The following is a 57,671-nucleotide window of genomic DNA, read 5'->3' as shown; positions in this document are numbered from 1 at the left end:
GTGGGCCCCGACGCCGAACATCACGGTGAGCGTGATCCCGATGACGCCGCCGCCGACCAGCAGCGTGTGCAGTGGGCGGGCCGTGGCGGCGAACGTGTACAGGGCGAGCAGCGACGCCGGGACGGGTGCGGCGTGGGCGTTGTCGAGCGCGTGGTACGGCGCGACGCACAGCAGCACGGCGACGAGCACGAGCCCGGTCCGCGACCGCCGCCACACGAGGGGCACGGCCGTCCCGGCGAGGAGCGCCCACCCCAGGGCGTCGGGCCTGCGCCCTTCGTCGACGAACAGCGCGAGGAGGAGCGACACGAGCCCGACGCCGGCGGCGAGGATCGCGTCGTTGCGGGCGCGGTGGGGTGCGGTGAGAGGGTCGCGGCTCATCGCGGTGAGCACGCGTTCGCCGAGGCGCGGGCGCGGGCGCGGGGCGGTGTGTGAATCCTGCACGGCTCCATCCTGGTCGCGTTGCCTGCCTTTTCCCCACCCCGCCCCATCCCGTAACCGGGGCAAGCCCCGGGCCCCGTACCGCGCTTCGCGCGGTGTCCTCAGACTCCCCCTACGGCCTGGCGGCCGTGGGAGGGACCCCAGACGGGCTGCAATGCAGCCCCGCCGACGATCGAGGCACTGGGGGTCCCCCACGCCCACAGGGCGCAGGGGTCCCTCGGCCGCCAGGCCTAGGGGGACGGTCCGGGGGCGGAGCCCCCGGTTCAGGGATGGGGGCACCTCCCACGGCCGTCAGGCCTAGGGCCTCTCGTTTGGATCATGCCGGGCTCGCGGGCCCTGGCACGCACGCTCGCCGCGTTGTCGTCGGTCGCCATGGCTCCGCCATTGTCTCCCTCCTCCGCCTTGCGATCGCACGCACCAGACCCTCCCCCTACGCCCTGCGGGCGTGGGGGGACCCCCACTCACTGATCCGGCCTATCCAAACGAAAGACCCTAGGGGGAGGGCGGGGTGGGTCCTTACAGTCGGCCTGCCGGTTGCGGCGCCTCCGGTGCCACCGGCACGGCGCCCGGTCGCCGGCTCAGCGCCCCCGGCCACCACACCCGCCGCCCCAGCAGCACACTCGCCGACGTCACCAGATACGTCCGCACCAGGAACGTGTCCAGCAGCACTCCCACCGCCACCACGAAGCCCATCTCGACCAGCGCCACCAGGGGCAGGTTCATCAGCACCGCGAACGTCGCCGCCAGCACGAGGCCCGCCGACGCGATCACCCCGCCCGTGGTGCGCAGCGCCGTCAGCGCCGCCGCGGCCGGGTCGGCGCCCGACAGGACCTCCTCGCGCATCCGATGCATCAGGAAGATCCCGTAGTCGACGCCCAGCGCCACGAGGAACACGAAGGAGAGCAACGGCAGTCCGGGGTCCATGCCGTCGAAGCCGAAGAGCCCTTCGAAGACGAGACCCCCGAGCCCCAGCGCCGCTCCCCACACGGCGACGACGGCGGCGATGAGGATCAGCGGGGCGACAAGGCTGCGCAGCAGGGCGATCAGGACGAGCAGGACCGCGACGAGCACCAGGGGGATGATCACGAGGCTGTCACGGGTGTTGGTCTCCTCGAGATCGCGCTGCTGGGCGCTGGGCCCGCCGACGTGGCTGCCGTCGAGGCCGGCACGCAGCGCCTCGATGGTGGCCGTCTCCCCGGCGGTGTCCGGACCGTCCTTCGCGAAGACGGCGATCTCGGTCCAGCCGTCGCCGGTGCGTCCGGCCTCGGCGGCGGCGACGCCATCGGTGGCGCGGGCCTCGGCGAGCACCTGGTCGGCGCGGTCCGCCGGGGCCACGACGCTGATGGGCTGGGCGCTGCGCTCGGGGTAGGCGTCGGCGAGGGTGCGCATCGCGGAGACGGACTCGGGCCGGTCGGTGAAGCTGTCCTCCTGGCTGAGGCTGCCCGGCAGCCCGAGCACACCGAGGGCGAGCGCACAGAGCAGGACGACGCCTGAGCCGAGGACGAGTTGGGGCCTGCGCCCCGCGGAGCCGCCCATCGCGGTGAACAGCGAGCGGCGCTGCTCGGGCCGGGAGCCGTACGCGGGCACGAGCGGCCAGAACACGCGGCGGCCGAGGAGCACCAGGACGGCCGGGAGCAGGCTGAGCATGGCGGCCAGCGCGCAGACGACGCCGACCGCGCCGACCGGCCCGAGCCCCCTCGCGCTGTTGAGGTCGGCGGCCAGCAGGCAGAGCAGTCCGGCGGCGACCGTGCCGGAGGAGGCGAGGACGGCGGGTCCGCAGCCGCGCAGGGCGGCGAGCATGGCGTCGTACGGCCGCTGGACGCGGCGCAGTTCCTCGCGGTAGCGGGCGACCAGCAGGAGCGCGTAGTCGGTGCCTGCGCCGAAGACGAGGACGGTCATGATGCCGCCGCTCTGGCTGGTGACGGTGAGGTCGAAGCCCTGGACGAGACCGTAGATCACGGCCCGCGAGGTGAGCGCGGCGACGCCGACGACGGCCAGGGGCACGAGCCACAGGAACGGACTGCGGTAGGTGAGGATCAGCAGGACGGCGACCACGCTCACCGTGGCGATCATGAGGGTGCCGTCGATGGTCTCGAAGACGGCCTCCATGTCGGTCTGCAGGGCGCCGGACCCGCCCACGTCGACGGTGAGGCCCGGCCTGCCCCCGCTCACCCCGGCGCCGTCGCCGAGCCGTTCGCGCACGTCCTCGACGAACGCGGCGCGCGCCTCGTTGTCGGTCCCGGGTTCGTTGCTGGACACCGGGAACATCAGCGTGCCGCCGTCCTGGGAGGGCACGCCCCGGGGCGGGCCGCTCGCGAGCGGGTGGGCGTCCGCGATCCGGTCGAGCCGACGCCGGGCGTCGGCACGGTCGGCGTCCGTCAGTCCGCCGTCGCGGTGGAAGACGACGACGAGGTCGGTGGACTCGCCGCCGGGCAGGGCCTGCTGGATCTTCGCGACCTGCGTGGAGTCGGCGCTCGCCGGCAGGTAGTCGACGATGTTGTCGCGCTGGACGTCACCCAGCTTGCCCGCGAACGGGCCGGCGAGGGCGATGACCGCCACCCAGAGCAGGACGATCGCCCAGGGCACGGCCCGGTGGCGCGCGGGCGGCTTCGCCTGCGGTGGTTCGGTTGCGCTCCGTACGGCCCCCATGGGTGCCTCCCCTTCGTCACGGGTCCGGTGGCTGGATGCGTCACCAGACTCCCGGCGGCCGGGGGCGCTTTCGTCGCGCGCGGGGGCGAGATGGGGGCTACTGCCGTGGTCGGCCCGGTCCCGTGGTTACTCCCCGGGGAGTACGGCCGAAGGAGTGCGCCGGGACCAGGGCAACGCGACCCCGGCCTGATCCGGAAGAGAGGACCTAGAAGGGCGCGCGAGCCGTTTCCAGCAGGCGCGTGGTGTCGTCCTCGCCGAGCTGCAGTGCCGCCCCGACGGTGGTCAGCACCTCGCGCTCGGCCGGCGTGTAGGGGCCGTCGGCGAGGGCGATACGGGCGCCCTGCAGCAGGATCGACTCCCGCCCGGCGGGGGCGAGATGAGGGGCGAGCGGTTCCAGCGCCTCGTGCAGTTCGATGGCGAGGGCCGCGCCGTAAGGGGTGGTGTCGGCGACGAAGCGACCGGTGTCGGCGGCGAGCGCCTCGATGAGGGAGGTCAGCTGGTCCTCGGTGCAGTCGGCGAGCCCGGCGGCGCGGACCGTGTGCACGGCGGTCTCGCGCACGGAGCGGGAGGAGGTGCCGCCGGAGGCGAGGACGGCGAGGGCCACGGTGTGCACGGCGTCCCGGAGCATGGCCGAGAACCGGCTGGTGGTCGGGTGGTCCAGGGCGTCGGGGCCGAAGCGGGAATGGCAGGCGGCGCATTCGACGACGGGACCGGCGAGACCGCGGCGCAGCAGAGGCACTCCGAGGAAGGTGAAGCGGCGGCGGCCGGTACGGCGGCGGTAGTTCCGGTCGCCTCCGCAGCCGGGGCAGAAGAACTCCCCGTCGCCGACGGTGCTCCACGACGTATGAATGCCGCATACCCGCTGAATGCCGCAGACCTGCAGTTTCCGGCCGAACCTTCCCCGGGCTGGCAGCACGTCGCACCTCCGTCATTCCCCCGTGGCCCTTCGGGCACGGGCGGTGCCCCCTGCGGCAACGCTGCCGCGTGGACGTGATGTTAGCCACACGATTGAGGCGGCGTCAGCACCCCTACCGGAAGTACGGGCGGACATGGCCGGATCCGCTCGATGCCCAATCGGGCGCACAACGGCGCAAAATCGCCGGGCGTACTCGGATGCGAGCACGCCCGGCGATACGGCCGGATTGCTGGGCTGACTAGCGGGCCGCGCGGTTGACGGCGGAGACGACGGCCTTCAGGGAGGCGCGGGTGGTGTTGGCGTCGATGCCGATGCCCCACAGCACCTTTCCGTCGATGGCGCACTCGATGTACGAGGCGGCCTGCGCGGACGCGCCCTCGCTCATGGTGTGCTCCTGGTAGTCCAGCAGGCGTACGTCGACGCCGATGGCGTTCAGCGCCTCGAAGAACGCGGAGATCGGACCGTTGCCGGAGCCGGTCAGCACCGTCTCGACGCCGTCGACGACCGCCTCGACGGTCAGGGTGTCGACGCCGTCCTTGTCGGTGGTGGTCTGGCCGGAGCGGATCTGGATGCGTCCCCACGGATTGTCCGGGTTCGGCAGGTACTCGTCCTGGAAGACGGACCAGATCGCGGCCGGGGTGACCTCGCCGCCCTCCGAGTCGGTCTTGGCCTGGATGATCCGGGAGAACTCGATCTGCATCCGGCGCGGCAGGTCCAGCTTGTGGTCGTTCTTCAGGACGTAGGCGATGCCGCCCTTGCCCGACTGCGAGTTGACGCGGATGACGGCCTCGTAGGAGCGGCCGACGTCCTTGGGGTCGATCGGCAGGTACGGCACGGCCCACTCGATCTCGTCGACGGTCTTCCCGGCGGCGGCCGCGTCGGCCTCCATCGCGTCGAAGCCCTTCTTGATGGCGTCCTGGTGGGAGCCGGAGAAGGCGGTGTAGACCAGGTCGCCCGCGTAGGGGTGGCGCGGGTGGATCTCCATCTGGTTGCAGTACTCGCTGGTGCGGCGGATCTCGTCGATCTGCGAGAAGTCGATCTGCGGGTCGACGCCCTGCGAGAACAGGTTCATGCCCAGGGTGACCAGGTCGACGTTGCCGGTGCGCTCGCCCTGGCCGAACAGGCAGCCCTCGATGCGGTCGGCGCCGGCCATGATGGCCAGCTCGGCGGCGGCGACGGCGGTCCCGCGGTCGTTGTGCGGGTGGACGGACAGGCAGACGTACTCGCGCCGGGTCAGGTTGCGCGACATCCACTCGAACCGGTCGGCGTGCGTGGACGGCGTCGAACGCTCCACGGTGGCGGGCAGGTTGAGGATGATCTCGCGGCCGGGGCCGGGCTGCCACACGTCGCAGACCGCCTCGCAGACCTCCAGGGCGAAGTCCAGCTCGGTGTCGGTGAAGATCTCGGGGCTGTACTGGTAGCCGAAGCTGGTCTCCGGGCCCAGCAGCTTCTCCGCGTACTCCATGACCAGGCGGGTGCCGTCGACGGCGATCTGCTTGACGTCGTCCTTGGAGCCCCGGAAGACGACGCGGCGGAACGTGGGAGCCGTGGCGTTGTACAGGTGGACGGTGGCGCGCTTGGCGCCGACCAGCGACTCGACGGTCCGCTCGATCAGGTCCTCACGGGCCTGCGTCAGCACCGAGATGGTGACGTCGTCGGGGATCGCGCCCTCTTCGATGATGGAGCGCACGAACGCGAAGTCCGTCTCGCCCGAGGAGGGGAAGCCGACCTCGATCTCCTTGTAGCCCATGCGTACCAGCAGGTCGAACATCTCGCGCTTGCGGGCGAGGCTCATGGGGTCGATCAGCGCCTGGTTGCCGTCGCGCAGATCGGTGGACAGCCAGCGCGGCGCCTTGGTGATCCGCTGCTCGGGCCAGGTGCGGTCGGGGATGTCGACGGCTTCGTAGCGGCCGTACTTGTGGATCGGCATCCCGGACGGCTTCTGCGTGTGCGTCGTGTTGGTGATCGGGGTGGGGCGGCCGATCCACTGCGACTGAGACATTGCGTAGGGCTCCTCGGGGTCCATCTGAGGGACGGCCGACTGTGTCGAAGCAGCACCAGACTCCGCGGTGAGGGGGTCGGCCTACGACTACAGGCCCTCGCCGCGGCAGCTAAGGAGAAGCAGCCCGAAACGCATGATGCGAAGAAGGCTAACCGAGCCTCGGCGGGAGCGCGCGTCTGTTCCAGTATGCGGGACGACTCATCAGTAACGGTCAAATGTGCCCTATCACTCCATTTCACTAATCGTTGTCGCATCTCGTGACAGTCACGTCACGCACTGCCACATTGCCGGACATGGACATTCACGCCCCGGTCTTCTGCGGCATCGTGCCGCCGCACATCCTCGACAGGCTCGCCCGCTCGGGCGATCCCGCCCTTTCCGACCCGGCCCGCCGCACGCTGCAGGCGGACGCCGCGCAGCGCACCGGCCGGCGGCTGACGACCGTCCTCGGCCCGGCCGCCCGGCCGGCTCCCGGCGATGCCGAGGGCCCGCGCCGCACGCTCTACGACGCGCACAACGGCACCGTGCTGCCGGGCGCCGAGGTGCGCGGCGAGGGCGACGAGCCGGTGGCCGACGCCGCCGTCAACCGCGCCTACGCGGGCCTGGGCGCCACCTTCGAGCTGCTGCGGACCGCCTACGGGCGCGACTCCGTCGACGGCGAGGGCCTGCCGCTGGACGCGACCGTCCACTACGACGAGAAGTACGGCAACGCCTTCTGGAACGGCGAGCAGATGGTGTTCGGCGACGGGGACGGGGAGATCTTCCTCGACTTCACCGTCGCGGTCGACGTCATCGCGCACGAGCTGGCCCACGGCCTGACCCAGTACACGGCGAACCTCAGCTACTTCGGCCAGCCGGGCGCACTCAACGAGTCCGTGTCGGACGTGATCGGCTCGCTCGTCAAGCAGTACACCCTCGGGCAGGCGGCCGACGAGGCGGACTGGCTGATCGGCGCGGGCCTGCTGGCGCCGCGGGTCAGCGGGGTGGCGCTGCGCTCGCTGAAGGCGCCGGGGACCGCGTACGACGACGACGTGCTCGGCAGGGACCCGCAGCCCTCGACGATGGCGGACTACGTCCGGACCGGCCGCGACAACGGCGGTGTCCACATCAACTCGGGCATCCCCAACCATGCCTTCTACCTGCTCGCCACCCGCCTGGGCGGCCGGGCCTGGGAGCGGGCGGGACAGATCTGGTTCGACGTGCTGACCGGCGGCGACCTGAGCGTGGACGCGGACTTCGCCAGTTTCGCCCGGTTGACGGTCGGGGCCGCCCGTGACCGGTTCGGCGCGGGCGAGGAGCACGAGGCGGTGCTGAAGGCCTGGTCGCAGGTCGGGGTCGGGACCGCCGGTTGAGCCGGAGTCCGCTGAGCGGCGGGCGGCCGTGCGCCGTCCCGCTGTCGCCCTCGCACGATCCGTACTAGAACGGTTGCCATGCGTATCCAGGTAAGGCGTACGGGCGGGTTCGCGGGGATCGAGCGGCTCGCCGAGGTGGAGACCGACGGGCGCGACGACGCGGGCGAGGTGCAGGGCCTGGCCGAGCGCGCGATGGCCGACGGCCGGGACACGCCCCCGGTCGGGGTGCCCGACGGTTTCAGCTACCAGATCACGGTCGACGGGCGGACGGTGTACTGCTCCGATCCGCGGCTGTCCGAGGCGCAGCGGGACCTGATCTCGCTGGTGCTCAAGGAAGGTTCGTGAGGCCGGTCGCCCGGAGGCCGGCGATCACCGAGCGGGCGGCGCGCTCCGGCTCGTCGCCCGCCGCGACGGCGAAGTCGACGAGCGCGCCGGTCAGGACGTCGTCGGCCGTGTAGCCGCCCATGATGTACCCCGCACGGGCCAGCTGGGCGATCCCGTGCATCTGCGCGAAGAGCTGGCGCACCAGCAGGTCCGCGTCCGCGCCCGCCCGGAAGCGGCCGCTGTCCACGCTGCGGCGGATCGCGTCGCGGGGGAAGCGCAGGACGGACACGCCCATGCGGCGGTCGTCGTCGTCCAGCTCGAAACCGGCCGGCGTCGAGCCGCCGAACAGCACCGCGTAGACGTACGGCTCGTCGCGCGCGAAGTCCTGGTGGCAGCGGCACAGCGCGGCGATCGTCGCGACCGGGTCCTCCCCCTGCGGCACGGCCAGCGCCCGGGTGCGGAAGCGCTCGAACCCCTCCCGCATCACCTCGCGGACCAGGTTCGGCATGGAGCCGAAGTGGGTGTAGACGGCCATGGTCGAGGCACCGACCGCCTTGACGAGGCGGCGGGCGCTGAGCGCGGCGGGCCCTTGCTCGGCGAGGACACGGGCGGCCTCGTCGAGGAGCCGGCGGCGGACGGAGCCGGGCGGGGAGGCGGGACCGGGGACGGAATCTGCGGTTGACACGGCAGCAGGCTAACGCCGTTATGGAGGACGACGGCGTTGTGCGGAGGGGAACGCCGCGCGGGGGCGCCGAGGCGGAATCCGAGCGTGCGGAGTTGCTTCGGGACCCCGCTCCGACGGCCGCCCTCGCACGCCTCGGCCCCGAGGGGGCCTCACCGGCTTCGGACGACCGCGCCGGCCTCCGGCCGCCGGGATCGGGCCCGAGGTCAGAATCCGAGCTTGCGGAGCTGCTTCGGGTCGCGCTGCCAGTCCTTGGCGACCTTCACATGGAGGTCGAGAAAGACCGGCGTTCCCAGCAGCGCCTCGATGTGCTTGCGGGACTTGATGCCCACTTCCTTCAGGCGCTTGCCCTTCGGGCCGATGATGATGCCCTTCTGGCTGGGCCGCTCGATGTAGACGTTCGCGTGGATGTCCAGCAGCGGACGGTCCGCCGGGCGGTCCTCGCGCGGGAGCATCTCCTCGACGACGACGGCGATCGAGTGGGGCAGCTCGTCGCGCACACCCTCCAGCGCGGCCTCGCGGATCAGCTCCGCGACCATCACCTGCTCCGGCTCGTCCGTGAGGTCGCCTTCCGGGTAGAGCGCCGGGCTCTCGGGCAGCAGCGGGATCAGCAGGTCGGCGACCAGCTGCACCTGCTTGTCCCCGACGGCCGAGACCGGGACGATCTCGGCCCACTCGACGCCCAGCTCCTTGCCGAGCCGGTCGATCGCGATGAGCTGCTCGGCGAGCGTCTTGGAGTCGACGAGGTCGGTCTTGGTGACGATCGCGACCTTCGGGGTCTTCCTGATCCCGGCGAGCTCCTTGGCGATGAACCGGTCGCCGGGGCCGAGCTTCTCGTTGGCGGGCAGACAGAAACCGATGACGTCGACCTCGGCCCAGGTCGTGCGCACCACGTCGTTGAGCCGCTCGCCGAGCAGGGTGCGCGGCTTGTGCAGGCCGGGGGTGTCCACCAGGATCAGCTGCGCCTCGGGGCGGTGCACGATGCCCCGCACCGTGTGCCGGGTGGTCTGCGGCCGGTTGGAGGTGATGGCGACCTTCTGGCCGACCAGAGCGTTCGTCAGAGTGGACTTGCCCGCGTTCGGGCGGCCGACGAAGCAGGCGAAGCCGGCCCTGTGGGGGGCTTCGGAGGACTGGGTACGAGCGCTCATGGCGCCCATTGTCCCTGATGCCAGATGCTCCCGGGTACGCGCTCACCGCAGGGGACGCGCGACGGCGCCACCCCGCAGGGGGTGACGCCGTACGAACGGGCCGGGAACGGGCCGTTCAGCCCGCCGTGACCGAGGACTTCAGTTCGCCGTCGGGCCCGGCCAGCAGCACGGGGGTGGACGCGCCGCCCAGGTCCCGTACGGCGGCACGGTCCGCGTCGGACGCGGTGTCCGCCTCGGAGACGACGGCCGCGGCCTCCAGGGACTGCGCGCCGGACGCCACGGCCATCGCGACCGCGGTCTGCAGGGCGCTGAGGTTCAGCGAGTCCAGCGCCACGGTCCCGGCGACGTACGTCCGCCCGGTCTCGTCGCGCACGGCGGCACCCTCGGGCACACCGTTGCGTGCCCGCGCACTGCGGGCCAGCGTGATGATCTTGCGGTCCTCGGGGCCGAGGTCGGTGCTCTGCGTCATGCTCCCGAGCATAGATCGGCCCCGGGTCCGCACCGACGTCAGCCCTGGGCGGCCTTGACGAGCTTGTCGCCGATGACCTTGACGAGGCCGTCGAACGCCTTCACCGCAGCCGGGTCCTCACCCGGGATGTACGCGGCGCGGGAGACAGCCGTGCCCTGCGAGGCGACCAGCAGGTACACCTTGTAGTCCACGCCGAGGCCCGGGAGCTTCATCGTCATCGAGAACGTCTGGGAGTCCTCGGCGACCTTCCCGGCCGCCACCTTCTCGATCTTGACGTCGTTCTTCTCGCCGTCCTGCGTGAACGTCAGCTGCGGGCACGCGTCCACGGCGGTGCCGAGGGCCTTGGTGAAGTCGGCGGCGCCGGTGCCCTCGAGGGTGAAGACGGCCTGGCTGAGGGCCGTCTCGCTGCCCGCGCTCTCGAAGTCGGCCGGCTCGCCCATGGTGGCGCCCTCGACGTCGTCGGCCAGCAGGTTCGCGATCGGCTGGCACTCCGGCTTGTCGGCCTTCGGCGCCGGGTCGTCGGAAGAAGGCGTCTTGGTCGCCTTCCAGCCCTCGGGCAGGTCGCCGGCCACCAGCGTGGCGGCCTTCAACTGCTCGGCGGTGAACGGCTTCACGGCCGGCGCGCTCGCGCCGCCCTCCTGCTTCTCGCCGCTCTTGTCCGCGGAGGCGCTCGGCTTCTTGTCGTCCTCCGCACCGCAGGCGGTGCCCGCGAGACAGAGAGCGGAAGCGGTCAGAACGGCGGCGGCGCTACGGCGAATACGGGTACGCATTGCGTCATCTCCCCTGGTGAAACAGCTCGTGGGGAGCTTCCCCCCTCCCCTTTGACGCACAGACAATACACAGAACCGGAGGTCATCCGGCCACTGGATACATCGCCCCGCGACGACCCTCCGGGCTCGCCAGCCACTCCAGTTTCGCGGCCGTGTCCGCCGTCGCGTCCGGTACGGGAGTGTGCATCACGATCACGAGGTCCGGGCGGGCGGGGACACGGAGCTGGGTCGACTCCAGCACCAGCCGGCCGACCAGCGGGTGCTCCATCTCCTTGCGGATCTGGCCGCCGGGCGCGATGTCACGCCGCTCCCACAGCTCGGTGAACTCGCGACTGACCGCCTTCGCCTGCGTCACGACCTGCTGGAAGCCCTCGTCGTCCGGGCACTCGGAGCAGGCGGCCCGGAACTGGGCGACCAGCTGCGGGGCCACCTGCTCCCAACCGCAGCTGCGGGCCCGGTAGACCGGGTCGGTGAAGAACGCGAGCAGGCAGTTCTGGACGACGTCGGGACGCATGCCGAGCACCGTGCCCGCCGCGTCGTTGTACAGCACGGTGTTCCAGTGGACGTCCATGATGTGCGCGGGGTTCGGCATCCACGCGTCGATCAGCCGCCGCAGTCCCGCGCACATGTCCTTGTCGTCCGGATCCACCTCGGGCGGGGGCGGGTTGAGGCCGGCGAGGGCGTACAGGTGGCGGCGCTCGGCGCTGCTGAGCCTCAGCACCCGGCCCACCGAGTCGAGCACCTGCGGGGAGACGGTGATGTCCCGGCCCTGCTCCAGCCACTGGTACCAGGAGATGCCGACGCCCGCGAGGACCGCGACCTCCTCCCGGCGCAGCCCCGGGGTGCGGCGGCGGGCGCCGCCGTCCGGCAGACCCGCCTCGGCCGGGCTGATCCGCGCGCGCCTGCTCATCAGGAACTCGCGCAGCTCGGCGAGCCGGTGCGCCTTCATCGCGTCCTGTTCGACCGACGTGCCCACGTACTCCCCCTGTCCGTAAGCCTGGTGGTGCGGCCAACAGGATAAGTTCCCGCTCCCCACGTCTGTTCCGGCCGCCCGAGGGTGGGGCCATGGCTACCGACACCTCCCTCCCCACGGCCCGCGGCGCCGCGTCGCCGCCCGGACTCGACCGCCGGTCCCGGCTGATCCTCTTCGTCCTGTGCGCCGCGCAGTTCATGGTCGCCCTCGACTTCTCCGTACTGAACGTGGCACTGCCCGTCCTCGGCCAGGACCTCGGGCTGAGCCGGTCCGCCCTGCAGTGGGCGGTCACCGCCTTCGCGCTGCCGTCCGGCGGCTTCCTGCTCCTGTTCGGGCGGATCGCCGACCTGTACGGGCGACGCAGGCTCTTCCTGGCGGGCCTCTCCGTCTTCGGCGCCGCCTCGCTGCTCGCGACCTTCGCCTGGGACCCGGCGTCGTTCCTCGCCGGGCGGGCGTTGCAGGGGCTGGGCGCGGCGGCCATCGTGCCGACGGGCATGTCGCTGCTCACCACGACGTTCCCCGAAGGGCCGCTGCGCGACCGGGCGCTCGGGATCAGCGGCACGCTGCTGTCCCTGGGCTTCACCATCGGCATGGTGCTCGGCGGCGTCATGACCGACACGCTCGGCTGGCGCTCCACGATGGGCCTGCTGGCGCTCTTCACCCTGGTCGTCCTGCCGCTCGCGCCCCGCCTGCTGCCGGAGTCGCGTACGCCGGAGCGGCCCCGGCTCGACGTGCCCGGCGCGGTGACGGTCACCGGCGGCCTGCTCGCCGTGATCTACGCCCTGTCCACGGCGGCGGACCGGGGTTTCGGCGGCACGGACGTCCTGGTGACGCTGGCCGTGGGCATCACACTGCTGATCGCGTTCGCCGCCGTCGAGTCCCGCAGCGACGCGCCGCTGGTGTCCCTGCCGATGCTGCGCCGCCGCACGGTCGCGTTCGGCAACCTGGGCGGCCTCGTGACCTTCTCGATGATGAGCACGGTGGTGTTCGTGCTCACCCTCTACCTCCAGGAGACGCTGGGGCTCTCGGCGTTCGGCACGGGCCTGGTCTTCGGCGTGCAGGGCGTCGTGTCGGTGTTCGCGGGCGCGTTGGTGCCGAAGGTGATCGGCCGCATCGGAGCGCACCGGACGCTGGTGTTCTCGCTGCTCGGCCAGGGCGTGTTCGTCGCCGCCCTGCTGGGCGTGGGCGCGGAGTCGGGCGCGCTGCTGGCCGGGGTCGGCGTCTCGCTGGCGAGCATGTGCCACCTGGGCGCGATCATCTCGTACGGCGTGACGGTGACGTCCGGGGTCCCGGACGAGGAACAGGGGCTGGCGACCGGCCTGGTGACGACGACGCAGCAGGTGGGCGTCACGGTGGGCATCCCCCTGCTCGGCGTCCTCGCGACGACGGGCCCGTCACTGCTGGAGGGCGTCCGGCTGGTGCTGTCGGTCGACGCGGGCGTGGTGCTGGTGGCGGGGCTGGTGGTGGCGGCGGGGCTGCGGGGCGCGTCGCGGAGGGGGTGACTTTCCCCTCCCCGCCCCTTCCCACAACTGGGGCTCCGCCCCAGCCCCCGTGGCCCTGTGCCCTGGCGGGCACGGTTTGCGGGTCTTGGCCCCTGGCCCCGTCCCGCGCTTCGCGCGGTGTCCTCCAACTCCCCCTACGGCCTGGCGGCCGTGGGGAGGTGGCCCCGGACGGGCTGATCCGCTCCGAGAAACCCAGCCCTGTCGGGGGACCTTCCCTGGCTTGGCCAGGGGACCCCCACCCACGGCCGCCAAGCCGCATGGGGCGTTCGATACGCAAAGGCGGCGCTCCTCCCCGCCCCGGCCAGGAGAACCCCACCCACGCCGCAGGGGGAGATGAGACGCGGGGCCCACGGAAGGCACACTCCCTGGCTCCGCCGGGAGACACCAACCACGCCCGCCAAGCCGCATGGGGCGTTCGATACGCAAAGGCGGCACTCCTCCCCGCCCCGCCAGGGCACCTCCCCCGGCTTCGTCAGGCCCCCACGCCGCCAGGCCGCAGGCGGAGATAGAGACGCGGGGCCCAAGGCCACACTCCCTGGCTCCGCCGGGAGACCCCACCCCACGCCCGCGGGACCACAGGGGGAGAGCGATACGCGTGGCCCGCCAGGTGCACCCTCGCTCGCCTCGCCAGGGGCCGCCACCCAGCGCCCGCCAGGCCGCAGGGGGAGATCGAGCCGCCAGGGGCACCCCCTCGCCCCCGGAGGCCGCAGGTGCGGGGCCCGGTGGAGGCACCGCTCGCAGGGCGGCCCGCTAGCCGCGGTCCAGGCGGAGGCGTTCCGATCGCGGCAGGCCCGCCACCACCAGGTCGTACGAGTCCTCGATCAGCTCCCGGACCATCCGGTCCGGGAGCCCTCCCACCGTCACCGTGTTCCAGTGGCGCTTGTTCATGTGCCACCCCGGCACGATCGCCGCGTGCTCCGCACGCAGCTGGACCGCCAAGTCCGGCTCGCACTTCAGGTTGACCGTCAGCGGCTCCGCATCCAGCGCGCTGAGGGCGAACATCTTCCCCAGCACCTTGAACACCGACGTCTCGGGACCGAACGGGAACTCCTCGACCGCCGCGTTGAACCCGAGGCAGAACGCCCGCAAATCCTGCGCCTTCATCCCGCCGCCCCCTTCTCCGCCGGCAGTTCCGCCGGCTCCGACAGCACCGTGACGATCTTGTTCCGGCGGCCCGCCGGCGACTCGGCGGTCAGCCGCAGGGCGCGGCCGTCCGGCAGGTCCACCACCGCTCGCGCGCCCGCGATCGGTACGCGGCCCAGTGCCTTGGCGAGCAGACCGCCGACCGTCTCGACGTCCTCGTCGTCGAGCTCGTCGGCCCCGAGGCCGTACAGCTCGCCGAGGTCGCCGATGTCGAGGCGCGCGGTGACCCGGAAGCGCCCGTCGCCGAGCTCCTCGACCGGCGGCGCCTCGCGGTCGTACTCGTCGGTGATCTCGCCGACGATCTCCTCCAGGATGTCCTCGATCGTGACGATGCCCGCCGTGCCGCCGTACTCGTCGATGACGACGGCGACGTGGTTGCGCTTCTGCTGCATCTCGCGCAGCAGGTCGCCCGCGTTCTTCGTGTCCGGGACGAACATCGCGGGCCGCATCGCCGTGGACACCGGGTCGGCCTCCGCGTCGCGGTTGATGTGCGTCTTGCGGACCAGGTCCTTGAGGTAGACGACGCCGACGATGTCGTCCTCGTTCTCCCCGGTGACGGGGATGCGGGAGAAGCCCGAGCGCAACGCCAGAGTCAGCGCCTGCCGCACGGTCTTGAACCGCTCGATGGACACGAGGTCGGTGCGGGGGACCATCACCTCGCGGACCAGGGTGTCGCCGAGTTCGAAGACGGAGTGCACCATCCGGCGCTCGTCGTCCTCGATCAGCGACTCCTGCTCGGCGAGGTCGACCAGGGCCCGCAGCTCGGCCTCGGAGGCGAACGGGCCCTTGCGGAAACCCTTTCCGGGCGTCATCGCGTTGCCGATGAGGATCAGCAGCTGCGGCACGGGGCCCATGACCCGGGCCAGCGGCAGCAGGACGTACGCGGCGGCGGTCGCGGTGTTGAGCGGGTGCTGGCGCCCGATGGTACGCGGGGAGACGCCGACGGCGACGTAACTGACGAGCACCATCACGGCGATGGCGACGAGCAGCGCCGACCAGGTCTCCTCGAACTCCCCCAGGCACACGTACGTGACGAGCACGCCGGCCGCCATCTCGCAGGCGACCCGCACGAGCAGGGCGACGTTGAGATAACGGGTGGGGTCGGCGGCGACCTGCTCCAGCTTGGCGGCGCCGCGCCGCCCCGACCGTACGGCCTCGGCGGCGCGGAAGCTGGACACCCGGGCGAGGCCTGCCTCCGCGCAGGCGGCGAGCCAGGCGACGACCACCAGCGCGACGGCGCCCGCGAGGAGTTGGCCGGTCATGAGACGGTCGGCGCCGGGGACGGGCCGGTCAGGCCCTTCTCCGCCCGCCAGCCGTCGACGATCGCGGCCTGCAGCCCGAACATCTCCGCCTTCTCGTCCGGCTCCTCGTGGTCGTATCCGAGCAGGTGCAGCACCCCGTGGACGGTGAGGAGCTGGAGCTCCTCGTCCATGGAGTGCTGCGTCGGTGCGTCCTCGCCCTGCTTCTTGGCGACCTCGGGGCAGAGCACGATGTCACCGAGGAGCCCCTGCGGGGGCTCCTCGTCGTCCTTGGCCGGCGGACGCAGTTCGTCCATGGGGAAGGACATGACATCGGTCGGGCCCGGCAGGTCCATCCACTGGATGTGCAGCTGCTCCATGGCCTCGGCGTCCACGACGATCACCGAGAGCTCGGAGAGCGGGTGGATACGCATCCGCGCGAGCGCGTAGCGGGCGACGTCGAGGATCGCCTGCTCGTCGACCTCGGTTCCGGACTCGTTGTTGACGTCGATCGACATGGTGCGGCTGTTCTACTTCCCGTTGCGGCTGTCGTACTGCTCGTACGCGTCGACGATACGGCCGACCAGCTTGTGCCGTACGACATCCTGCGACGTGAGCAACGAGAAGTGCACGTCGTCGACCCCGTCCAGGATGTCCCGGACCTGACGCAGACCGCTCTTGGTGCCGCCCGGCAGGTCGACCTGCGTCACGTCACCGGTGATCACGATCTTGGAGTCGAATCCGAGCCGCGTGAGGAACATCTTCATCTGCTCGGGGTTCGTGTTCTGGGCCTCGTCGAGGATGATGAACGCGTCGTTGAGCGTGCGGCCGCGCATGTACGCGAGGGGCGCGACCTCGATCGTGCCCGCGGCCATCAGGCGCGGGATCGAGTCGGGGTCGAGCATGTCGTGCAGCGCGTCGTAGAGCGGGCGCAGATACGGGTCGATCTTCTCGTACAGCGTGCCGGGCAGGAAGCCGAGGCGCTCACCGGCCTCGACGGCGGGCCGGGTCAGGATGATGCGGTTGACCTGCTTGGACTGCAGCGCCTGCACGGCCTTGGCCATGGCGAGGTACGTCTTGCCCGTGCCCGCGGGGCCGATGCCGAACACGACCGTGTGCTTGTCGATCGCGTCGACGTACCGCTTCTGGTTCAGCGTCTTGGGCCGGATGGTGCGGCCGCGGCTGGAGAGGATGTTCTGGGTGAGCACTTCCGACGGCGTCTCGACGGCCTTGCCCCCGGTCTCCTCCTTGAGCATGGCGATGGAGCGTTCCACTGCGTCCTCCGTCATCGGCTGCCCGGTGCGGAGCACGAGCATCATCTCGTCGAACAGGCGCTGGATCAGAGCGACTTCCGTGGCGTCACCGACCGCGCTGATCTCGTTGCCGCGGACATGGATGTCCGCCGCCGGGAAGGCCTTCTCGATCACGCGCAGCAGGGCGTCGCCAGAGCCGAGCACCGTCACCATCGGATGCTTGGCGGGGACGGTGAAGTGGGCTCGCGCCTGGCCCGGCGCTGGGGTCTGGGCTGTGGGTGTCTGAGTCATGGGCCGGCTCTGTGGCCTGCACATACCTCCCGTTGCAGGGTTCTCGCTGCTCGACAACCTCTGGACCATCCAGGGTACGACCTGTCACTGACAGGACCGAGGGCTTTTCCGCCCGGAGCGGGCCGGGACCGGGGGGCCGGGCTCAGCCGTTGCGGCCGAAGCCGATCGTGGGGACCGCCCGGCGCAGCGGCCACGGCCGGGCCGCGGCCGGCAGCAGGTCCTCCAGGAAGGCGTAGCGGCGCAGCGCGGCGGGGTCCTGGTCCGGGAGGCCCTGCACCGACTGCCACCAGGCCGCGATCTCCGACCAGCCCGGCGCGGAGAGCGAACCGCCGAACTCCTGCACCGACAGCGCCGCGGTGAGCCCGGCGAAGGCGAGACGGTCGGCGAGCGGCCAGCCGGCGAGGGTGCCCGTGACGAAGCCCGCCACGAACACGTCGCCCGCGCCGGTCGGGTCCAGCGCCTCCACCTCGATGGCCGGGACCTGGGCGCTCTCGCCGGTCGCGCCGTCCACGGCGTACGCGCCCTCGGCACCCAGCGTGACGACCGCGAGCCGGACGTGCTCGGACAGGGCGTGGGCGGCGGCGAGCGGGCACTCGGTGCGGGTGTACCGCATCGCCTCGTCGGCGTTGGGCAGGAACGCCTCGCAGTGCTCCAGGTCGGCGAGGTCGGCCGGGTCCCAGCGGCCGCTCTCGTCCCAGCCGACGTCCGCGAAGACGCGGGTGCCCTTGCGGGCGGCCTGGGCGATCCACTCGGCGCGGTCGGGGGCGAGGGAGGCGATCGCCGCGCGCGCGGGCGGTGGGCATTGCGGGGCGGACTCGGCCGGCGGCGCCTCGTGTCCGTGGGACACCATGGTGCGCTCGCCCTCGTAGGCCATGGAGACGGTGACGGGCGAGTGCCAGCCGGGGACGGTGCGGGACAGCGTGAGGTCGATGCCCTCGCCCTGTTCCAGCGCGTCCCAGCAGTACTCGCCGTAGTGGTCGTCGCCGAAGGCCGCGGCCAGCGACGTCCGCAGCCCGAGACGGGCGAGTGCGGTGGCCATGTTGGCGACGCCGCCGGGGCTGGAGCCCATGCCGCTCGCCCAGGACTCGGTGCCGCGGACAGGCGCGGAGTCGAGGCCGGTGAAGATGATGTCGAGGAAGACGCTGCCCGTGAGGTAGACGTCGCAAGGCGGATCGGCAGGCGTGCGCAGGGCGGCCAGGGGGTCCAGGCCGGCCGCCGTGTACAGGTGCTGTCCGTCGCGAATGGTCACCGTGCGCGCTCCGAGTACGTGGTGCAGGTATCAGGCCAGTCTGCCCGAAACGACGCGGTGCGTTGACGTTCCCGGGGGACGTGGTTCACGTCCCCCGGGGCGGGGCTTCGCCGGCCCCGGCAGCTGCGCCCGGCCGGCCGGGCGCAGCTGCCAGCGGCCCGGCGACCAGTCCGGCTCGGCGGCCCGCATGGCCGCCGCGTCGTCGCGGTCGCGCAGCGAGCCGTCGTCGTCCAGCCACCGCCGGCGCAGGCGGGCGAGCCGGTCGCGGTCGACTTCCACACCGAGTCCGGGCAGATCGCTCACCGCGAGCCGGCCGTCCTCGAAGACGTGTCGCTCGGTGATCACGTCCTCCGTCTGCCACGGGTAGTGGCTGTCACAGGCGTGGTCGAGGTTCGGGACGACGGCCGCGACATGCGTCATCGCGGCGAGGCTGATGCCCAGGTGGGTGTTGGAGTGCATCGACAGGCCGACCCCGAAGGTCCGGCAGACGGCGGCCAGTTCACGGGTGGCGAGCAGCCCGCCCCATAGTGGTGGTCGGGCCCATCTGTCTCTCCATGCAACTTGCGTACATGTATGAGAACCGAGATTGGATACGCGAACCAAGGCGGTCAATGGGCCCGACTTGCCGGCGCGATGACCAGATAGGTGGACGACGACGTCAGAGCGGCGGCATGGGACGCAGAATGCCCAGCAGCATCCGCACCAGTTCGTCGACCAGTTCGTCGAGCGTCGCGTCCACCCATCCGGCGGTCCAGTCGTGCAGCAGGCCGTTGACGCTGCCGATGAACGCCGCCGCGGCGATCCGGTAGTCACGCGGCTCGGCCTCGCCCCGCTGCACCGCTCGCGCCGCCTCGGCGCAGATGAAGTCCACCCAGCGGGCGCGGCGGGTCAGCCGCTGACGTTCCATCGCCGGGCTCACTCCGACGATCTCGGTGAAGGTGATGCGGATACGCCGCGGATCACCGGTCACGTTCGCCGCGTACGCCCGGAAGACCGCCGTCGCCCGCTCCGCCAGCGCCAGGCCCTCCGCCTGCGCGAGCGCGGCCAGCGCCGCCTCCTCGGCCCAGTCGTTGACCTGGAGGTGGAGCGCCGCGAGCACGTCCTCCAGCGTGCGGAACTCCTCGTAGAACTGCCGGGTCGACAGGCCCGCCGCCTCACTGAGCGCCGCGACCGTCGTCGCCCGGTAGCCGGGGCTGTCGCCGAACAGCCGCAGGCCCGCGTCGAGGAACCGCTGCCGCCGCTCGGCCTGCCGCTCCTCGGCCGACCTGCCCCCGTAACGGCCCCTCGGGGCCTTGAGTCTGCCCGCCAATGACCCTCCCTCGTAGGCCTGGCTCATTTTGTCGTGTCCACAGTCTTGTGGAGTCTGCCACTACTCGTTACTTTCCAGTACCCCAATCTGAACGCGCTTGTTTTCAGACTGCGCCCGGTGCTCGGACCGGCCGCCTGCCCGGAAGGCAAGGACCATGTCTCTGTCCCGCACCAGGCGGACCGCAGGCGCGATCGCCGCCGCCCTGGCCCTCACGGCCGGCGCCGCGCTCCCGGCCCACGCGGAGGGCACGACGGGTACGACGGCCACGCAGCACGGGGGCAGCGGGGTCGCGCTGCGCGAGGTCATGTTCGTCGGCAACAACTGGGACGGCACCGCCGATGTCATCGAGGCCGAGGGGGACTTCGGGCGGATCGGCCGGGTGAACGTCGTCCCGGACAAGGAGGAGCGGCTGCGGGAGATCTACCGCGACCCCGTCAGGCTCGCCTTCTTCCTCGGCGTCCGGCAGGGCCCCGGCGAGGGGCACGACCAGTTCGTCGACGACATGTACGCGACGCCGGACGGCGGAGCCATGGTCGTCTCCCGGCCGAGCTTCGCCGACGTCGTCTCCATCGACCTCGCCACCGGCAGGCTCAACTGGCGTTTCCCGGTGTCCGGTTTCCGCGCCGACCACATGGCGGTCTCCCCCGACGGCACCCGCGTCGCCGTCTCCGCGTCGACGTCCAACACCGTGCACGTCCTCGACATCACCACCGGCCGGGAGGTCGGCTCGTTCGCGACCGGTGACAAGCCGCACGAGAACGTCTTCACCGACGGCGGCAGGTATCTGTGGAACATGTCGATCGGCGAGGTCACCACCGCGCTCGACGCGCCCTGGCTGGACTGGACGAAGGGCGACCGCCGGATCACCGTCGTCGACGCGCGGACGTATCAGCAGGTCACGGTGATCGACATGCGTCAGCGCCTGGACGCCTTCGGCCGCCGGGACCTGTCGGACGCGGTCCGTCCCGTCGCGTTCACGCCGGACGAGTCCCGGCTGTACTTCCAGGTGTCGTTCTTCAACGGCTTCGTCGAGTACGACGTCGCCGCCGACAAGGTCACCCGCGTGAAGGAACTGCCGAAGAACCCGGCGACCAGCGAGGACCGCACCACCTGGGTCAACGACTCACGCCACCACGGCATGTCGATGAGCCCCCGGGGCGACAAGCTCTGCGTCGCCGGGACGATGGACGACTACGCGACGATCGTCGACAGGTCCACACTCCGGGAGAGCCCGCCGGTGCCGGCCTCGAAGCCGTACTGGGCCACGGTGAGCGGCGACGGCAGGTCGTGCGTCATCTCGGAGAGCGGCGCGGACGCCGTCACCGCGATCGACTTCACGACCGGCCGGAAGGTCGCGACCGTGGCCGTCGGCGACCATCCACAGCGGGTCCGCATCGCCCGCGTCCCGGCGGACTGGACGGGACCGGCGGCGAGCGGCTGACGGCTCGTCAACCTCACCCGAAGTCGTAGGCCTCCACCTCGGCCAGATACCGGGCCCGCAGCTCCTCCTCGTCGCCGAGGAACGACGCCAGGAAGGAGTTGCGGGCCAGTTCGCGCAGCTCCTCGTCGCCGAGCGGCAACGCCTCGCGCACCGCACGGAAGTTGTCGCCCGCATAGCCCCCGAAGTAGGCGGGGTCGTCGGAGTTGACCGTGCACATCAGGCCGGCGGCCATCATCCTGGGCAGCGGATGGTCCGCGAGCGTGTCGACGGCCCGCAGCCGGACGTTGGACAGCGGGCACAGCGTCAGCGGCACCCGCTCGCGCACCAGCCGCGCCACCAGGTCGGGGTCCTCCATGGAGCGCAGCCCGTGGTCGATCCGCTCGACGCCGAGGACGTCCAGCGCCTCGCGGACGTACGCCGCCGGGCCCTCCTCCCCCGCGTGCGCGACCCGGCGCAGCCCGAGGGCGGCCGCCGCCTCGTAGACCTCCCGGAACTTCGACGGCGGGTGCCCGACCTCCGCGGAGTCGAGACCGACGCCCGTGATCCGGCTCAGATACGGCTCCGCCTCCCGCAGCGTCGCCAGCGCGGACTGGGCCGGCTCGTCGCGCAGGAAGCACATGATCAGGCGCGTGGAGACGCCGTGCCGGTCGCGGGCTCCGTCAAGCGCCCGTCCGAGGCCCTCGATCACCGTGCCGATCGGGACACCGCGGGCGGTGTGCGCCTGCGGGTCGAAGAAGATCTCCGCGTGGCGTACGCCCTGGGCGGCGGCGCGCGCGAGATAGGCGTCCGCCAGCTCGGCGAAGTCGTCCTCGGTGCGCAGCACGGCCATCAGCCCGTAGTACAGGTCGAGGAACGACTGGAGGTCCTTGAAGTCGTAGGCGTTCCGCAACTCGGCGGTGTCCGCGAAGGGGAGTTCGACGCCGTTGCGCGCGGCGAGGGCGAAGGCGAGCTCGGGCTCCAGTGTGCCTTCGATGTGAAGGTGCAGTTCGGCCTTGGGGAGGGGCATGACCCAATTCTAGGCCGCAGCGCCTTCAGGAGCGCTTGGGCACGGGGATGCGCCACAGGTCCCGGGCGACGGTCACCTCGCCCTCGAACCCGGCGGCGCGGGCCTGGCGCTCGAAGGTCTCGGCGGCGTCCGTGTAGCGCTGCGAGAAGTGCGTGAGGACGAGGTGCCGTACGCCCGCCTCGTGGGCGACCCGGCCGGCCTGACCTGCGGTCAGGTGACCGTGCTCGGTGGCCAGCCGCACGTCCTCGTCGAGGAACGTGGACTCGATGACCAGCATGTCGCAGCCCTCGGCGAGGGCGTGGACGCCGTCGCAGAGCCGGGTGTCCATGACGAAGGCGAACCGCTGCCCGCGGCGGACCTCGCTGACGTCGTCCAGCGTGACGCCGCCGAACGCCCCGTCGCGCTGGAGCCGGCCGACGTCCGGGCCCTTGATGCCGTGCGCGGCGAGCCGCTCGGGCAGTATCCGGCGGCCGTCCGGCTCGACGAGCCGGTAACCGTAGGACTCGACGGGGTGGGACAGCCGGTGCGCCTCCAGGGTGTACGCGCCCGCCCGTGCGAGGACGCCGTCTGCGGCGACGGGCGTCTCGACGAGCGGCACGGTCTCGCGGTAGGCCGTCGCGTACCGCAGCCGGTCGAAGAAGCGCTGCCCGCTCGCGGGGTAGTGGGCGACGACCGGGTGCGGGACCTGGTCGAGGTTGATCCGCTGGATCACCCCGGCCAGGCCCAGGGAGTGGTCGCCGTGGAAGTGCGTGACACAGATCCGGTCGATGTCGTGCGCGGACACGCCGGCGCGCAGCATCTGCCGCTGGGTGCCCTCGCCGGGGTCGAAGAGGATGCCCTCGCCGTCCCAGCGCAGCAGATAGCCGTTGTGGTTGCGGTGCCGGGTCGGGACCTGGCTGGCGGTGCCGAGCACCACCAGTTCACGTACGGACACTGCGCTGCCCGCCCCTACCCGGGGGGCCACTCGAGACCGCGGCCGCCGAGCACGTGGGCGTGGGCGTGGAAGACGGTCTGCCCCGCACCGGAGCCGGTGTTGAAGACGACGCGGTAGCCGGTCGCGTCGGCCTTCTCGTCGGCGGCGACCTCACCGGCCTCCCGCAGCACGTCGGCGGCGAGCTCCGGCGCGGCGGAGGCGAGGGTGGCGGCGTCGCGGTAGTGGGCCCTGGGGATGACCAGAACATGGGTGGGGGCCTGGGGGTTGATGTCCCGGAAGGCGACGGTGGTCGCGGTCTCGCGCACGATGGTGGCGGGGACCTCCCCTGAGGCGATCTTGCAGAACAGGCAGTCCGCCTGCGGTTCTCCGGCCATGCGGGGGCGCCTCCTCGCGGGTGGGTGTCACTGCTGACGGCATGCTATCGGCCGTGCGGAGGCGCACGGCCCTGGCCCCGCGACCCCGTACCGCGCTTCGCGCGGTGTCCTCAATCGCCGGACGGGCTGGATTCGCCGCAGGCAAATCCAGCCTCGCTGGGGGCACCTCCCACGGCCGCCAGGCCGTAGGGGGAGATTGAGGCCCGGGGGCCCGGGGGCGGAGCCCCCGGTTACGGCAGCCGCGGCGGCGACTTCGCCGCCGTCTCCTCCAGCGCCGACAGCGCCATCCGGATCGCCTCGTCCAGCTGCGGGTCCCGCCCCGCCGCGTAGTCCTGAGGCGTCGGCACCACCTCCACGTCCGGGTCCACGCCGCGGTTCTCCACGTCCCAGCCGTAACCCTCCAGCCAGAACGCGTACTTGGGCTGTGTCACCAGCGTGCCGTCGACCAGGGAATAGCGGCTGTCGATGCCCACCACACCGCCCCACGTCCGCGTGCCCACCACCGGGCCGATGCCGAGCGCCTTGATCGCCGCGTTCACGATGTCGCCGTCCGAGCCGGAGAACTCGTTCGCCACGGCCACCACCGGCCCCCGGGGAGCGTCCAGCGGGTAGCTGGACGGCTGCATCCCGCGCGGCAGGTCCCAGCCCACGATGCGGCGGGCCAGCTTCTCGACGACGAGCTGCGATGTGTGGCCGCCGCGGTTCTCGCGTACGTCGACGACCAGACCCTCGCGCGCCACCTCCACCCTCAGGTCACGGTGGATCTGGGCCCAGCCGGGCGCCTGCATGTCCGGGACATGGAGGTAGCCGAGACGTCCGCCCGACTTCTCGTGGACGTACGCCCGCCGGTCCGCCACCCAGGCGTGGTACCTCAGCGGCTCCTCGTCGGCGAGGGGCACCACCACCGCGTGGCGCGGGTCGCCGCCGCCCGCCGGGGACACGGTGAGTTCGACGGGCTTGCCCGCCGAGCCGACGAGCAGCGGCCCAAGGCCCCTCACGGAGTCGACGGGCCGCCCGTCCACGGCCACGATCGCGTCTCCCGCGCGCAGGGCGACGCCCGGCGCCGCGAGCGGTGAGTGGGCATGCGGGTCGGACGTCTCCGAGGGCAGGATGCGCTCGATCCGCCAGGACCCGTCCTCCGCGCGGGAGATGTCCGCGCCGAGCAGCCCCTGCCGGGTCGCGCCGCTGCCGTAGCCGCCCGCCGGCATGACGTACGCATGCGAGGTGCCGAGTTCGCCCTGCACCTCCCACAGCAGGTCGACGAGGTCGTCATGGGTGGCGACGCGGGCCAGCACCGGCCGGTACCGCTCCAGCACCCCGTCCCAGTCGACACCGCCGAGGTCGGCGCGCCAGAACTGGTCGCGCATCAGCCGCCCGGCCTCGTCGTACATCTGCCGCCACTCGGCGGCCGGGTCGATCGTCCGGCGCACGCGGCTGAGGTCGACGGTGATGTTGGTGTCGGAGTCCTCGTCGCGGGAGGCGCGCCGGTCGCTGGGGACGACCTTGAGCGTGTCGTCGGTGTGGAGCAGGATCCGCTTGCCGTCACCGCTGACGCGGAAGTAGTCGGCGTCCCCGCAGAGTTCCTCGATGTGCTGCTGGACCAGGTCGTACCGCTCGAGCGCGGTCTTCGGGCCGGGGTCGTCGGGCGTGGCACGGGCCGCGCCGAGGACTCCGCGCAGCGGGTGCCGCAGCCACAGCAGCCCGTCCTTCGCGGCGCGCAGCGTCGAATAGCGGGCGGCCTCGACGGGGAACGGCACTATGCGGTCCGCGAGTCCGTCGAGGTCGATACGGGTGACGGGCGCGGCGCCCTCGTCCGCAGCGGAGTCGGACGCACCGTCCTTGTCCGGGTCGAAGGCCCGCCCGTGCCGCTGCGGGCCGAACGGCGAGGGCGTCGTCGCGGCGAGCGTGATCAGGTGCGGCCGGCAGCCGCCGATGAAGGCGAGGTCGAAGACGTGCGTGTCGTAGACCGGGTCGAAGGACCGCTCGGAGAGGAAGGCGAGGTGCTTGCCGTCGAGCGTGAAGGCGGGCTGGAAGTCCTTGAACCGCAGCGGTGTCGCCTCGGAGACCGTCAGATCACCGGTGTTGGCGAGTTTGATCTGGCGCAGCGGGCTGGGGCCGGGGTGCGACCAGGCGAGCCAGCCCGAGTCGGGTGAGAAGACGAGCCCTGTGGCGTCGCCGTGCTCGCTGCGGTCGACCTCGCGGACCTCGCCGGACTCGCGCTCGACGAGAAGCACCCGGCCGTCGTGCGAGGCGACGGCCGCACGGCTGCCGTCGGGCGCGACGGCGAGGCTGAGAACGCGGCCGATCCGGCCCGCGGCGAGCCGTCGGGGCGTGGCGCCCGCGGCGGGGCCGGTCGCCGGCGCGAACTCGAGCGCGTCGTCCCCCTCGGCGTCGGTCACCCAGACGACGTGCTCCTCGCCGTCCACGCGGAACGTGCGCGGCAGCCGGGAGCGCACGCCGGGCTCCACGGCGAGCGAACGCGCGGGCCCTCCGCGGTGGGTGACCCAGTGGATGCCGCCGCGGACCTCGACGGCGCTGCCGCGGCCGGTGTGGTCGGGGGCGGCGTCGCCGAGGTGGTGGTCGGCGTCGACGGGCCGGGACCGCAGGTCGGTGCGCTGACCGCCGAGCCTGATGTCGAGCCGGCGCGGCTCGGCGCCGGCCAGGTCGTCGAGGATCCACAGTTCACCGGCGCAGGCGTAGACGACGCGGGCGCCGTCGGTGGCGGCGTGGCGGGCGTAGAAGCCCTCGATGCCGGTGTGCCGGCGCAGGTCGGAGCCGTCGGGCAGCGAGGAGTACAGCGCGCCGACTCCCTCGTGGTCGGACAGGAACGCGATCCTGTCGCCGACCCACAGGGGGTACTCGATGTTGCCGTCCACGTCCTCGTGGAGGCGTACGAACTCTCCGTCGCCCGCCGCGTCGATCCACAACTTGCCCGCGGTGCCGCCCCGGTAGCGCTTCCAGGCCGCGGCCTCGCGTCCCATCGTCGCCGACAGCAGCAGCGTCTGCGGGCCGAAGGCGACGTCGCCGACGAGCCCGTACGGCAGGGTGGTGGCGGGGCCGCCGTCGAGGGGCACGGCCCGCGCCCAGGTGCGGCGCAACGACGCCTGCCCGTGGGTGGTGAGCGCGAGGACGTGGCCGTCCGGGGTCCAGCCGCGTACGGAGGTCTTGTAACTGCCCCAGTGGGTCAGGCGGTCCGACGGCCCGCCGTCGAGGGGCGCGACGTGCACCTCGGGCGCACCGTCGCGGTACGAGGTCCAGGCGATGCGCGTGCCGTCGGGCGAGATTCTCGGATGGTTCACGGGCACGTCGTCGGCGCTGACGCGCCACGCGCGGCCGCCGTCGAGCGGCGCCACCCAGACGTCGTCCTCGGCGGTGAAGGCGACCGACTCGCCGTGAAGATGGGGAAACCGGAGGTAGGCAGGGTGCGTCACACCGTCACCCTAGGCAGGTGGAGGCCGTGCGCGGGGGGCTTTGGATCACTTGGCCGGAACGGCGGTCACGGTGACGGTCTCGGTGACGGTGACGGTGGGGCCCGGCCGGGGCGGCGCGGTGGTCCGGGGCCCCGTCGTGCCGGGCGCGGTGCTGCTCGGCGCGGCGGAGCAGTCACCGAGCATGGTCGCCTGGAAGACGACCTTCCTGTCGATCCGGGCGGTCAGATCACCGCGTACGCACTTTCCGGCGCGCTCGTCGGTCACTTTGCCCTTGATGGTGATGGTCTGGCCGGATTCGGTCTCTCCCCGGCAGTCGACCGTCGCGCTGCCCGGTGCCGTGGTGGCGCCCGAGGGGCTCGCGCCTCTGTTCACGGTGGCGGTGCAGCTGAGCCACGCCACGTCGAAGGTCAGCCGTTCCAGCGTGGCGGTCGCGGTCCGGTCGGTGGTGACGGCCACGGCGGCGGAGTCGAGCCCGCCGGCCGCCGGCTCGCAGGCGGCGAGGCTCGCGACGGCGATTCCGCAGGCGCCGGCGGCGGCCACGGTCCTGAGGACACTCATGGGTGGCAGGGTGCCATCCACGAGGGCGCGGGAAAAGGACGGTTGTGGCCAGCGTGGTGCGCGTGCGGCCGGTCCATGCCCAGGAAGGCCACCCGTGCCGACGCGCGGCCCCTCCCCCTCAGGACCAGCGGCCCGTGCGGCCCAGCAGCAGGGCCGTCGCCGCGGTTCCGGCGGTCGACGTGCGCAGCACGCTGCGGCCCAGGCGGAACGGCTTCGCGCCCGCCTGCGCGAACGCCTCCAGCTCCTGCGGGGACACGCCGCCCTCCGGGCCGACGACCAGCACGATCGAGCCCTGTGCGGGGAGTTCGGCGGTGGCCAGCGGCTCCGCGCCCTCCTCGTGGAGCACGGCCGCGAAGTCCGCGGCCGCCAGCAGCGCCGCCACCTGCTTGGTCGTCGCCGCCTCCGCGACCTCGGGGAAGCGCAGCCTGCGGGACTGCTTGCCCGCCTCCCGCGCGGTGGAACGCCATTTGGCCAGCGACTTGGCGCCGCGCTCGCCCTTCCACTGCGTGATGCAGCGCGCGGCCGCCCACGGCACGACGGCGTCCACGCCCGTCTCCGTCATCGTCTCCACGGCGAGTTCGCCGCGGTCGCCCTTGGGCAGCGCCTGGACGACGGTGATCCTCGGCGCGGGTTCCGGCTCGGCCGGGCACTCCCGCACCTCGATCGTCAGCCGGTCCTTGCCCTCGGTGGCCAGCACGGAGCCCGCCGCGCCACGCCCCTGACCGTCCGTCAGAACGATCTCCTCGCCCGCTTGCAGCCGCCGTACGGACACGGCATGCCGTCCCTCGGGGCCGTCCAGGGTGACGACACCGCCCGGTGCGACGCCTTCGAGCGACTCGACGACGAACACGGGGGCGGTCATCGCGCACCGCCCAGCGCCAGCGCGGCCCGCGCGGAGTCCAGTTCCGCGGCGAGGAGCTCCACCAGCCGCCCCGCGGGCAGTTCGCGGGCCAACCGGTGGCCCTGCCCGGCCCACAGCGCCATGCCCTGTGGGTCCCCGGCCTTCGCCGCCGCCTTGCGCAGCCCGCTCGTCAGGTGGTGGACCTCGGGGTAGGCGGCGGGGGCGTACGGGCCGTGCTCGTGCATGAAGCGGTTCACCAGCCCGCGCGCCGGCCGCCCGGAGAAGGCGCGGGTCAACGCGGTGCGGGCGAACAGGGGATTGGTCATGGCCTGCTTGTGGAGGGCGTTCGCCCCGGACTCGGGGCAGACGAGGAACGCCGTGCCGAGCTGCGCGGCGCTCGCTCCCGCCGCCAGTACCGCGGCGATCTGCGCGCCCCGCATCAGGCCGCCCGCCGCGACGACCGGCAGGTGCACCGCCTCGCGCACGAGGGTGATCAGGGGGAGCAGCCCGATGCCGGAGCCGTCCGCGGCCGGGTCGTCGCGGTGCGTGCCCTGGTGGCCGCCCGCCTCGACGCCCTGCACGCACACGGCGTCGGCACCGGCCCACTGCGCGGCCTGCGCCTCCTCCGGCGTGGTGACGGTGACCACGGTGATCGTGCCTGCGGCGGACAGGGCGGCGAGCGCGTCGCGCGAAGGGCAGCCGAAGGTGAAGGAGACGACCGGGACGGGGTCGTCGATCAGGATCGCGAGCTTGGCCTCGTAGCCGTCGTCCCGCCCCGCGTCGGGGTCGCCCAGCGGGGTGTCGTACCAGGAGGACTCACCGGCGAGCTGATGCCGGTAGACCTCGACGGCCGCCGGGTCGGCGGTGCCGGGCTGCGGCATGAACAGATTGACGCCGAAGGGGCTCGCCGTGCGGCTGCGGATCTGTTTGATCTCCTGGTACATGCCGTCCGCCGTCTTGTACCCGGCGGCGAGGAACCCGAGCCCGCCGGCGTCGGACACGGCGGCGGCGAGCTCCGGACAGGATGCACCGCCGGCCATGGGGGCCTGCACGATCGGATAACGGCAAAGACCGGTCAGCGCGGACGACATGCAGGCATCGTCGCATGCCCCGGCCCCCCGACCGAATCCAGGATTCCGCCCCGCCGGGACGCACACGGCGGCGCCTGCGGCGGGCTGCCCTACGGCCTAGCGGCCGTGGGAGGGGCCCCAGGCGGGCTGATTTCGCTCCGCGAAATCCAGCCCCGCCGACGTCGAGGCGCGGGATCCGGGGCGGAGCCCCGAAAGCGCCCGCAGCGCGGTGTGCGCCGATGCCGGAGCCTCTAGGCCCGCGGCGGGGCCTCGCGCCCGCCAGGCGCGCAGCGCGGTACGAGACCGGGCAGGGGCCCGAACCCGCGCCCCTGGGCTCACGCGGCGCGCGGTACCGGGACCGGAGCCCCGGGGCGGGAAGGGGCGGGGGTGGGGGAACCCCACGGGCTAACGCCCGTTGAACGCGTCCTTCAGGCGCGAGAACAGCCCCTGCTGCCCCGGCTGGAACTGACCCGTCGGCCGCTCCTCGCCCCGCAGCTTCGCCAGGTCCCGCAGCAGCCGCTCCTGCTCCGGGTCCAGCTTCGTCGGCGTCGTCACCTCGACGTGGACGATCAGGTCGCCCCGGCCGCCGCCCCGCAGGTGCGTGATGCCGCGCCCGTGCAGCGGGATCGACTGGCCGGACTGCGTGCCCGGCCGGATGTCGACCTCCTCCATGCCGTCGAGCGTCTCCAGCGGGCACTTCGTGCCCAGCGCCGCCGCCGTCATGGGAATCGTCACCGTGCAGTGCAGGTCGTCGCCGCGCCGCTGGAAGACCGGGTGCGCGATCTCGTGGATCTCGACGTACAGGTCACCGGCGGGGCCGCCGCCCGGGCCGACCTCGCCCTCGCCCGCCAGCTGGATGCGCGTGCCGTTGTCGACACCCGCGGGGATCTTCACGGTGAGCGTGCGGCGGGACCGGATCCGGCCGTCTCCCGCGCACTCCGGGCACGGGGTCGGCACGACGGTGCCGAATCCCTGGCACTGCGGACACGGACGGGACGTCATGACCTGGCCCAGGAAGGACCGCGTCACCTGCGAGACCTCACCGCGGCCGCGGCACATGTCACAGGTCTGCGCGGAGGTGCCGGGCGCCGCGCCCTCGCCGGAGCACGTCGTGCACACCACGGCCGTGTCGACCTGGATGTCCTTCGTCGTGCCGAAGGCCGCCTCGTTGAGCTCGACCTCCAGGCGGATCATGGCGTCCTGGCCTCGCCGCGTACGCGAACGGGGTCCGCGCTGCGACGCCGTGCCGAAGAAGGCGTCCATGATGTCGGAGAAGTTCCCGAAGCCGCCGGCGCCGAATCCGCCCGCGGCTCCGCCGCCGGCCTGCGACAGAGGGTCGCCGCCGAGGTCGTAGACCTGCTTCTTCTGCGGGTCCGAGAGCACCTCGTACGCCGCGTTGATCTCCTTGAAGCGCTCCTGCGTCTTCGGGTCCGGATTCACGTCCGGGTGGAGTTCGCGCGCGAGGCGGCGGAAGGCCTTCTTGATCTCGTCCTGCGATGCGTCGCGGCGCACGCCGAGTACGGCGTAGTAGTCCGTGGCCACTTACGACTCCGCCAGGATCTGTCCGACGTAACGTGCCACTGCGCGTACCGCTCCCATCGTTCCGGGGTAGTCCATGCGGGTCGGTCCGACCACGCCGAGTTTGGCGACTGCCTCGCCGCCCGAACCGTAGCCGACCGAGACGACGGACGTGGAGTTGAGTCCCTCGTGGGCATTCTCATGCCCGATCCTCACGGTCACGCCCGATTCCTTGGCCTCGCCGAGCAGCTTGAGCAGCACGACGTGCTCCTCCAGCGCCTCCAGCACCGGCCTGATCGTCAGGGGGAAGTCGTGTCCGAAGCGGGTGAGATTGGCGGTGCCGCCGATCATCAGCCGCTCCTCGGTCTCCTCGACCAGCGTCTCCAGCAGGGTCGCGAGCACGGTGGAGACCGTGCCGCGGTCCTCCGTCTCGAACGACTCGGGCAGGTCCTGCACCAGCTGCGGCACGTCCGCGAAGCGGCGGCCGACGACGCGGCTGTTGAGCCGGGCCCGCAGGTCGGCCAGCGAGGTCTCGCCGAACGGCGCGGGGCAGTCGACCATCCGCTGCTCGACCCGGCCGGTGTCCGTGATCAGCACGAGCATCAGCCGGGCGGGAGCCAGCGACAGCAGCTCCACGTGCCGGACCGTCGAGCGTGTCAGCGAGGGGTACTGGACGACGGCGACCTGCCGGGTCAGCTGCGCGAGCAGGCGGACCGTGCGGCCCACGACGTCGTCGAGGTCGACGGCTCCGTCCAGGAAGTTCTGGATGGCCCGGCGCTCGGGGGACGACAGCGGCTTGACGCCTGCCAGCTTGTCGACGAACAGCCGGTAGCCCTTGTCCGTGGGGATGCGGCCGGCGCTGGTGTGGGGCTGCGCGATGTAGCCCTCCTCCTCCAGCACGGCCATGTCGTTGCGGACGGTGGCCGGGGAGACACCGAGCTTGTGCCGCTCCGTCAGCGCCTTGGAACCGACGGGCTCCTCGGTGCCGACGTAGTCCTGGACGATGGCGCGCAGGACTTCGAGTCTGCGTTCGCTGAGCATCGCGCGCACCTCCAGCTGCCGGTCCTCGGTGTGTCCTGGCACTCGATACGGCCGAGTGCCAGCTTTCCCCCGGCCAGTGTACGGCGGCGGGGTAGGCCCCTAGCAAGGGCGGCCGACCACGCTACCGCGAGACCTGTGCTGGTCGATGCGGATAGCGTCGCCGTATGGACGCCGCTTGGGAAGACTTCGGGTGGGAACGGCTGGCCGACGGAGTCGGCCGGCGCAGGATGCCGACCTGGGACGCGACCGTCGGCCTGGTGCTGGGCGAGGAACACGTCCTGCTGTACGACACGGGCTCGACGATCCGCGAGGGCGCCGAGCTCCGCGTACAGGCTCAGGCGCTGGCGGGCGGGCGCCGAGTGACGTACATCGCACTGAGCCACCCGCACTTCGATCACGTGCTGGGCACGGCGGCGTTCGCCGGTGCGGAGATCTACGGGGCGGTCGGCATGGACGCGCTGCTGCGCCGGGAACGCGACGCGATCCGCACCGACGCGGTGCGGCACGGGGTCCCGGCGGCCGCGGCGGCGGAGGCAGCCGATCTGCTCGCGCTGCCGCACCACCTGGTGAGCGGGGAGTGCACGCTCGACCTGGGCGGACGCAGGGTGCTGCTGGCCAACGTCGGCCCGGGCCACTCGGGCCACGACCTCGCGCTGTTCGTGCCCGGCGAACCGGAGGTCGTGTTCTGCGGCGACCTGGTGGAGGAGTCGGGCGAGCCGCAGGCGGGCCCGGACGCGATCACCTCGCGCTGGCCGGCGGCGCTCGACCGTCTGCTCGCGCTCGGCGGCGAGGACGCGCTGTACGTGCCGGGGCACGGCGCGGCGGTGGACGCGGCGTTCGTGCGGACGCAGCGTGACGAGCTCGCCGTGCGCTTCGGCGTGTCGTAGGGCGACCGGTCGTATCGTCATCCGACATGCGCAGCTACAGCCCTGACCTGACACCTCCGTGGAAGCGCTCGGCAACGGCCCCGGAGGTCCCCGCGGAGCCTGACCTGGTGGTGGAGGAGGTCGCGACCGGCTTCTGCGGAGCGGTGATCCGCTGCGAGGCGGGCACCGTGACGCTGGAGGACCGCTTCGGCAGGCACCGGGTCTTCCCGCTGGAGCCGCGGGGCTTCCTGCTGGAGGGCAAGGTGGTCACGCTGGTCCGCCCGTCCGCGCCGGCGCCGGCCCGCCCCGCGCGTACGGCCTCGGGCTCGGTCGCGGTCCCCGGTGCCCGCGCCCGTGTCGCCCGCGCCGGCCGGATCTACGTGGAGGGCCGCCACGACGCCGAACTCGTGGAACGGGTGTGGGGAGACGACCTGCGCATCGAGGGCGTGGTCGTGGAGTACCTGGAGGGCATCGACGACCTCCCGTCGATCGTCGCCGAGTTCGCCCCGGGCCCGGACGCCCGCCTGGGCGTGCTGGTCGACCACCTGGTCGCCGGCTCCAAGGAGTCCCGCATCGCGGCTTCGGTGACGGACCCGCACGTGCTGGTCGTGGGCCATCCGTACATCGACGTGTGGGAGGCGGTGAAGCCGTCGTCGCTGGGCATCGCGGCGTGGCCGAGGATCCCGCACGGCCAGGACTGGAAGACGGGGGTGTGCCGGGCCCTGGGCTGGCCGTCCGGCACGGGTGCGGCGTGGCAGCACATCCTGTCCCACGTGCGCTCGTACAAGGACCTGGAGCCGGCGCTGCTGGGACGGGTGGAGGAACTGATCGACTTCGTGACGGAACCGGGGGTGAAATCCAGCCCCGCCGGCGTTTGAGGCGCTGGGGCCCCCACGCCCGCAGGGCGTAGGCGGGGGGTCCCTCCCACGGCCGCCAGGCCGTAGGGGGAGGGTCCGGGGCGGAGCCCCCGGTTACGGGAAGGGGCGGGGTGGGGAAATCGCAGCGGCCCCGCCCTCTCAGTCCACCAGGTCCCGTACCACCGCGTCCGCCAGCAGCCGCCCCCGCAGGGTCAGCGCCGCGCGGCCCCGTGCATAGGGGCCGGGGTCCAGGAGCCCGTCGGCGAGGGCGCGGCGCCCCGCGGCCAGGCCCGCGGGCCTGAGGAGATCGAGGGGGCAGCCGTCCCGCAGCCGCAGCTCCAGAAGGATCCGCTCCACCCGGCGGTCCTCCGGCGTCAGCACCTCACGGCCCGCACCCGGTGACCGCCCCTGCCCGAGCGCCGCCGCGTACGCGCCGGGGTGCTTCACGTTCCACCAGCGCACCCCGCCCACGTGGCTGTGCGCTCCCGGGCCCGCTCCCCACCAGTCCGCGCCGCGCCAGTACAACTCGTTGTGCAGGCAGCGGCCGGCCTCCGAGGTGGCCCAGTTGGAGACCTCGTACCACTCGTATCCCGCGCCCGACAGCACCTCGTCCGCGATCAGGTAGCGGTCGGCGTGGACGTCGTCGTCGGTCATGGGAACCTCACCGCGCCGGATGCGCCGCGCCAGCTGCGTGCCCTCCTCGACGATCAGCGCGTACGCCGACACATGGTCCGGTCCCACGCCGACCGCCGCCTCCAGGGACGCCCGCCAGTCGTCGTCGCTCTCGCCCGGCGTGCCGTAGATCAGGTCGAGGTTGACGTGCTCGAAGCCCGCCGCCCGCGCCTCCGCGACGCACGCCTCCGGTCGGCCCGGCGTGTGCGTGCGGTCGAGCACCTTCAGCACGTGCTGACGCGCGCTCTGCATGCCGAAGGAGATCCGGTTGAAGCCCCCGGCCCGCAGGGCCGCGAGATACTCCGGGCCGACCGACTCCGGGTTCGCCTCCGTGGTGATCTCGGCGTCGTCGGCGAGCCCGAACTCCTCCCGTACCGCGTCCAGCATCCGTACGAGGTCGCCGGCCGCGAGCAGCGTCGGTGTGCCGCCGCCGACGAACACGGTCCGCACCGGGCGGGGGTCGTCGCCGAGGACCTTGCGGGCCAGCCGGATCTCGTCGGCGAGCGTCTCGGCGTAGTTGTCGCGGGACGCGAGCACGCCGCCCGAGCCGCGGAGCTCGGTCGCCGTGTAGGTGTTGAAGTCGCAGTAGCCGCAGCGCGTCGCGCAGTACGGCACGTGCAGGTAGAAGGCGAGCGGCCGGTCACCCGCGCCGTCGAGGGCGGACGCGGGCAGCGAGCCGTCCTCGGGCACGGGCTCACCGTCGGGCAGTACGGAAGGCATGCCCCCCATTGTCCGTCACCCGCGGAGTCATCCCGCCTGGAGCACCAGCAGCGCCAGATCGTCCCCCGGCGGCGTCTGCGCGAACGCGTGCACGGCCGCCCTGATCCGTTCCGCCACGCCCTTCGCCGACAGTCCCGCGCATCCGGCGAGTACGGTCGCGAGACCGTCCTCGTCGTCGAACATCCGGGGCCCGGAGCGCCGCTCGGTCACCCCGTCCGTGACGCACAACAGCGTCTCGCCCGGCGCCAGGTCGAACGTGCTGCTCCGGTACGCGACGTCGTCGACCACCCCGAGGAGCACCTGCGGCTCGGCGATGACGGTGACCGTGCCGTCGGGGCGCAGCAGCAGCGGCAGGGGGTGACCGGCGCTCGCGAGGGTGCACCGGGCGCCGCCGCGCCCGTCCGGGGAGGGCACGACCTCGCCGTAGAGCAGGGACAGGAAGCGGGAGTGCTGCCCGTCCGGCAGGCCGGGACCGTGGCCGCCGGTGACGAGCAGGGCGGCGGCCTCGGCGGCCTCCATGGCGTCGTCGAGGAGCAGGCCGTTGAGCCGGTCGAGCACCTGGCCGACCTGGTAGCCCTCGCGGGCGAGGAGCCGCAGCCAGGGGCGGGCGAGCCCGGTCACGACGGCGGCCTCGGGGCCGCTGCCCTGGACGTCGCCGAGCACGAAGCACCAGCGGCCGCTCGACCCGGCCGGGAAGACGTCGTAGAAGTCGCCTCCTGCCACGCCGTCCCCGCTCGGCTCGTACACCAGGCAGGTGTCGACACCGGGGATCTGCCCGACCTTGCTGGGCAGCAGCCCGCGCTGCAGGACGCGGCTGATGGTCGCCTGCCGGGTGTACTCGCGGGCGGCACTGATCGCGAGCGCGACCCGGCGGGCGAAGTCCTCGACGAGCGCGGTCACTTCGTCCGGCAGCCGGGCGGTGTCCTGCTGGGCGACGACGAGCACGCCGAGCCCGCGCCCGCCGGCGGCCAGCCGGTACGCGAGGGCCGCCCCGCTGCTCCCGTGGGCGCCCCCGTCCGCAGCCGGGACGCCGTCCCGGGACGCGGCCGGCCACGGGACGGGTACGGAGCCCTGGAAGCCGGGGTCGGGAGGCTTGGGCGCCTCCGCGCCGAGAGCAGCCCGCAGGTGTTCCACGGCGGACTCGTCGCGGTGCCAGACCCCGGCGAGACGCGGCGCGGGGGCGGTGCGGCCGGGCTCGCGCAGTCCGTGCCGGCCGGTCTCGTCGTCGAGCCAGACGGCGCACCAGTCGGCGAGACGCGGCACGAGGAGCTGTCCGGCGAGTGCGGCGACCATGTTCTCGTCGAGCTGGCCGGCGAGCAGATCGGACGCCTCGGCCAGGAAGGAGGCGGCCCCGCCGCGGGCGAGCCATTCGTGGTCGTCCCGCCCCGGGGCGGGCGCCTCGGGGGCGGTGCTGCCGACGGGCGCGGGCCCGTGCAGGTCCGCGGGCTCGTCGCCGGTCCGCGGCCGGCTGCCGCGGCCGTCGAGCGGCAGCCGCGCCCATACGGTCTTGAGCGCGGCGCGGTAGGTGACGCCCCAGCGTTCGGCGAGGGCCGCGACGAGATGGAGGCCGCGTCCGTAGTCGGGGGTGCCCGACTGGTCGAAGCCGTGCGGATGGCTGTGGACGGGCCGGTCGGGATGGTGGTCGGAGACCTCGATGATCAGGGCGGCGGGCTCGGCGCCGGCGTCTGCAGTGTCCTCGACGGGTCGCTCGTAGCGGCACACGAGCTCGGCGGGCGTGCCCGCGTGGACGACGGCGTTGGTGACGAGCTCCCCGGCGACGAGCGCGGCGTCGTCCGCGAGCCGCTCGGGGCAGGAGGTGCCGGGCGGGCAGCCGCCGGCCGGGCCGTCGCAGCAGGCGCACGCGCCGAACAGCCCGAGTGCGGTCCACTCGGCGACGGCCGTGCGGACGAGACGCCGCGCGGTGCCGGGCGCCAGAAGGTTTCCAGGGAGGCTGACGCGCACCCCGGCGCCGTCGGCGTCCGGCCACCCGGCGGACATGGGTGCGGGCCGGTTGCCGGTGTCCCGCTGCAACGGAATGGACCCCACGTGCGGCTCCTGGTCGGTGCTGTGTGCGCCGCTATGACACCGACAGGGTGACAGACCGAGCCCGTTCATAAGCACGGAGTCACCGAACTGGGTGCAGCCGTTTCATGTTTCCGCTGGTCGCGAAGGGGTGTTGCGAGGATCACGCCGCACGCCCGTGTCGCGGTCGTGCGGCGTATCCCCGTGTCGTGACGGATCAGTCCTCGCGGGACCCCGCGTACATCTCCTCGATGAGGTCCTTGTACTCCCGCTCGACGACCGGGCGCTTCAGCTTGAGGCTGGGCGTCAGTTCACCGTGCTCGATGTCCAGGTCGCGGGGCAGCAGCCGGAACTTCTTGATGGTCTGCCAGCGCTGCAGGCCCTCGTTGAGCCGCTTCACGTAACCGTCGATGAGCTGCTCGGCCTGCGGCGAGGCGACCACCTCCGCGTAGGACCTGCCGCCCAGACCGTTCTCCTCGGCCCAGCCGAGGATCGTGGGCTCGTCGAGGGCGATGAGCGCGGTGCAGAAGTTCCGGTCCGCGCCGTGGACGAGGATGTTCGAGACGAACGGGCACACGGCCTTGAACTGGCCCTCGACCTCGGCCGGTGCGATGTACTTGCCGCCGGAGGTCTTGATCAGGTCCTTCTTGCGGTCGGTGATCCGCAGGTAGCCGTCCGCGGACAGCTCGCCGATGTCGCCGGTGTGGAACCAGCCGTCGGGCTCCAGGACCTCGGCCGTCTTCTCGGGCAGCTTGTGATAGCCCTCCATGATGCCGGGGCCGCGCAGCAGGATCTCGCCGTCGTCGGCGATGCGCACCTCGCAGCCGGGCACCGGCTTGCCGACCGTGCCGGTGCGGTACGCCTCTCCGGGGTTGATGAAGGAGGCGGCGCTCGACTCGGTGAGGCCGTAGCCCTCCAGGATGTGGATGCCCGCACCGGAGAAGAAGTAGCCGATGTCGGGGGCGAGCGCCGCGGAGCCGGAGACGGCGGCACGCAGCCGGCCGCCGAAGGCGTCGCGGAGCTTCGCGTAGACGAGGGCGTCGGCGACCTTGTGCTTGGCGCCGAGACCGAAGGGCACCGAGGCGGTGCCGGTGCGGCGGAAGTTGTCCTGGGAGACCTTGGCGTACTCGCGGGCGACGCCGGCGGCCCACTGGAAGATCTTGTACTTGGCGCCGCCGCCGGCCCGCGCCTTGGCGGCGACCCCGTTGTAGACCTTCTCGAAGATGCGGGGCACGGCGGCCATGTAGGTCGGCTGGACCACCGGCAGGTTCTCGATGATCTTGTCGACCCGGCCGTCGACTGCGGTGACGTGCCCGACCTCGATCTGACCGGAGGTCAGCACCTTGCCGAAGACGTGCGCGAGCGGCAGCCACAGGTACTGGACGTCGTCCTGCGTGACGAGTCCGGTCGCGGCGGTGGCCTTCGCCATGTACGACCAGTTGTCGTGCGGCAGCCGCACGCCCTTGGGGCGGCCCGTGGTGCCGGACGTGTAGATGAGCGTCGCGAGCTGGTCGGCGGTGATGGCCGCGACCCGCTCCTTGACGGCCTCGGGGTGCTTCTCGAGGTACTCCGCGCCGCGCGCCTCCAGGTCGGCGAGGGTGAGGACCCAGCCCTCCGGTTCGGCGGCGGCCGGCTCGACACCGGCGGGGTCGATGACGACGACGTGCTTCAGCTCGGGCAGTTCGGCGCGCCTCTCGCGCGCCTTGGCCAGCTGGGAGGCGTCCTCCGCGATCAGCACCCGGCTCTCGGAGTCGGCGAGGATGTACGCCGACTCCTCGGCGTTGGTCGACGGGTAGACGGTGGTGGTCGCGCCGCCCGCGCACATGACGCCGAGGTCGGCGAGGATCCACTCCACCCGGGTGGAGGAGGCGAGCGCGACGCGCTCCTCGGGGTTGACGCCGAGGTCGATCAGGCCGGCCGCGATGGCGTAGACCCGCTCGGCGGCCTGCCCCCAGCTCAGGGACTTCCAGTCGTCGGGGCCCGTCCCCGAGGCGGGGGGCACCGGGTAGCGGTAGGCCTCCCCGTTCGGCGTGGCGGCCACGCGCTCGGTGAAGAGAGTCGCCACCGATGGCGGTCGGTTCTCGATCTGGGTCTGGGTTTCGCTCACGACGTCCTCCGGGCCTGCGGCAACATGCACGACTGGCTGGTTGTTTAACTGGCGAGTAACCATCGAGCCGTGATCAGGGTAGAGCGCACATGGGCGGCGCGTAAGAGCCTGCGGGCTGCCGCTTCATAACAAACGGAGCGCAGGTCCGCTCTCTGGAGCAACCGGTCGGTGCTGTGTACATGTAACGATTCGTGCCCGTCCGATGGCCGAAAAGCGCCCGTCCTGGGCCGGACGGGCGCTTTTCGGTACGCGTGGGAAGCGGGGGGTCGTACGCGGGGGAAGCGGAAGCGGACGGACCGGGCGGCCGAGGGAGGGACGGCTGCTTGCCGCACCCGCCCTCGCCCGCCCGGTCTCCCGCCTACTTCTTGCTCTTGCCGCCCTCGTCGCTGGACAGCACCGCGATGAAGGCCTCCTGCGGCACCTCCACGGAGCCGACCATCTTCATGCGCTTCTTGCCTTCCTTCTGCTTCTCCAGCAGCTTCCGCTTACGGGAGATGTCACCGCCGTAGCACTTGGCGAGAACGTCCTTGCGGATGGCGCGGATGGTCTCGCGGGCGATGACGCGCGAGCCGATGGCCGCCTGGACCGGGACCTCGAACGCCTGCCGCGGGATGAGTTCCTTGAGCTTGGCGACGAGCCGGACGCCGTACGCGTACGCCTGGTCCTTGTGGGTGATGGCGGAGAAGGCGTCGACCTTGTCGCCGTGCAGCAGGATGTCGACCTTGACGAGGCTGGAGGCCTGCTCGCCGGTGGGCTCGTAGTCGAGGGAGGCGTAACCGCGCGTCTTGGACTTCAGCTGGTCGAAGAAGTCGAAGACGATCTCCGCGAGGGGCAGGGTGTAGCGGATCTCGACCCGGTCCTCGGAGAGGTAGTCCATGCCGAGCAGGGTGCCGCGGCGGGTCTGGCAGAGCTCCATGATCGAGCCGATGAACTCGCTCGGCGCGAGGATCGTGGCCCGCACGACCGGCTCGTGCACCTCGTCGATCTTGCCCTCGGGGAACTCGCTCGGGTTCGTGACCGTGTGCTCGGTGCCGTCCTCCATGGTCACGCGGTAGACCACGTTCGGGGCGGTGGCGATCAGGTCGAGGCCGAACTCGCGCTCGAGCCGCTCACGGATGACGTCGAGGTGCAGCAGGCCGAGGAAGCCGACGCGGAACCCGAAGCCGAGGGCCGCGGAGGTCTCGGGCTCGTAGACCAGGGCGGCGTCGTTGAGCTGGAGCTTGTCGAGCGCGTCGCGCAGCTCGGGGTAGTCCGAGCCGTCCAGCGGATACAGCCCCGAGAAGACCATGGGCTTCGGGTCCTTGTAGCCCCCGAGGGCCTCCGTGGCGCCCTTGTGCAGGCTGGTGATCGTGTCACCGACCTTGGACTGGCGGACGTCCTTCACACCGGTGATCAGATAACCCACCTCGCCCACTCCGAGGCCGTCGGCCGGCAGCATCTCGGGCGAGTTGGTGCCGATCTCCAGCAGCTCGTGGGTGGCGCCCGTGGACATCATCCGGATGCGCTCGCGCTTGTTGAGCTGGCCGTCGACCACTCGTACATACGTCACCACACCGCGGTACGAGTCGTACACCGAGTCGAAGATCATCGCGCGGGCGGGGGCGTCGGCGACGCCGACCGGGGCCGGGACGTCCTTGACCACCCGGTCGAGCAGCGCCTCGACACCGAGACCGGTCTTCGCGGAGACGCGCAGGACGTCGTCCGGGTCGCAGCCGACGAGGTTCGCCAGCTCCTCGGCGAACTTCTCCGGCTGCGCGGCCGGCAGGTCGATCTTGTTCAGCACCGGAACGATCGTGAGGTCGTTCTCCATGGCCAGGTAGAGGTTGGCCAGGGTCTGCGCCTCGATGCCCTGAGCGGCGTCCACGAGCAGCACGGTGCCCTCGCAGGCGGCGAGCGACCGCGACACCTCATAGGTGAAGTCGACGTGCCCCGGGGTGTCGATCATGTTGAGGATGTGGGTCCTGCCCTGGTCCTCACCCTCGGTGGGCGCCCACGGCAGACGGACCGCCTGGGACTTGATCGTGATGCCGCGCTCGCGCTCGATGTCCATACGGTCGAGGTACTGAGCACGCATCTGCCGCTGCTCGACCACGCCGGTGAGCTGGAGCATCCGGTCGGCAAGCGTCGACTTGCCGTGGTCGATGTGCGCGATGATGCAGAAATTGCGGATCAGCGCCGGGTCGGTACGGCTCGGCTCGGGCACGTGGGTAGGAGTCGCGGGCACGCAGGGTCCTGATTCTTTGGCAGACGCCGGGTCGGTGAGCTCGGGTCCGTGTCGGATCGATACGTAGGCTCCATGGTCCCACGCGTGAGGAGCTGTGCCCGGTTTGGGCCACCCGTGGGGCGACTGGTAGCCTGAGCAGCTGTGTCTCGTGCCCTCTCCGGGGGCACCTCCCGTGCCCGAAGGGCGAGGGGGGAGGGACACGAAGTTGAAGATCATCGAACTCCTCCTGCGCCCCATGGGCGTGGGTGAACCCCAGAAAAGGGCTTTTCGTGGCGAACATCAAGTCCCAGATCAAGCGGAACAAGACGAACGAGAAGGCGCGCCTGCGCAACAAGGCCGTCAAGTCGTCGCTCAAGACCGCGATCCGCAAGGCCCGCGAGGCCGTCGCCGCCGGCGACGTCGAGAAGGCGACCGTGGCTGCCCGTGCCGCCTCGCGTCAGCTCGACAAGGCCGTCTCGAAGGGTGTCATCCACAAGAACGCCGCCGCCAACAAGAAGTCGGCGCTGGCCTCCAAGGTGTCCTCCCTCCAGGGCTGAGCATGTGACTGATCGCCGTCAGGGATCAAGCGGGCCCTCTCATCCGCTCCCGACCGGCACCCCTCGCGCCGCACGCGGCCTGCGTTCGCCACGCGGGTGCGGCGCACCCATCCCAAAGCAAAGGCCCCGCCCCGGCCCTTCCCCAGGACCGGACGGGGCCTTTGCCATGCCCGGGCGCCGGCGTGCCGGCTGCGCGAGGAGCGCGGCAGGGCATCGGACGCCGGTGCGCGCGGCGGGGGGCGCTGTTGGGGCGGGGCGTACCCGGTGGGGCCACCCGTCGCCGGGCGGGCCGGGGCCTCCTGGGCCGCGCCCGGTACCCGGCCGGTGACGACCGCGCCGACGGGGCGGGCCCACGCGTGGCGGCAGTGACGAGGCCTCGTCCCCGGGAACCGCACGCGGGGCGCGACGCCTCGTCGTCCGGGCGGTCCCCCGAGGGCACCCCGGCGGGCATGCCCCTGGAGGGTCAGGCGCGGCGGAGGCGGGCCGCTCGGGCGATCGTGACGACCGCCTTCTCCAGGGCGTATTCCGCGTCGTCGCCGCCGCCCTTCACTCCCGCGTCCGCTTCCGCGATCGCCCGCAGCGCCATCGCGACGCCGTCCGGGGTCCAGCCGCGCATCTGCTGGCGGACCCGGTCGATCTTCCACGGCGGCATGCCCAGCTCGCGCGCGAGGTCGGCCGGCCTGCCGCCCCGCGCGGAGGACAGCTTCCCGATCGCGCGCACACCCTGCGCCAGCGCGCTGGTGATCAGCACGGGGGCGACGCCGGTCGACAGCGACCAGCGCAGCGCTTCCAGCGCCTCCGCCGCCCGGCCCTCGACGGCCCGGTCGGCGACGTTGAAGCTCGACGCCTCGGCGCGGCCGGTGTAGTAACGCCCGACGATCGCCTCGTCGATCGTGCCCTCGACGTCGGCGGTCAGCTGGGACACCGCGCTCGCCAGCTCCCGCAGGTCGCTGCCGATGGCGTCGACCAGGGCCTGGCACGCCTCCGGCGTCGCGGACCGCCCGAGCGCCCGGAACTCGGAGCGGACGAAGGTGAGCCGCTCGGCCGGCTTCGTCGTCTTCGGGCAGGCGACCTCGCGCGCGCCCGACTTCCGGGCCGCGTCGAGCAGCCCCTTGCCCTTCGCACCGCCGGGGTGCAGGAGCACGAGCGTGATCTCCTCCGCGGGGGCGTCGAGGTACCCCTTGACGTCCTTGATCGTGTCGGCCGACAGATCCTGCGCGTTGCGCACGATCACGACCTTGCGCTCGGCGAAGAGCGAGGGGCTCGTCAGCTCCGCGAGCGTGCCGGGCTGCAACTGGTCGGCGGTGAGGTCGCGTACGTCGGTGTCGGCGTCGGCGGCCCGCGCGGCGGCCACCACCTGCTGCACGGCGCGGTCGAGGAGCAGATCCTCCTGGCCCACGGCGAGAGTGACGGGGGCGAGCGGGTCGTCGGTCGAATTCTTCCTGGCCATCGCGGTCAAGCATCCCACGGGCCACTGACACCCTCCGGCGCGTCCCGCGGCATACCGGAGAATGGGCCGGTGAACGAACGACACGTACTGGTGCTGCCCGACCGCGACGCCGCCGAGGAAGCGGCCGAGGAGCTGGCGGAACGCTTCGGCGTCACGGACGAACCGCAGCTGGTGCGGGACGCGCTGGCCGGCGAGGACGACGCCGAGGACGCCCAGTGGCTCGTCGTGGTGGAGGACCCCGAGGGGCGCCTGGACGCGAGCGCGCTCGACGAGTTCGCCGCCGGGTACGAGGGCTGGCTCGAGGCGCCGTGACCGAGGGCGCGGAGGCCGGGCGGCGGCCCGCCTGCGGTTCCTCCGCGCCGGGCCGCACAGCAGGGCGAGCGGGACGGTACGCCGTCAGGGCCGGATCGGACCTGCGGCGTCGCCTCAGCCGGCTGCCGGATCGGGCGGAATCCGGTCGAGCACCAGCCCGAAATGCTCCTCGTACGCGGCCAGTACCGCCGCGTCGCCGGACAGCTGCCGCTCGTGCCGCTCACCGTGGGCGGTGACCACCAGCTTGCGTCCGCTCAGGGTGACGCGGCCTTCGGGAGTCAGCCGCGAGCAGACGAGGGAGCGGGTGAACTGCGAGGCCGGCGACGTGCGGTGGTACCAGGCCCCGGCCTCGAAGTCGGTGAGGTCACGCGGCCGGGTGTCGATCCGGAACTGCGCCTTGCCGTCCCGCAGCAGGTCGAGGTCCCCGTACTGCGCCCGGGCCATGATCCGGAAGACACCGGCCGGGTCCTGCTGGTCCTCCCTGTCGTCCAGCGCGAGCGGATGATGGCTGTGGTCCCCGAACCCGACGTCGGCCAGCCACGGCCCGCTGCCGTCCACCGTCTCCACGCGCAGGGTGAGGTGGTCGTACGGAATGCCGAGCCGCCCGCCGTTCCCGAAGACACGCGCCTGGTAGAGCGTCACGGTGAAGCCGAGAGCGCGCAACAACGCCGCGAACGCGCCGTTGAGTTCGTAGCAGAAACCGCCCCGCCGGGCCTCCACCACCTTGGCGACGAGCAGCTCGTCGGCGAGGACGATGTCCTCGCCCCGGTGGATCGACAGATTCTCGAACGGCACCGTGCGCAGATGCCGCAGCTGGAGCTCGCGCAGGGCCGCCGCGTCGGCCCGCGCCGGTCGGTCGGCGCCGATCCGGCGCAGGTACGCGTCCACGGTCTGCGACGAGAGCACGGGCGGCGGCTGTCGCTCCTGTCCTGGTGTTCCCATGTCGGGCAGTCTCGTCGGTCGCGCGCCGCCACGCCATGCGCCGCAGGTCGGAGCGGCGGCGGCGTACGGTCCCGGGCCTCCCGGCGGAACGCGTCGGTCTCCGGACCCAGGGCTTCTGGGACCCGCGGCCGGTGCGTGGCCTTCGCTGCCTGCAGGGCCCCTCTGGCCCCGGCCCGGAGCCGCCGCCGCGCCCGTTCGGGTCGGGCCCCGGCCTAGGACCCACCGGGCCCCGCGCGGGTCGTGACCCGCAGGCGCGGGCCCGCTCCAGCCACCGCGATTGCCCCATCACGGTCCGTACGCAGCACCATCGCTCCCTGGGACCGCAGCAGCCCGACGGTCCCCGGCGCCGGGTGACCGTACGGGTTGTCGCGGCCACAGCTGATGAGCGCGAGCCTCGGCCGGACCTCCGCAAGCAGCGCGGGGTGCTGGTACGCCGAGCCGTGATGGGCCACCTTGAGCACGTCCACCCGCGGTATCACCGGATGCGCCCGCAGCAGCGCCTGCTGGGCGGGCGGTTCGAGGTCGCCGAGGAGCAGCAGTGACAGACCGCCCGCCGCGCGGACCAGCAGGGCGACGCTGGCGTCGTTCGGGCCCTGCGGCCTCAGACCCGCCCCGGCGTCCGGCCACAGCACCTGCCAGTCGATGCCGCCCGTGCGGCGGTGCTCGCCCGGTGCGGCGCGCGCGACGGGCACCCCGGCCGTCGCGGCGATGCGCCGGACGAACTCAGCCTGCCCGGCAGGCTCCTGGAGGGTCGTCGTCTGGATGATCCCGACGCTCCTTCCTCTGAGCGCGCCGGGCAGCCCGGCGACATGGTCGGCGTGGAAATGCGTGATCAGGAGCAACGGGATCCTTGTCACGCCGAGCTCCCGCAGGCAGCGGTCCGCCAGCTCCGGGTCGGGGCCCGCGTCCACGACCACGGCCGTACCGCTCCCGGCCGCCAGGACGGTGGCGTCTCCCTGTCCGACGTCGCACATCACGTAGTCCCATTCCCGCGGCGGCCAGCCGCTGATGACTCCGGTGATCGGTGGCGGGCGCAGCACCACCAGGAGCAGCAGCAGTGCGCACAGCGCGCCTGCCAGCGGATGGCGTGGCAGCCGCCGGACCAGGAGCAGCACCACGGCCGTGACCGCCGCCAGCAGCAGCCCGCCGGTCCAGCCGCGCGGCCAGCCGGCGTCCGCACCGGGCAGCGCCGCGCCGGTCCGCGCCACGGAGGCGATCCAGCCGGCCGGCCACCCCGCGCAGCGAGCCAGCACCTCCGCGACCGGTATCGCCACCGGCGCCGCCGCCAGCGCGGCGAAGCCGAGGACCGTGGCCGGCGCGACGGCGACTTCGGCGACGAGGTTGCAGGGGATCGCGACCAGGCTGACGCGGGCGGCGAAGACCGCCACCACAGGCCCGCAGACGGCCTGTGCCGCGGCGGCCGCGGCCAGGGCCTCGGCGAGCCGTGGCGGCACGCGCCGCCGCTGGAGAGCGGCGCTCCACCCGGGTGCGACGGTGAGCAGCGCCCCCGTGGCGAGCACGGACAGCACAAAGCCGTAACTCCGCGCCAGCCACGGGTCGTACAGCACGAGCAGCAGCACGGCGGCGGCCAGCGCGGGGACGAGCGATCTGCGGCGGCCGGTCCCGATGGCGAGCAGGGTGACGAGCCCGCAGGCCGCTGCCCGCAGCACGCTGGGCTCCGGCCGGCACACGACGACGAACGCGAGCGTGAGCGCGCCTGCGAGGAGGGCCGTGCCGCGCAGGGTGATGCCCAACCTGGGTGCGAGGCCGCCTCGTTCCGCGAGCAGTGCCCTGCCGGGTGGGCCGATCAGCAGGATGAGGACGATGGTGAGGTTGCTGCCGGACACGGCAAGCAGATGCGTCAGGTCCGTCGCCTCGAACGCCTCGTGCAGATCCTCCGCCACGCGGGAGGTGTCGCCGACGACCAAGCCGGGCAGCAAGGCCCGGGCGTCCGGCGCCAGATCGTCGGTGGCCGCGCGCAACCCGGCGCGCAGGTCGCCCGCCATGCGCTGGAGGGCGGTGGGTGGTCCGGTGATCCGCGGTGGCCCTGAGCCCTGGGCGCGCAGCACGGCGGCGATGGGGTCGTCCGGCCGGAGCGGCGGTACGAGCCGGCCGGCGAGCCGCAGCCGGGTCGAGGGCAGGAGCCGCCGCCAGTCCGCGACCGCTCCGCCCGCGGGCACCATCACGAGGACCGGCGTCCGTGTGCCGGTGGTGACGCCGCCCGGTCCCGTCACCCGCGTCGCCTCGGCGTTCAGCACGGTCGCTCCCGGCGCCATCCGGTTGCCGACGACCTTGGGCCGCACGGGTCTCGGGTCCGAGGTGACGGTCAACTCCAGTGTCACGTGAGCACGCTGACGGGCGAGCTCGGGCAGCGGCCCCCGGCGCACGTCGGCACTGTGCAGCCCCGCTGAGGCCGCCGCGGCGGCAGCGCACAGCAGCACGCCGACGACGGCGGTGGCGTTGAGCCGCAGCCGCGAGCCCTCCCCCTCCAGCCGCCCGCGCGAGCCGTCCCCATCAAGCCGCCCGCGCGAGCCGTCCCCGTCGAGCCTCAGGCGTGAGCCGTCCGCGGCCGACCGCCGCGGGAAACCGTCCTCGTGGAGCCACCAGCGCGAACCCTCAGCGCCGAGCAGCCGATGCGTGCTGTCTCCCCCGGAGACATGCGACGACGGTGCTCGGGCCCTCCACCGCCCGCATGCGACCAGCACGAGCGGAATCGTGCCCGCCGTCACGATGCATACGGCGACACCCGTCGCCGTCCACCGGCCCGGAGCGGCGACGGCGAGCGCCGCCGCTGCCCAGGCCGCCAGGGCGGGAGGGACGAGACGCAGATCGGCGGGTCCCTCCTGACGCGGTGCCGCCTCGCCCAGCCGGTTCCGCGACACGACGTGAACGGCCGCACGTGTCATGGCCGCACCCGGTTCTGCAGATCCGCGAACCGCCGGTCGCCGATCCCGTTGACCTCGCGCAGCTCGTCGACCGAGCGGAAGCCTCCGCTTCTGGTGCGGTGGTCGATGATGTGCTGGGCCAGAACGGGGCCCACGCCCGGCAGCGTCTCCAACTGCTCGGCGGTTGCCGTATTGAGGCTGATCGGGCCGGTCGCCGCCCCGACGGGGCCGGTACCCGTCGCGCCGGGCGGCCCCGCCCCGGCGACGGACGGCGGCGCACCGACCACCACCTGCTCCCCGTCCATCAGCACACGTGCCCGGTTGAGGCCCGTCACGTCCGTCCCCGTCGTCACTCCCCCGGCCGCCTCCAGCGCGTCGGCCACCCGGGAACCGGCGGGCAGGCGCAGCACGCCCGGCCTGCGGACCTTGCCGCTCACGTCCACCACGATCCGTGCGGACGGCCGGGCCTCGGCGGGCGCGGGGGCACCGGACGCGGGCACGGATTCCGCGACGGGGTCCGGCGGCGGCTGCGCGGCGCCCTGCTGGACCACCTCCGGGGCCCGTACCGCCTGCGGCCGCCCCGCCCAGAAGTGCTGGGCCGCGAAGACGGCGCCGACCACGAGGACGACGGCCAGGGCGGCGAGCGTCCGCGGTTCGAGCCCGCACCTGAGCTGCACCCACACGGGCAGACGCTCGCGCAGCGCGAGCCACCGCGCTGCGCTGCGCGGTCCTGTGGCTGCGCGGCCGGCATCGGCCCCGTCCCCCGCCCCCGTCGCTGCCCCGTCCGCGCCGGGACCGCGCCGTCCGCCGCCGTGGGAGGGTGGGCGCAGCTCCGCCGCGGCGGCACGGGCCGCCGCGACGGGGACGGACCGGTACGCCGAGGCGTCGGGGCCCGGGGACGGGGCACGCCTCGCCGGGACGCCTGGACGGGCCGGGGGCTCGGGAGCCGACGGGATGGTGCGCGTCGCGGGGTCCGGTCCCGCCGCGGACCGGACTCCGGCGAACAGTGCGTCGGCCCTCCGGCGGACGGCGGCGGCGCCTGCGGTCGACGCCCGGCCGCCCCTCATCCGCCCTGGCCGCAGAGGACGGCGGTCCGCGGCAGCGGTCGGCTCACCGGCCCTCGATGCGGCCCCGCCCACGGTGCCCCATCCCCCGGCTGCCCCGCGGTCCAGGCCGGAACCGGAACGCACCACCCCGGCCGGCGTGCCGCCACGATCCGCGCGCGCTCCCAACGGCGGACGCCCCGTCACCGGACGCGCCACGGCAGGCGGCCCCGCACCCACCGCGGTCCCCGCCCCACCGGGCGCCCCCGCAGCAACTCCCGCACTCATCCCGGGCAGCGGACCGGTCCCCGCCGTCGGACGCCCCCTCACCGGACGCACACCGCCGGGCGGCCCCGCACCCGCTTCCGGAAACCGGTCCCGCAGCGGCCCGGCCCTGCCGGCCGGGTCGGCTCCGGAGGTTCGTGCGTCAGGACTTCCCGTGGCGCGGTGACGGCCCCTCGAGGCGAGGCGCAGGCGGCCGTGGTGCCCGTGGCGCGTGCGCCCGTCGGAGGCCGGTGCACGGCCGGGTCCACTCGTCGCGGAACGTGATCGAAGAGTCATGCCACAGGACGGTAGGCACATGTGCCCGAATCCGCTGAACAGGCCCAATTCCTGTGGACAGACCACCGGTTGTGGACATCTCGGCCACTCCCCCGAGTGACCACCGCTGCGGCAGCGCGGCGACCACCGCCGGCAACTCGCCCACGGCACCGCCGTCTCGGCGCATACGGCGGTGGTCCCTCAACGAGCCGAGACCACAACTCCCAGCAGGCCCGGCCCGGTATGGGCACCGATCACCGCGCCCACTTCGCTCACATGCAGGTCGGCCAGTCCGAGCACCCGGTCGCGCAGTCGGTCCGCGAGCGCCGCGGCCCGCTCGGGTGCCGCGAGATGATGGACCGCGATGTCCACCGGAGCCGCACCGGCCCGCTCGGCGACGATCTCCTCCAGCCGGGCGATGGCGCGCGAGGCGGTCCGTACCCGCTCCAGTGGTTCGATCCGGCCCCCTTCGAGCTGCAGGAGCGGCTTCACGGCGAGCGCGGAACCCAGGAGGGCCTGCGCGGCGCCGATCCGGCCGCCGCGGCGCAGATAGTCGAGGGTGTCGACGTAGAAGTAGGCGGACGTGCCCTCGGCGCGCTTCTCGGCCGCCGCGACGGCCTCGTCCAGGGAACCGCCCGCCTCCGCCGCCTCTCCTGCGGCGAGCGCGCAGAAGCCGAGCGCCATGGCCACCATGCCCGTGTCGACGACCCGCACCGGCACGGGTGCGTCCTTCGCGGCGAGCACCGCGGCGTCGTAGGTCCCGGAGAACTCGGACGACAGGTGCAGCGACACGATCCCGGTCGCACCGGCCTCGGCGATGGCCCGGTACGTCCGCACGAACGTTTCTGGGCTGGGCCGGGACGTGGTCACCGGCCGGCGCTTCTGCAGCGCGAGAGCCAGCGAGCGCGCCGAGATCTCCGTGCCCTCCTCCAGCGCCCGATCGCCGAGCACGACGGTCAGGGGGACCGTGGTGATGCTGTGCCGCTCCATCATCTGTGGCGGCAGGTAGGCCGTGGAATCGGTGACGATAGCGACATGGCGGGACATGAGCGGGAGGTTACCCGCAGCAGGTGCCGGGCGGCAGCCCGGCCCTGCCCGGCATTCCTCCGAGGCGCGCAGGAGAACGGCCCGAAGGGCGGCTCGGCCGGCCGTCCCTGATCAGTTGGAGGTCTCGGGGTGGGCGGACTTCTGCCACGGATAGGCGGTCTGCTGCCGAGGGTCCCGTGCCGTGATGGCCTGCGGCTGCCCCGGAGCCGACTGCTCCGGGGCCTGATCCGGCTCCGCCCAGGACTGCTCGGCCGGCGCACCGGGGGCCCGCGATGCGGCGCCGCCGGCGTCCGCGACGCGGCCCGCGTCGTGGTCCGGACCCGAGCCCGGTGCCTCGGCCGACCAGTGCCGCAGCGCACCGGCCTCCATGTCGATCTGCGCGCTGAGGATGTCCAGATCGTCCTCGGCGAACTTGCTCGCACGGTCTCTCGCCGCCCAGCGCAGCGATTCCGCGGAATGCGTGATCCGCTCTGTGCGGTCGCGCAGGCCCGGCAGGAGCGAGGCCACCGTCGCCCTGTCGGGCTCGCGCTCCAGCCGCTTGAGCTCGGCGTCGAGCTCCTGTCCGTGGGCGCTCAGCCGCCGGAACAGCGCCAGCGACTCGGAGAGCGACGCATCCTCCGCCACGCCCGCCTGCAGCGCTTCCTGCGTCGCCCGCATCGATGTGCGCAGCGCCAGCCGGAGCTGCGCCAGCTCGCCGCTCACGCCGCCCTGTCCGTAGCTCTTCGCCCGCAGTGTGGTGTCCTCGACGGTGCGCCGCGCCTGGGTGACCGTGCGCTCGACGCCGCGCTTGGCCGCGCCCACCACCTTCGCGGCGACATACACCCCCAGTGCCACGAAGGCGAAGAAAAGCAGCGCCAGGATCGTGATTACGGCTCCGGCATCCATGAACGCCCTCCGGCATCGGTTCTCGTTCCTCCCACGGTAAACGGAAAGGGCAGGCCGAGGGTTCCACCACAACCCTCGACCTGCCCCTAGGGGAGACCCCCGGTCCCGCTACGCGGGAACGATGTTGACGAGCTTCGGCGCCCGCACGATGACCTTGCGGATGCCCGCACCGCCCAGCGCCGCGACGACCGCCTCGTCGCGCAGGGCCAGCGCCTCCAGGTCCGCGTCCGTGATCGAGGGGGAGACCTCCAGACGCGCCTTGACCTTGCCCTTGATCTGCACGACGCAGGTCACGGTCTCGTCCACGACGTACGCCGGGTCGGCGACAGGGAAGTCGGCGTGCACGACCGAGTCGGTGTGGCCCAGCTTCCGCCACAGCTCCTCGGCGATGTGCGGGGCCAGCGGGGCGATCAGCAGCACCAGCCGCTCGGCGACCAAGCGCGACAGCGGGCCGGCGGTCTTGGTCAGGTGGTTGTTCAGCTCGGTGACCTTGGCGATCGCCGTGTTGAACCGCATGGCCGCCAGGTCCTGGCCCGCGCCGTCGATGGCCTTGTGCAGGGCACGCAGGGTGTCCTCATCGGGCTCGGCGTCGACGACGGTGACCTCGCCGGTCGACTCGTCGACGATGTTGCGCCACAGCCGCTGCAGCAGGCGGTACTGGCCGACGACCGCACGCGTGTCCCACGGCCGCGACACGTCCAGCGGGCCCATCGCCATCTCGTACAGCCGCAGGGTGTCGGCGCCGTACTCCGCGCAGATCTCGTCCGGAGTGACCGCGTTCTTCAGGGACTTGCCCATCTTGCCCAGCTCGCGCTTGACGGGCTCGCCCTCGAAGAAGAACTTCCCGTCGCGCTCCTCGACCTCGGTGGCCGTCACGGGGAAGCCGCGGCTGTCCCGGTAGACGTACGCCTGGATCATGCCCTGGTTGTACAGCTTGTGGAACGGCTCGGCGGACGAGACGTGCCCCAGGTCGAACAGCACCTTGGACCAGAACCGGGCGTACAGCAGGTGCAGCACCGCGTGCTCGGCACCGCCCACGTACAGGTCGACACCGCCGTGCGGCTGCCCCTCGCGCGGGCCCATCCAGTACTGCTCGATGGCCGGGTCGACCAGCTTCTCGCTGTTGTGCGGGTCCAGGTAGCGCAGCTCGTACCAGCACGAGCCCGCCCAGTTGGGCATGGTGTTGGTCTCGCGGCGGTACTTCTTCGGGCCGTCGCCCAGGTCCAGCGTCACGTTGACCCAGTCGCCGTTGCGGGACAGCGGCGTCTCGGGCTGGGTGTCGGCGTCGTCCGGGTCGAACGTGCGGGGCGAGTAGTCGTCGACCTCCGGCAGCTCCAGCGGCAGCATCGACTCCGGCAGGGCGTGCGCGACGCCGTCCTCGTCGTACACGATCGGGAACGGCTCGCCCCAGTAGCGCTGGCGGCTGAACAGCCAGTCGCGCAGCCGGAAGTTGACGGTGCCCTCGCCGATGCCCTTGGCGACCAGCCATTCGATGATCCGGCTCTTGGCCTCGGCGACCGCCAGACCGTTCAGCGAGATCTCGTCGTTGGCGGAGTTGATCGCCGGCCCCTGGCCGGTGAACGCCTCGCCCTCCCAGCCCTCGGGCGGCTGGACGGTGCGGATGATCGGCAGCTCGAAGGCCTCGGCGAACTCCCAGTCGCGCTCGTCCTGGCCGGGCACGGCCATGATGGCGCCGGTGCCGTAGCCCATCAGCACGTAGTCGGCGACGAACACGGGGATGCGGGTGCCGGTGACGGGGTTCAGCGCGTAGGCGCCGGTGAAGACTCCGGTCTTGTCCTTGTGCTCGGTCTGCCGCTCGACGTCGCTCTTCGTCTGGGCCTGCTTGCGGTACGCGGCGACGGCGTCGGCCGGCGTGGCCGCGCCGCCCGTCCACGACTCCTTGACGCCCTCGGGCCACTCGGCGGGCAGTATCGAGTCGATCAGGCCGTGCTCGGGGGCCAGCACCATGTAGGTCGCGCCGAACAGCGTGTCCGGGCGGGTGGTGAAGACGGTGATCTTCGCGTCCGCGTGGCCGTCCACGGAGAAGCCGACGCGGGCGCCCTCGGAGCGTCCGATCCAGTTGCGCTGCTGCAGCTTGATGGCCTCGGGCCAGTCCAGCGCGTCCAGGTCGTCCAGCAGCCGGTCGGCGTAGGCGGTGATACGCATGTTCCACTGGCGCAGCTTGGCCTTGAAGACGGGGAAGTTGCCCCGCTCGGAGCGGCCGTCGGCCGTCACCTCCTCGTTGGCCAGCACCGTGCCCAGGCCGGGACACCAGTTGACGGGCGCTTCCGAGGCGTACGCCAGGCGGTACTCGCCCAGGACGTCGGCGCGCTCCTTGGCGCTCAGCTCGCTCCACGCGCGCGTGCCGGGCACGGACCGCTCACCGCTCTCGAACAGCGCGACCAGTTCGTCGATCGGGCGGGCCTTCTTCGCCTCCTGGTCGTACCAGGAGTTGAAGATCTGCAGGAAGATCCACTGGGTCCACTTGTAGTAGTCCGGGTCGATCGTGGCGAACGAACGGCGCTTGTCGTGGCCCAGACCCAGCCGGCGCAGCTGCGCCTTCATGTTGACGATGTTCGCCTCGGTCGACACGCGCGGGTGCGTGCCGGTCTGTACGGCGTACTGCTCGGCCGGCAGGCCGAAGGCGTCGAAGCCCAGGGTGTGCAGGACGTTGTGCCCGGTCATGCGCTGGTGGCGGGCGAAGACATCGGTGGCGATGTAGCCCAGGGGGTGACCGACGTGCAGGCCCGCACCCGAGGGGTACGGGAACATGTCCATGATGAACTTCTTGGGGCGAGCGGCCACGGCCGGGTCGCCGGCCAGGTCACCGCTCGGGTTCGGCGCCTCGTAGATCCCCTCGGCGTCCCAGAAGTCCTGCCAGCGTGCCTCGATGTCGGCCGCCATGGCAGCCGTATAACGATGCGGGGCTGCTGCCTCGGCAGCAGAAGTCATCTCGCTCATGATCCTTAAAAGCTCCATCGATCGTCTCTGCCAGCTGCCGCTGATTCATCCGGTGACGAAATGAAAAATCCCCTCGCACAGGAGGGGACGCCGCGCCGATTCCGACGGGTCTTTCATCCGCCGGGACTGATCAGCGCGGCTCGCTAAGCAGAAGGCGTACGGCACGCATGGCGTCAGGGTACCGCAGCGGGGGAAGGGGCCGCATTCGCCGTCCACGGCGCCCGTGACCGGCCGGTCGGCGGCTCGTGCGCGATCATGGATCCGCCTTACTCCGCGTATCGACCCTATACAGGGCAACCCCCGGGTCAGTTGCCGCTGCTTCCCCGGGAATAACCCTGAAACCTCGTACCGGGCGGTATGGGTCGACCTAGAGTGCGTCAACGGGACAGCTTTCCCGCACCATTCGGAGTCGCCCCATGAACCCTCGTCTCAAACAGCGTTTGTCGCCGGGCCCGGAGCCCGGACTCGGCCGCCCGGTGCAAGGCGGCCTCTACACGGCCGCGTTGATCCTCATCCCCGTGCTCGCCATCGGGGGCAGCGACAGCTTTCGCGCCGCGCTCGACTTCACCACCGGGGTTCTGTCCCTGGTGTCGCTGACCGCATCCGTCGCGTGGGGTCTGATCGCCACCGACCGGGTCCTCCTCTCCCCGCGCCACCGTCTGCTCGCCCAGGGCATCCACCGAACGACCGCGGTCGCCTCGCTCGGCTTCCTGCTGCTGCACGCCACCGTGAAGGTCTCGCTCGGGCACGTGGCGGTGATCGGCGCGCTGATCCCGTTCGGGCTCGGGGTCACGGGCACCTCCGCCCTCATCGGCTTCGGCTCGCTGGCCGGCTTGCTCATGGTGGTCGCCGCCACGACCGGAGCGCTCCGCAGCGCGCTTGCGGGCAACGTCCGTGTCGCCGGCCGCTGGCGGCCGCTGCACATGCTGGCCTATCCGGCCTGGTGCTTCGCCCTCGTCCACGGACTCTACGCGGGTCGCCCGGCGGCGACCTGGGTCGTCACCATGTACTGCCTGGCCCTGCTCGGAGTGGCGGCCGCGGTGTCGGTCCGGCTGCTGCCGCGGCCGGTGCAGCGACGCGTCGCCGCCCGGATCATGTCCCTGACCGGCGTCGGCGACGGCGGACCGCCCACCGCCGACGAGCAGGCACAGCGCGATCCGATCATGTCGCCGCTGCCCGGCGCGGGCGGACTGAACGGGACGGGGCGCTCGCCCGTATCCGCCGGCATGGACCGCATGGACCGCATGGACAGGGCGAACGGCATCCCGTCGCAGCGCCCGTACGAGCAGGATTTCCAGACGCCGCTCGAACAGGCGCGCGCGCAGCCGCCCCGGCTGGCCGCACCCTCGCCGCAGCTCTACGAGGCCCCTCCGCCGCCGGACGCCGAGCCGACGGTGGTCCCCAGCGGTTCCGGCACCGGCCGCGGCCCCGGCATGGCCGCGGCCTACCGGGCCGTGTCCCTGGCGGCCGACGCCGCCGCCCCGCTCGCCGAGCGCGTGCCGATGACCGAGGAGATACCCGTGGTGTCCGAGACGGGACCCCGTCCGGGCACCTGGCCCACCCCCTCGCCGCCTCCGCCGGCCCAGGCCGTACGCCCGGAGCCGGCATCCCCGCTGTACGACACCCCGCCCCCGCCACTGTTCGACTCGGCCCCTTCCTACGACACCCCGCCACCGCCGCCGTTCGACCCCGCCCCCTCCTACGACACCCCTCCCCCGCCACTGTTCGACCCGGCACCCTCCTACGACACCCCGCCCGCGTACGGCGCCACCACGCCGTCCTACGGCTCCACGGCGGCCTACGACACCCCCGGGGCATACGACACCACCGCCGCCTCCTACGGGGTCGGCGGTGCGGACGAGGCCGCGTCACCGCCCCCGTACGACGACCGCTCCGCGTACGGAATCGGCGGCCCCGCCGCGTACGACGAGACAGCGCCGATGCCAGGGCCTCTCTTCCAGCCGCCGGCCGGAGAGCCCTGGAACGCACCCGCAGGAGAACGACCGTGAACGCCCCGCTCCCCGACGTCCCCGAGGTCCGCGTCGTCGGGCTCCCCCAGCTGACGCAGGGCTTCGACCTGGTCGAACGCCTCGACCTGCAGATGCACCTGAAGGTCCACGGGCCGCTGGAGCCGGTGAGCGGCGAGCGGCTGGCCCAGCTGGCCGAGGAGATATCGCTGACCGGCCGCGGCGGCGCGGGGTTCCCGTTCGGCAAGAAGCTGCGCGCCGTCGCCAAGTCGGCGATCCGGCGCGGCGTACGGCCCGTCGTCGTCGTCAACGGCAGCGAGGGCGAACCGGCCTGCCGCAAGGACACGGTGCTGCTCAACCGCGCGCCGCACCTCATCCTCGACGGTGCGCTGCTGGCCGCCGAGGCGCTCGGCGCACGCACCCTGGTCGTCGCGGTCACCCGCAACTCCACGGAGGTCTCGATGCGCGCCGCGCTCGCCGAACGCGGCCTGAGCGACCGGCGCGGTCAGCAGCTGCGCGCCAGAGTCGTGCGCACGCCGGAGCGGATGGTCTCCGGAGAGGCGTCCTCCGTCATCCGCGCGGTCAACGGCGGCCCCGCGCTGCCGCCCGGCCGCCGGGTGCGCGCCGCGGACTCCGGTGTCGGCGGCGCGCCGACACTGCTGTCGAACGCCGAGACGTTCGCGCAGCTCGCCGTCGCCGCGCGCATCGGCTCACGCCGCTACGCCCACACGGGCCTGGACTCCGAGCCCGGCACGGTCATGCTGACGATCTCCGGCGCGGTCTCGCGCCCCATGGTCGTCGAGGTGCCCACGGGCGTCCCGCTGCGGTACGTGCTCCAGCTGGCCGGTGCGCCGCCGCTGCCGCAGGGCGTGCTCACGGGCGGCTACCACGGCAACTGGATCGACTCGGTCGCCGTGCACGAGGCGGTCGTCTCCAAGGCGTCCCTGGCGTCCGTGGGGGGCGCCCTGGGCGCGGGGGCGATCCTGCCCATCGGACCGGAGACCTGCCCCCTGGGCGAGTCGCTGCGGGTGGCCAACTGGCTCGCCGCGGAGACCGCCGGCCAGTGCGGCCCCTGCAAGCTCGGCCTGCCGGCCGCGGCGGGCGGTCTGGCCGACGTGATCAACGGCGGCGGCCCGGCGGCACTGGAGGCGCTGCGGGAGGTGACGGGAGCGGTGAAGGGCCGCGGCGCGTGCAAGCACCCCGATGGATCGGCCCGCTTCTTCGCATCCACCCTGTCCGCGTTCACCGACGACCTCGCGGCCCATGTGCTGGACGGCGGCTGCGGTCGGCCGGTGACCGGTGTGCTGCCGCTTCCGCTGCCCGGTTACGAGGAGGCGGAGGAGTCCATTCCCAGCGGCGAGAAGGTCTTCATCGACTGGACGCTCTGCCAGGGGCACGGCCTGTGCGCCGACATCATCCCGGAGCTGATCCGGCTCAACCCGGACGGCTACCCGTCGGTGGCCGACGCGGTGGTCCCGATGCACATGCGCGGGCGCGCGCAGCGTGCCGTGCGCCGCTGCCCGGCGCTCGCGATGCGGATCGAGCAGGTGGCCGCCCCCGCGCCGGAGCCGTCGCGCCCCGCGCTGCCCAGCAGCAACCGCAAGGCCCTTGGCAGCGGCCGGAGTTGACCGAACGCACCGACACGAAGAAGCGGGCCACCCGATCCGGGTGGCCCGCTTCTTCTTCTGTGGAGCTAAGGAGAATTGAACTCCT

45 protein-coding genes and 1 pseudogene (1 of these 46 running past the window's edge) are annotated in these 57,671 nt (G+C 72.6%); 10 read left to right on the top strand and 36 right to left on the bottom strand.

Going from position 1 to position 57,671, the window contains the following annotated elements; translation table 11 throughout:
* From HW130_RS27575 to leuA, 4 genes are all read right to left on the bottom strand, one after another.
* Nucleotides 1-441, bottom strand: the 5' end (the start) of a protein-coding gene (locus HW130_RS27575) for a sensor histidine kinase (RefSeq protein ID WP_375256593.1). The gene continues 792 nt to the left of window position 1, outside the view; 441 of the gene's 1,233 nt are visible here — the first part of the coding sequence; the start codon lies at nt 439-441; its stop codon lies off the left edge, out of view.
* Between the two features lie 513 nt (nt 442-954).
* Entirely contained in the window at nt 955-3,087 is a 2,133-nt protein-coding gene (locus HW130_RS27570) for an MMPL family transporter (RefSeq protein ID WP_177152445.1), read from the bottom strand.
* A gap of 205 nt (nt 3,088-3,292) precedes the next feature.
* Entirely contained in the window at nt 3,293-4,003 is a 711-nt protein-coding gene (locus HW130_RS27565; protein ID WP_177152444.1) for a TerB family tellurite resistance protein, read from the bottom strand.
* Nucleotides 4,004-4,241: 238 nt separating this feature from the next.
* Complete coding sequence (leuA, locus tag HW130_RS27560; protein WP_177152443.1) at nt 4,242-6,005, bottom strand: 2-isopropylmalate synthase; 1,764 nt, start codon at nt 6,003-6,005, stop codon at nt 4,242-4,244.
* Nucleotides 6,006-6,298: 293 nt separating this feature from the next.
* On the opposite strand from leuA, the gene HW130_RS27555 reads away from it, so the two are divergent.
* Nucleotides 6,299-7,357 carry a M4 family metallopeptidase gene (locus HW130_RS27555; protein ID WP_177152442.1) on the top strand — a complete coding sequence of 353 codons (1,059 nt, stop codon included), beginning with the start codon at nt 6,299-6,301 and terminating at the stop codon, nt 7,355-7,357.
* Nucleotides 7,358-7,435: 78 nt separating this feature from the next.
* A complete protein-coding gene (locus HW130_RS27550; protein WP_177152441.1) occupies nt 7,436-7,702 on the top strand; it encodes a protealysin inhibitor emfourin in 267 nt (88 codons plus the stop codon).
* Here the strand turns inward: HW130_RS27550 and HW130_RS27545 are convergent.
* The 5 genes from HW130_RS27545 to HW130_RS27525 all read right to left on the bottom strand — a co-directional run bounded on the left by HW130_RS27545 (nt 7,686) and on the right by HW130_RS27525 (nt 11,699).
* Nucleotides 7,686-8,366 carry a TetR/AcrR family transcriptional regulator gene (locus tag HW130_RS27545; protein WP_177152440.1) on the bottom strand — a complete coding sequence of 227 codons (681 nt, stop codon included), beginning with the start codon at nt 8,364-8,366 and terminating at the stop codon, nt 7,686-7,688. The genes HW130_RS27550 and HW130_RS27545 overlap by 17 nt on opposite strands.
* A gap of 203 nt (nt 8,367-8,569) precedes the next feature.
* Nucleotides 8,570-9,520, bottom strand: coding sequence for a GTPase Era (era, locus tag HW130_RS27540; RefSeq protein ID WP_177152439.1), 951 nt, complete (start codon nt 9,518-9,520; stop codon nt 8,570-8,572).
* 106 nt (nt 9,521-9,626) lie between these two features.
* Complete coding sequence (locus HW130_RS27535) at nt 9,627-9,980, bottom strand: cytidine deaminase (RefSeq protein WP_177152438.1); 354 nt, start codon at nt 9,978-9,980, stop codon at nt 9,627-9,629.
* 38 nt (nt 9,981-10,018) lie between these two features.
* A complete protein-coding gene (locus HW130_RS27530) occupies nt 10,019-10,750 on the bottom strand; it encodes a hypothetical protein (RefSeq protein ID WP_177152437.1) in 732 nt (243 codons plus the stop codon).
* An 82-nt stretch (nt 10,751-10,832) separates the two neighbouring features.
* A complete protein-coding gene (locus tag HW130_RS27525; RefSeq protein ID WP_177152503.1) occupies nt 10,833-11,699 on the bottom strand; it encodes a helix-turn-helix transcriptional regulator in 867 nt (288 codons plus the stop codon).
* Between the two features lie 116 nt (nt 11,700-11,815).
* Between HW130_RS27525 and HW130_RS27520 the strand changes: the two genes are divergently transcribed.
* Nucleotides 11,816-13,225 (top strand): MFS transporter, encoded by a 1,410-nt coding sequence (locus tag HW130_RS27520; protein ID WP_177152436.1) that lies wholly within the window; start codon nt 11,816-11,818, stop codon nt 13,223-13,225.
* 750 nt (nt 13,226-13,975) lie between these two features.
* Here HW130_RS27520 and HW130_RS27515 read toward each other — a convergent pair.
* The 7 genes and pseudogenes from HW130_RS27515 to HW130_RS27485 all read right to left on the bottom strand — a co-directional run bounded on the left by HW130_RS27515 (nt 13,976) and on the right by HW130_RS27485 (nt 19,708).
* A complete protein-coding gene (locus tag HW130_RS27515) occupies nt 13,976-14,329 on the bottom strand; it encodes an MmcQ/YjbR family DNA-binding protein (protein ID WP_177152435.1) in 354 nt (117 codons plus the stop codon).
* Entirely contained in the window at nt 14,326-15,630 is a 1,305-nt protein-coding gene (locus tag HW130_RS27510; protein ID WP_177152434.1) for a hemolysin family protein, read from the bottom strand. The genes HW130_RS27515 and HW130_RS27510 overlap by 4 nt, the downstream gene beginning before the upstream one ends.
* Entirely contained in the window at nt 15,627-16,124 is a 498-nt protein-coding gene (gene ybeY, locus HW130_RS27505) for an rRNA maturation RNase YbeY (protein ID WP_177152433.1), read from the bottom strand. The genes HW130_RS27510 and ybeY overlap by 4 nt, the downstream gene beginning before the upstream one ends.
* Before the next feature lie 12 nt (nt 16,125-16,136).
* A complete protein-coding gene (locus HW130_RS27500; protein WP_177152432.1) occupies nt 16,137-17,150 on the bottom strand; it encodes a PhoH family protein in 1,014 nt (337 codons plus the stop codon).
* Nucleotides 17,151-17,292: 142 nt separating this feature from the next.
* Entirely contained in the window at nt 17,293-18,399 is a 1,107-nt protein-coding gene (locus HW130_RS27495) for a PfkB family carbohydrate kinase (protein ID WP_177152431.1), read from the bottom strand.
* Between the two features lie 162 nt (nt 18,400-18,561).
* Nucleotides 18,562-18,927: pseudogene (locus HW130_RS27490) on the bottom strand (enolase C-terminal domain-like protein); the annotation flags it as partial.
* Nucleotides 18,928-19,057: 130 nt separating this feature from the next.
* On the bottom strand, nt 19,058-19,708 hold the full coding sequence (locus tag HW130_RS27485) for a TetR/AcrR family transcriptional regulator (RefSeq protein ID WP_177152430.1): 651 nt from the start codon (nt 19,706-19,708) through the stop codon (nt 19,058-19,060).
* 154 nt (nt 19,709-19,862) lie between these two features.
* Between HW130_RS27485 and HW130_RS27480 the strand changes: the two genes are divergently transcribed.
* Nucleotides 19,863-21,149 (top strand): YncE family protein, encoded by a 1,287-nt coding sequence (locus HW130_RS27480; RefSeq protein WP_177152429.1) that lies wholly within the window; start codon nt 19,863-19,865, stop codon nt 21,147-21,149.
* A gap of 13 nt (nt 21,150-21,162) precedes the next feature.
* On the opposite strand, the gene HW130_RS27475 is transcribed toward HW130_RS27480, so the two are convergent.
* The 9 genes from HW130_RS27475 to hrcA form a co-directional block, all read right to left on the bottom strand.
* Nucleotides 21,163-22,155 (bottom strand): adenosine deaminase, encoded by a 993-nt coding sequence (locus HW130_RS27475; RefSeq protein WP_177152428.1) that lies wholly within the window; start codon nt 22,153-22,155, stop codon nt 21,163-21,165.
* Nucleotides 22,156-22,180: 25 nt separating this feature from the next.
* On the bottom strand, nt 22,181-23,089 hold the full coding sequence (locus HW130_RS27470; RefSeq protein WP_177152427.1) for a ribonuclease Z: 909 nt from the start codon (nt 23,087-23,089) through the stop codon (nt 22,181-22,183).
* 14 nt (nt 23,090-23,103) lie between these two features.
* Nucleotides 23,104-23,463, bottom strand: a complete 360-nt coding sequence (locus tag HW130_RS27465; protein WP_177152426.1) for a histidine triad nucleotide-binding protein — start codon at nt 23,461-23,463, stop codon at nt 23,104-23,106.
* 230 nt (nt 23,464-23,693) lie between these two features.
* Entirely contained in the window at nt 23,694-26,894 is a 3,201-nt protein-coding gene (locus HW130_RS27460; RefSeq protein ID WP_177152425.1) for a S41 family peptidase, read from the bottom strand.
* A gap of 45 nt (nt 26,895-26,939) precedes the next feature.
* Nucleotides 26,940-27,452: a hypothetical protein gene (locus tag HW130_RS27455; RefSeq protein ID WP_177152424.1), complete on the bottom strand. Its 513-nt coding sequence runs from the start codon at nt 27,450-27,452 to the stop codon at nt 26,940-26,942.
* Nucleotides 27,453-27,570: 118 nt separating this feature from the next.
* Nucleotides 27,571-28,314: a 16S rRNA (uracil(1498)-N(3))-methyltransferase gene (locus tag HW130_RS27450; protein WP_177152423.1), complete on the bottom strand. Its 744-nt coding sequence runs from the start codon at nt 28,312-28,314 to the stop codon at nt 27,571-27,573.
* Nucleotides 28,311-29,384 carry a nitronate monooxygenase gene (locus HW130_RS27445; protein WP_177152422.1) on the bottom strand — a complete coding sequence of 358 codons (1,074 nt, stop codon included), beginning with the start codon at nt 29,382-29,384 and terminating at the stop codon, nt 28,311-28,313. The genes HW130_RS27450 and HW130_RS27445 overlap by 4 nt, the downstream gene beginning before the upstream one ends.
* A gap of 384 nt (nt 29,385-29,768) precedes the next feature.
* A complete protein-coding gene (dnaJ, locus tag HW130_RS27440) occupies nt 29,769-30,905 on the bottom strand; it encodes a molecular chaperone DnaJ (protein WP_177152421.1) in 1,137 nt (378 codons plus the stop codon).
* Nucleotides 30,906-31,922: a heat-inducible transcriptional repressor HrcA gene (gene hrcA, locus HW130_RS27435; RefSeq protein WP_177152502.1), complete on the bottom strand. Its 1,017-nt coding sequence runs from the start codon at nt 31,920-31,922 to the stop codon at nt 30,906-30,908. It lies immediately after the preceding gene.
* Nucleotides 31,923-32,086: 164 nt separating this feature from the next.
* On the opposite strand from hrcA, the gene HW130_RS27430 reads away from it, so the two are divergent.
* Nucleotides 32,087-32,809 carry an MBL fold metallo-hydrolase gene (locus tag HW130_RS27430; RefSeq protein WP_177152420.1) on the top strand — a complete coding sequence of 241 codons (723 nt, stop codon included), beginning with the start codon at nt 32,087-32,089 and terminating at the stop codon, nt 32,807-32,809.
* 26 nt (nt 32,810-32,835) lie between these two features.
* Nucleotides 32,836-33,666, top strand: coding sequence for a DUF3097 domain-containing protein (locus HW130_RS27425; protein ID WP_177152419.1), 831 nt, complete (start codon nt 32,836-32,838; stop codon nt 33,664-33,666).
* A 138-nt stretch (nt 33,667-33,804) separates the two neighbouring features.
* Here the strand turns inward: HW130_RS27425 and hemW are convergent, their stop codons facing one another.
* The 4 genes from hemW to lepA form a co-directional block, all read right to left on the bottom strand.
* Nucleotides 33,805-35,037 carry a radical SAM family heme chaperone HemW gene (gene hemW / locus HW130_RS27420; protein WP_177152418.1) on the bottom strand — a complete coding sequence of 411 codons (1,233 nt, stop codon included), beginning with the start codon at nt 35,035-35,037 and terminating at the stop codon, nt 33,805-33,807.
* Between the two features lie 27 nt (nt 35,038-35,064).
* Complete coding sequence (locus tag HW130_RS27415) at nt 35,065-37,068, bottom strand: SpoIIE family protein phosphatase (RefSeq protein ID WP_375256596.1); 2,004 nt, start codon at nt 37,066-37,068, stop codon at nt 35,065-35,067.
* Between the two features lie 208 nt (nt 37,069-37,276).
* Entirely contained in the window at nt 37,277-39,166 is a 1,890-nt protein-coding gene (locus HW130_RS27410; protein WP_177152417.1) for a long-chain fatty acid--CoA ligase, read from the bottom strand.
* 358 nt (nt 39,167-39,524) lie between these two features.
* Nucleotides 39,525-41,390, bottom strand: coding sequence for a translation elongation factor 4 (gene lepA, locus HW130_RS27405; RefSeq protein WP_177152416.1), 1,866 nt, complete (start codon nt 41,388-41,390; stop codon nt 39,525-39,527).
* A gap of 269 nt (nt 41,391-41,659) precedes the next feature.
* Between lepA and rpsT the strand changes: the two genes are divergently transcribed.
* The gene (gene rpsT, locus HW130_RS27400; protein WP_177152415.1) at nt 41,660-41,926 is read left to right on the top strand and encodes a 30S ribosomal protein S20; all 267 of its coding nucleotides are present in this window, start codon (nt 41,660-41,662) and stop codon (nt 41,924-41,926) included.
* A 463-nt stretch (nt 41,927-42,389) separates the two neighbouring features.
* On the opposite strand, the gene holA is transcribed toward rpsT, so the two are convergent.
* Entirely contained in the window at nt 42,390-43,376 is a 987-nt protein-coding gene (gene holA / locus HW130_RS27395; RefSeq protein WP_177152414.1) for a DNA polymerase III subunit delta, read from the bottom strand.
* Nucleotides 43,377-43,445: 69 nt separating this feature from the next.
* On the opposite strand from holA, the gene HW130_RS27390 reads away from it, so the two are divergent.
* Nucleotides 43,446-43,688, top strand: coding sequence for a hypothetical protein (locus HW130_RS27390; RefSeq protein WP_177152413.1), 243 nt, complete (start codon nt 43,446-43,448; stop codon nt 43,686-43,688).
* Nucleotides 43,689-43,802: 114 nt separating this feature from the next.
* On the opposite strand, the gene HW130_RS27385 is transcribed toward HW130_RS27390, so the two are convergent.
* The 6 genes from HW130_RS27385 to leuS all read right to left on the bottom strand — a co-directional run bounded on the left by HW130_RS27385 (nt 43,803) and on the right by leuS (nt 53,991).
* Entirely contained in the window at nt 43,803-44,630 is an 828-nt protein-coding gene (locus HW130_RS27385; RefSeq protein ID WP_177152412.1) for an arylamine N-acetyltransferase, read from the bottom strand.
* A gap of 212 nt (nt 44,631-44,842) precedes the next feature.
* Nucleotides 44,843-47,536 carry a ComEC/Rec2 family competence protein gene (locus HW130_RS27380; RefSeq protein WP_177152411.1) on the bottom strand — a complete coding sequence of 898 codons (2,694 nt, stop codon included), beginning with the start codon at nt 47,534-47,536 and terminating at the stop codon, nt 44,843-44,845.
* Nucleotides 47,533-48,198, bottom strand: coding sequence for a helix-hairpin-helix domain-containing protein (locus HW130_RS37080; RefSeq protein WP_375256592.1), 666 nt, complete (start codon nt 48,196-48,198; stop codon nt 47,533-47,535). The genes HW130_RS27380 and HW130_RS37080 overlap by 4 nt, the downstream gene beginning before the upstream one ends.
* A gap of 1,101 nt (nt 48,199-49,299) precedes the next feature.
* Complete coding sequence (locus tag HW130_RS27370; RefSeq protein WP_177152409.1) at nt 49,300-50,145, bottom strand: DegV family protein; 846 nt, start codon at nt 50,143-50,145, stop codon at nt 49,300-49,302.
* A gap of 111 nt (nt 50,146-50,256) precedes the next feature.
* Nucleotides 50,257-51,030: a hypothetical protein gene (locus HW130_RS27365; RefSeq protein WP_177152408.1), complete on the bottom strand. Its 774-nt coding sequence runs from the start codon at nt 51,028-51,030 to the stop codon at nt 50,257-50,259.
* 108 nt (nt 51,031-51,138) lie between these two features.
* Nucleotides 51,139-53,991 carry a leucine--tRNA ligase gene (gene leuS / locus HW130_RS27360; RefSeq protein ID WP_177152407.1) on the bottom strand — a complete coding sequence of 951 codons (2,853 nt, stop codon included), beginning with the start codon at nt 53,989-53,991 and terminating at the stop codon, nt 51,139-51,141.
* Nucleotides 53,992-54,407: 416 nt separating this feature from the next.
* Here leuS and HW130_RS27355 point away from each other — a divergent pair, with 416 nt between their 5' ends.
* A complete protein-coding gene (locus tag HW130_RS27355) occupies nt 54,408-56,000 on the top strand; it encodes a ferric reductase-like transmembrane domain-containing protein (protein ID WP_177152406.1) in 1,593 nt (530 codons plus the stop codon).
* The gene (locus HW130_RS27350; RefSeq protein WP_177152405.1) at nt 55,997-57,586 is read left to right on the top strand and encodes an NADH-quinone oxidoreductase subunit NuoF family protein; all 1,590 of its coding nucleotides are present in this window, start codon (nt 55,997-55,999) and stop codon (nt 57,584-57,586) included. Before HW130_RS27355 ends, HW130_RS27350 begins: the two co-directional genes overlap by 4 nt.
* Nucleotides 57,587-57,671 lie beyond the last annotated feature (85 nt).

The organism is Streptomyces sp. PKU-EA00015 (assembly GCF_013387495.1).
In the GTDB taxonomy this organism is placed as follows: Bacteria; Actinomycetota; Actinomycetes; order Streptomycetales; family Streptomycetaceae; genus Streptomyces.
Note: the sequence above shows the minus strand (reverse complement) of the source record. Positions and strands in the feature narration are given on the sequence as shown.

What these genes read in the sequence shown, in the direction of transcription:
- HW130_RS27450 (WP_177152423.1), bottom strand. Translation starts at nt 28,314, where the DNA reads ATGACCGCCCCCGTGTTCGTCGTCGAGTCGCTCGAAGGCGTCGCACCG.
- HW130_RS27445 (WP_177152422.1), bottom strand. Translation starts at nt 29,384, where the DNA reads ATGTCGTCCGCGCTGACCGGTCTTTGCCGTTATCCGATCGTGCAGGCC.
- ybeY (WP_177152433.1), bottom strand. Translation starts at nt 16,124, where the DNA reads ATGTCGATCGACGTCAACAACGAGTCCGGAACCGAGGTCGACGAGCAG.
- HW130_RS27525 (WP_177152503.1), bottom strand. Translation starts at nt 11,699, where the DNA reads ATGAAGGCGCACCGGCTCGCCGAGCTGCGCGAGTTCCTGATGAGCAGG.
- HW130_RS27515 (WP_177152435.1), bottom strand. Translation starts at nt 14,329, where the DNA reads ATGAAGGCGCAGGATTTGCGGGCGTTCTGCCTCGGGTTCAACGCGGCG.
- HW130_RS27500 (WP_177152432.1), bottom strand. Translation starts at nt 17,150, where the DNA reads ATGACTCAGACACCCACAGCCCAGACCCCAGCGCCGGGCCAGGCGCGA.
- HW130_RS27520 (WP_177152436.1), top strand. Translation starts at nt 11,816, where the DNA reads ATGGCTACCGACACCTCCCTCCCCACGGCCCGCGGCGCCGCGTCGCCG.
- HW130_RS27425 (WP_177152419.1), top strand. Translation starts at nt 32,836, where the DNA reads ATGCGCAGCTACAGCCCTGACCTGACACCTCCGTGGAAGCGCTCGGCA.
- HW130_RS27535 (WP_177152438.1), bottom strand. Translation starts at nt 9,980, where the DNA reads ATGACGCAGAGCACCGACCTCGGCCCCGAGGACCGCAAGATCATCACG.
- leuS (WP_177152407.1), bottom strand. Translation starts at nt 53,991, where the DNA reads ATGAGCGAGATGACTTCTGCTGCCGAGGCAGCAGCCCCGCATCGTTAT.
- hrcA (WP_177152502.1), bottom strand. Translation starts at nt 31,922, where the DNA reads ATGCTCAGCGAACGCAGACTCGAAGTCCTGCGCGCCATCGTCCAGGAC.
- era (WP_177152439.1), bottom strand. Translation starts at nt 9,520, where the DNA reads ATGGGCGCCATGAGCGCTCGTACCCAGTCCTCCGAAGCCCCCCACAGG.
- holA (WP_177152414.1), bottom strand. Translation starts at nt 43,376, where the DNA reads ATGGCCAGGAAGAATTCGACCGACGACCCGCTCGCCCCCGTCACTCTC.
- HW130_RS27355 (WP_177152406.1), top strand. Translation starts at nt 54,408, where the DNA reads ATGAACCCTCGTCTCAAACAGCGTTTGTCGCCGGGCCCGGAGCCCGGA.
- HW130_RS27370 (WP_177152409.1), bottom strand. Translation starts at nt 50,145, where the DNA reads ATGTCCCGCCATGTCGCTATCGTCACCGATTCCACGGCCTACCTGCCG.
- HW130_RS27530 (WP_177152437.1), bottom strand. Translation starts at nt 10,750, where the DNA reads ATGCGTACCCGTATTCGCCGTAGCGCCGCCGCCGTTCTGACCGCTTCC.
- HW130_RS27510 (WP_177152434.1), bottom strand. Translation starts at nt 15,630, where the DNA reads ATGACCGGCCAACTCCTCGCGGGCGCCGTCGCGCTGGTGGTCGTCGCC.
- HW130_RS27385 (WP_177152412.1), bottom strand. Translation starts at nt 44,630, where the DNA reads ATGGGAACACCAGGACAGGAGCGACAGCCGCCGCCCGTGCTCTCGTCG.
- HW130_RS27555 (WP_177152442.1), top strand. Translation starts at nt 6,299, where the DNA reads ATGGACATTCACGCCCCGGTCTTCTGCGGCATCGTGCCGCCGCACATC.
- HW130_RS27570 (WP_177152445.1), bottom strand. Translation starts at nt 3,087, where the DNA reads ATGGGGGCCGTACGGAGCGCAACCGAACCACCGCAGGCGAAGCCGCCC.
- HW130_RS27455 (WP_177152424.1), bottom strand. Translation starts at nt 27,452, where the DNA reads ATGAGTGTCCTCAGGACCGTGGCCGCCGCCGGCGCCTGCGGAATCGCC.
- HW130_RS27475 (WP_177152428.1), bottom strand. Translation starts at nt 22,155, where the DNA reads ATGCCCCTCCCCAAGGCCGAACTGCACCTTCACATCGAAGGCACACTG.
- HW130_RS27550 (WP_177152441.1), top strand. Translation starts at nt 7,436, where the DNA reads ATGCGTATCCAGGTAAGGCGTACGGGCGGGTTCGCGGGGATCGAGCGG.
- HW130_RS27380 (WP_177152411.1), bottom strand. Translation starts at nt 47,536, where the DNA reads ATGACACGTGCGGCCGTTCACGTCGTGTCGCGGAACCGGCTGGGCGAG.
- hemW (WP_177152418.1), bottom strand. Translation starts at nt 35,037, where the DNA reads ATGCCTTCCGTACTGCCCGACGGTGAGCCCGTGCCCGAGGACGGCTCG.
- HW130_RS27480 (WP_177152429.1), top strand. Translation starts at nt 19,863, where the DNA reads ATGTCTCTGTCCCGCACCAGGCGGACCGCAGGCGCGATCGCCGCCGCC.
- leuA (WP_177152443.1), bottom strand. Translation starts at nt 6,005, where the DNA reads ATGTCTCAGTCGCAGTGGATCGGCCGCCCCACCCCGATCACCAACACG.
- HW130_RS27430 (WP_177152420.1), top strand. Translation starts at nt 32,087, where the DNA reads ATGGACGCCGCTTGGGAAGACTTCGGGTGGGAACGGCTGGCCGACGGA.
- HW130_RS27465 (WP_177152426.1), bottom strand. Translation starts at nt 23,463, where the DNA reads ATGGCCGGAGAACCGCAGGCGGACTGCCTGTTCTGCAAGATCGCCTCA.
- HW130_RS27365 (WP_177152408.1), bottom strand. Translation starts at nt 51,030, where the DNA reads ATGGATGCCGGAGCCGTAATCACGATCCTGGCGCTGCTTTTCTTCGCC.